This window comes from Streptomyces sp. NPDC006384 (assembly GCF_042870695.1).
Classification (GTDB): Bacteria; Actinomycetota; Actinomycetes; order Streptomycetales; family Streptomycetaceae; genus Streptomyces.
Genome location: NZ_JBIAHR010000013.1, coordinates 152,313 through 208,666 on the forward strand (window position 1 = coordinate 152,313; position 56,354 = coordinate 208,666).

A 56,354-nucleotide genomic window follows, 5' to 3' on the forward strand; every position below is an offset into this window, starting at 1 on the left:
GGCGCCCCGCCCCGGGCCGGGGCGGCCCGGCGCGCCCCCCCCCCGCGGCCCCCGCCCCCCCCCCCCCCCCCCCCCCCCCCCCCCCCCCCCCCCCCCCCGACCGTGCCGTGACCGACCGCTCCTGACAGGAGGGACCAGCATGAGCAGCCGTACCGTCATCCGCGGCGGCCTCGTCGTCACCGCCTCCGACGAGATGCACGCCGACGTCCTGATCGAGGACGGCCGCGTCGCCGCCCTCGCCGCGACCGGCACCCCGGCCGCCGACGCCTTCACGGCCGAGAAGGAGATCGACGCCACCGGCAAGTACGTGATCCCGGGCGGCGTCGACGCACACACCCACATGGAGATGCCCTTCGGCGGCACCTACGCCTCGGACACCTTCGAGACCGGCACCCGCGCCGCCGCCTGGGGCGGCACGACCACCATCGTCGACTTCGCCATCCAGAGCGTCGGACACTCCCTGCGCGAGGGCCTGGACGCCTGGCACGCCAAGGCCGAGGGCAACTGCGCCGTCGACTACGGCTTCCACATGATCGTCTCCGACGTGAACGAGAAGACGCTCAAGGAGATGGACCTGCTGGTGGAGGAGGGCGTCACCTCCTTCAAGCAGTTCATGGCCTACCCCGGCGTCCTCTACTCCGACGACGGCCAGATCCTGCGCGCCATGCAGCGCGCCGCCGGCAACGGCGGACTGATCATGATGCACGCCGAGAACGGCATCGCCATCGACGTCCTCGTCGAACAGGCCCTCGCCCGCGGCGAGACCGACCCCCGCTTCCACGGAGAGGTCCGCAAGGCGCTGCTGGAGGCCGAGGCCACCCACCGCGCCGTCCGGCTCGCCCAGGTCGCCGGGGCACCGCTGTACGTCGTGCACGTGTCGGCCCAGGAGGCCGTCGCCGAGCTGGCCCGGGCCCGCGACGACGGACTGAACGTCTTCGGCGAGACCTGCCCGCAGTACCTGTTCCTGTCCACCGACAACCTCGCCGAACCGGACTTCGAGGGCGCCAAGTACGTGTGCAGCACACCGCTGCGCCCGCGCGAGCACCAGGCGGCCCTGTGGAGGGGGCTGCGCACCAACGACCTCCAGGTGGTCTCCACCGACCACTGCCCCTTCTGCTTCACCGGCCAGAAGGAGCTGGGCCGCGGCGACTTCTCCAGGATCCCCAACGGCATGCCGGGCGTCGAGAACCGCATGGACCTGCTCCACCAGGCCGTCGTCGACGGGCACATCGGCCGCCGCCGCTGGATCGAGATCGCCTGCGCCACCCCGGCCCGCATGTTCGGCCTGTATCCGCAGAAGGGCACCATCGCGCCCGGCTCCGACGCCGACATCGTCGTCTACGACCCGCACGCCCAGCAGGTGATCTCCGCCGAGACCCACCACATGAACGTCGACTACTCGGCCTACGAGGGCAGGCGGATCACCGGCCGCGTCGAGACCGTCCTCTCGCGCGGCGTGCCGGTCGTCACCGAGCGGGAGTACACCGGCCGCAAGGGCCACGGCGTCTACACCCCGCGCTCCACCTGCCAGTACCTGAACTAGGAGCGGTGCCCATGGACTTCGGACTCGTCCTGCAGACCGACCCGCCGGCCTCCCGCGTCGTCGGCCTGATGCAGCGCGCCGAGCACAACGGGTTCACGCACGGCTGGACCTTCGACTCCGCCGTGCTGTGGCAGGAACCCTTCGTGATCCACAGCCGGATCCTGGCCGCCACCACGCACCTGAGGATCGGCCCGATGGTCACCAACCCCGGCACCCGCACCTGGGAGGTGACCGCCTCCACCTTCGCCACCCTCAACGACATGTACGGCAACCGCACCGTCTGCGGCATCGGACGCGGCGACTCCGCGATGCGGGTGGCCGGCCGCAGACCCGACACCCTGGCCCGCCTGGGCGAGGCGATCGACGTGATCCGCGACCTCGCCGAGGGACGCGAGGCCGAGGTCGGCGGACGGCCGCTGCGGATCCCGTGGGTGCGGGACGGGAAGCTGCCCGTCTGGATGGCGGCGTACGGCCCGAAGGCCCTCGCCCTCGCCGGACGGAAGGCCGACGGCTTCATCCTCCAGCTCGCCGACCCGTACCTGACCGAGTGGATGGTGAAGGCCGTACGCACCGCCGCCGAGGAGGCCGGGCGAGACCCCGCCTCCGTCACCGTCTGCGTCGCCGCCCCGGCGTACGTCGGCGACGACCTGGCGCACGCCCGAGAGCAGTGCCGCTGGTTCGGCGGCATGGTCGGCAACCACGTCGCCGACCTCGTCGCCCGCTACGGCGCACACTCGGACCTGGTCCCCGAGGCGCTGACGTCGTACATCAAGGAGCGGCACGGCTACGACTACAGCCACCACGGACGGGCCGGCAACCCGTCCGCGGACTTCGTCCCCGACGAGATCGTCGACCGGTTCTGCCTGCTCGGACCGGCCGAGGCGCACATCGAGAAGCTGCGCACGCTGCGCGATCTCGGCGTCGACCAGTTCGCCCTGTACGCCATGCACGACGCACAGGAAGCCGTGATCGACGCCTACGGCACGCAGGTCATCCCGGCCGTCGACGGCTGACCTCCCCTCCCGGACCGCCCCCCTGCCCGCGACCGGCGGGCAGGGGGACGGGGCACACCCGCGCACCCCCCTCGGCACCGCACGCACGGCCTCTCCCGTCCCACCGCATGATTGGCCTGCCCATGACCGACACCGCGCCCACGCCCCTCCCGCCGTCCACCCAGGTCACCCTCCCCGACGGGCGCGTGGAGCTCGCCCCGGGCTCCCCGCCGCCGAGCGGCCCCTACGCCAACGAGGACCTGCTGCCGGTACCCGTCGAGAAGCGCACCTGGACCACGTACAACTTCTCCGCGCTGTGGGTCGGCATGGCCCACAACACGGCCTCCTGGACCCTGGCCTCCGGTCTGATCGCCGTCGGCATGGACTGGAAGCAGGCGGTGCTCACCATCGCCCTGGCCAACCTGATCGTGCTGGTGCCGATGCTGCTCACCGGGCACGCGGGACCCAAGTACGGCATCCCCTTCCCCGTCTTCGCCCGCGCCTCCTTCGGCATCCGCGGCGCCAACCTGCCCGCCGTCGTACGGGCGTTGGTGGCGTGCGGCTGGTTCGGCATCCAGACCTGGATCGGCGGCGAGGCGATCTACTTCCTGGCCGGCAAGCTGATCGGCGACGGCTGGTCGGACGCCGCGGCCTTCGGCGGTCATCCCTGGACGATGTGGCTGTCGTTCGCGGTCTTCTGGGCGATCCAGGTCGTCATCATCTACCGGGGCATGGAGACCATCCGCCGCTTCGAGAACTGGGCGGCGCCCTTCGTGCTGGTCGGCGCGTTCGTGATGCTGTGGTGGATGACCGACAAGGCCGGCGGCTTCGGCCCGCTCCTCGACCAGCCGTCGAAGCTCGGCTGGGGCGCGGACTTCTGGGCGCTGTTCTGGCCCTCCCTCATGGGCATGATCGGCTTCTGGTCCACGCTGTCCCTCAACATCCCCGACTTCACCCGCTACGGGAGGAGCCAGAAGGCCCAGACCCGCGGCCAGGCCCTCGGCCTGCCGACCACGATGACCCTGTTCGCCTTCCTGTCCGTCATGGTCACCTCCGGCTCCCAGGCGGTCTACGGGGAGCCGGTCTGGGACCCGGTGAAGCTCGCCGCGAAGACGGACAACGCGGTCGGGCTGCTCTTCGCCCTCGTCACCGTGCTGGTGGCGACCCTGTCCGTGAACATCGCCGCCAACCTGGTCTCGCCGGCCTTCGACTTCTCCAACGTCGCGCCGCGCAAGGTCAGTTTCCGGGCCGGCGCGATCATCACCTGCGTCCTCGCCGTGCTGATCTTCCCGTGGAAGCTGTACTCCGACCCCGAGGGCTACATCTTCACCTGGCTCGGCCTGGTCGGCGGACTGCTCGGCACGGTCGCCGGCATCCTCGTCGCCGACTACTGGATCCTGCGCCGCACCCGCCTCGACCTCGTCGACCTGTACCGCACCGGCGGCCGCTACTGGTACGGCGGCGGCTGGAACTGGCGCGCCGTCCTCGCCTTCGCCACCGGTGGCGTCCTGGCCGTCGGCGGCGCCGACTTCCACCCGCTGGTCGACGGCCGTCCGGTGCCGTTCCTCGAACCGCTGGCCGACTACGGCTGGGCGGTGGGCCTCGGCACCTCCCTGGCGCTGTACCTGCTGCTGATGCTGCTGCCCGCCACCCGGCCGGCCCGGGGCGCTGGAACCTAGCCCTCTTCCAGGGCGGCCACCGCCTCCTTGGCCGCCCTGATGGCCCCCTTGTTGATCTCTTCGGTGCCGGGCGCCTTCTTCGACTCGAAGTCACTGCCGTTGTACGTGACCATCACCACGGCGTTGGCCGCGCGGACCAGCACGGTGCCCTCCCGGGTCTGCTGCTTGTCCTCGGTGGTGAGGTTGACGACGGAGTACGCCGTGTCGCCGAGTCCCGGCACGTCCCCTCCGCCGCTGCGGTCGGCGACCCGCTCGGTGTACGACTTCCGCGCGGCCTCGTCCGACTCCATCACCTCGTAGGAGACGTCGAGCCAGCGGTAGTCGTACCCCTTGAGCGCGTTCCACGAGCAGGTGCGGCGCACCTTCTTGTCCGTCGACGGGATCTCCTTGCCCTCCTCCGCCTTCACCCCCGGCACCAGCGAGGTGACCGTCTTCTCCGCCAGGGCCTCGCAGGGCGCCGGGGCGGCGGCGTACGTCCTGGACGGCGCCCGCGTCGCCGGGGCCGAGGCGGAGGCGGACGGACGTCCGCCGTCGGGCGGCGTACGGTCGTCGGCGTCCGTGGTCGTGTCCGGCCCGGACGACATCACCCAGCCCGCCGTGGCGAGCACGGCGACCGGGGCCAGGCGCGCGGTCAGGGCGAGCGGCAGGGGAAGGGAACGCACGGCGCACTTCTCGTGGGGGACGGTACGGAAGGGGCCCGCACTGCGGACGGGACGCCAGTGTCACACGAGTCCCGGTGGGGCGGAAAGGGCGAACTCGCTGCGTGGCCGCACGGTGACGCAGACGGACCGGTCAGGGCACGCGGGCCGTCCACCGGGGGGTGGAGAACTTGGTGCGCGCCAGCTCGTGCGCCCGGGCCAGCTCCTCGTCGGTCACCTTCCCGCGGGTCAGCCCGTAGCGGCCGTCGAAGGAGGTGATCATCCGCTCGATCACGGCCTCGCGGGGCAGACCGGTCTGCCGGCGCAGCGGATCCACCCGCTTCTTCGCGCTCTTGACGCCCTTGTCGCTGAGCTTCTCCCGCCCGATGCGCAGCACCTCGAGCATCTTGTCGGCGTCGATGTCGTACGACATGGTCACGTGGTGCAGCACGGCGCCGGGGCCGCCGGCGTGGCCCACGAGCCGCTTCTGCGCGGCACCCGCGATCTTGCCCTGGTCGGTGGCGATGTCGTTCAGCGGCTGGTACCAGGCGCGGACGCCCATGTCACCGAGGGCGCCGAGCACCCAGTCGTCGAGGTAGGCGTAGCTGTCCTGGAAGGAGAGGCCCTGCACCAGTGCCTCGGGCACGGACAGCGAGTAGGTGATCGTGTTGCCGGGTTCCACGAACATGGCGCCGCCGCCGGAGATCCGGCGCACCACCTCGACGCCGTGGCGGGCGGCGGCCTCGGTGTCGACCTCGTTGCGCAGCGACTGGAAGCTGCCGATGATCACCGCGGGGGCGCCCCACTCCCACACCCTGAGCGTCGGCGGACGCCGGCCCGCCGCGACCTCGGCGGTCAGCACCTCGTCCAGGGCCATGTGCAGGGCGGGGGACTGCGGCGCCTCGTGGACGAGCTGCCAGTCGTAGTCCGTCCAGTCCGTGGCGTGCGCGAGGGCCCGGCGCACGGCGACGCCGACACCCTCCGAGGTCAGCCCGTACATCACGGTGCCCTCGGGCAGCGCCGCGTCGATGCGCGCGGCCAGCCCGGCGGCGTCGGTGTCGGCCGGGGCGCCCTCCAGCGCGCGGTTCACGGCGTCGAGGGCCTCGTCCGGTTCGAGGAAGAAGTCGCCCGCCACACGCACGTGCCGCAGCGCGCCGTCCTCGGCCTCCACGTCGACGACGACCAGCTTGCCGCCGGGGATCTTGTACTCACCGTGCACCGTTCCGCCTCCGTCTCCGCACACGGGAGGCAACAGCGGGAGGGGCGGCGGTGTTCCCGGCGGTACCCCGGCAGTCGGCCGGGGCACCGCCCGGCCGATGCCCACCGCGGCACGCGTGCGAGCATGTGCCGTACGGCGGAGCCCTGTTGGGGAGACTCCGCCGTGAGAACCGCATCCGGACCAGGAGGAACCTGTGCCCAGCCTCGCCCTCATGCCCGGCGTCGACCCCGCCGCCCGGTGAGCGGCGCCCGCCGGCGCGTGGTCGCCGTATGGGCCGGGCTCTGCCTGACCGGTGCCGTCGCCACTCTGGCCCTCGAGGGCGGTCCGCACCCCGCGGCATCGGAAGCCCCCACCGGGGAGCCCACGCCGGCCGGCACCCGCGCCGTCGACTGCGAGGAGATCGCCGACCACATCGAACAGGACCGGGCGGAGGCCGAGCGGGCGCGTCGGGAGGCGCTGGATCCGTCGGCGTCCCCCGACGGCACGTTCACCATGACCCACAAGGTCTTCGCGGTACCGCGGGAGTGCGCGGAGACCCTCGGGGAACGCGGTCCGCGGGACTGAGCGGCCGGCCCGGACGGGCGTGGTCCGGCCCCGGCTAGCCTGGGCGCATGCGTGTCACCAGGGAGCTGCCGGCGCTCGCCGCGGGCGAGGTGGACGTGCCCTTCGTGATCCATGGGTACGAGGAGGTCGTCGCCAGCGACACGGCGTGGAACGAGCACTCGCACCCGTGGCACGAGCTGCTCTGGAACGCGCACGGCACCTCCACCGCCGTGGTCGGCTCCCAGGTGTGGTGCATCACCCCGACGCTGGGCCTGTGGATGCCCGCCGGCCGGCTGCACTCCGCCTCCGCGGTCGCCGGCACCGCCTACCGCGCCCACTTCTTCCGCCACGGCACGGTGTCGGCCCTGCCCGACGTGCCGGTGACCGTCGAGATCACCCCGCTGCTCCGGCTCCTCATGGAACGGCTCGGGGAGCCGGACCTGCCGGCGCGGTCCCGGGCCGTGACCGAGGCGATGGTCCTCGACGTCCTGCGGCCGTCGCCCCGGGCGCTGCTGGTGCAGCTGCCCACCTCCCCGCTGCTGAAGCCCCTCGTGGACGCGGTGCGCGCCGACCCCTCCGACCAGCGGACGCTGACCGGCTGGGCCGCCGCGCTCGGCTGCAGCACCCGCACGCTGACCCGCGCCTTCCGGGCGGAGACGGGCACCAGCTTCGCCCGCTGGGTCGCCTCGGTACGGGCCCAGCACGCCGTGCGGCTCCTCGCCCGGGGCTTCGAGGTCGACGTGGTGGCCGAGGCGGTCGGCTACCGCTCGGCGAGCGCCTTCGGCGCGGCCTTCCGCCGGACCACCGGCATGACCCCCGGCAGGTTCCGGGCCCGCTGACGGACACGGACGGCGGGCGGGGCCGCCGTGCCGGATGTCCCGATCGCTACAGGGGCTGTCGATAAATCTCGATTGATCCGTTCCCCCTCGCTCCCTACGCTGGGCGGGCCAGGCCAAGCCCTCCCCGGCCTGCCGCAGCAAGTGCGGTGCCCCGCTCCACGCCCCACCGTCCCCGTGATCCGGACGTGCGAGCCCGGCCCCCGAACGAAAGTGGTCCCCGGGTCGATGAGAACCCCACGTCTTCGCACGCCCGCTCCCGGCGCCGTCCCCGCCGCCCTGGCTTCTGGGCGTCCGCGCACCTCCGGTCCCGCCGGGAGCCGCTGAACCATGACCTCCAAGCTCGCCTCGGTGCTGCCCGACCTCGCACCCTGGCGTTCCTCCCGCGACTTCCGCCTGCTGTGGGTGCAGGGCCTGGTCACCTACCTCGGCAGCGTGATGGCGCTGATCGCGCTGCCGCTCCAGATCAAGGAACTCACCGGCTCGCCGCTGGCCGTGGGCGCCATGGGCGCCGTCGAACTCGTCCCGCTGGTGGTCTTCGGCCTCTACGGCGGCGCCCTCGCGGACGCGGTGGACCGGCGCAAGGTCATCGTGCTGACCGAGGCGGGACTCGGCCTGCTGGCCCTGATCCTGCTGCTGAACGCCCTGCTGCCCCGCCCCATGCTGTGGCCGCTGTACGTGGTGGCGGCCGGCGTCGCCGCCCTCGCCGGACTCCAACGGCCCGCCGTGGACTCGCTGCTGGCCCGCATCGTCCCGCACGACCAGCTCGCCGCGGCCGCGGCCCTCAACGCCCTGCGCTGGCAGGCCGGCGCCATCGCCGGTCCCGCGCTGGCCGGCCTGGTGGTCGCCTACACGGGCAACGGCCCCGCCTACGCCACCACCGTGGTCTGCTTCGCCGCGTCGGTCCTGATGTGCCGCCGGCTCTCTCCCGTACCGCCCCGCGAGAAGGCGGCCCGGCCGTCCCTGCGCGGCATCGTCGAAGGGGCCCGCTACGCCTGGTCCAGGCCGGTGCTGCTGGGCACGTACGCCATCGACCTCGCCGCGATGTTCTTCGCCTTCCCCAACACCGTCTTCCCGTTCCTCGCCGACGAGCTGGACGCCGACTGGTCGCTGGGCCTGATGTACGCGGCGGGCTCCGTCGGCTCCCTGCTGGTCAGCCTGACCAGCGGCTGGGTCTCCCGCACCCGGCGGCACGGCCTGCTCGTGGTGTTCGGCGCCACCGGCTGGGGCCTGGCCATGGCGGCGGCCGGCTGGACGTCGGACATCTGGCTGGTGCTGGCCTGTCTGGGCCTCGCGGGAGCGGGCGACATGCTGAGCGGACTGGGCCGCTCCACCATCTGGAACCAGACCATCCCCGACCGGCTGCGCGGCCGGCTCGCCGGCATCGAGGTCCTCTCCTACAGCGTCGGCCCCCAGCTCGGCCAGGTCCGCGCCGGCGCCATGGCCGGCTGGACCGGCGCCCGCCCGGCGATCTGGACCGGCGGCCTCGCCTGCGTCGCCGCGGTGGGCCTGCTCACCGCCGCACTGCCCAAGCTCGTCGCCTACGACGCCCGCACCGACGAGGACGCCCTCCGCCGCGCCGCCGAGGACGACCTGCCCGGCCCCGGGAGGACGACGGACACCGGCCCCGAGGACACCGCACCCGAGGACACCGGCCTCGAGAACGGTCCCGAGGAGGCCGTCAGGGGAGAGGAGCCGTCGAGGCCCTGACCCGGCGGAGCGCGCAGGCCGCCTCCGGCCCCGGCCGTCCGAACCGTCCGCCCGGCGCGGTACGGGCCGGACGCGCACACGCCCGGACGGGCGGTCCGGGCCATCCACCACGGCACCCCGACGGCGGTCGGTCCCGCCACCCGGCAGGCCCGGCGCGCTGCCGGACCGGCGCGCGGCCCGCGACAGCCCGGTCACGGCGTTCACCGCCGACGGCCGTCGGCGGCGGTCGGCGCGCGCGGTGTGCCGGAACCTCATCCCCGCCTTCACCTGCCGTTATGCCGATGACGCAGAGGAGCATGCCGAAGAGGAACTTCCGGAAACGGCGGGCATGGGGTGTGCTGGGAACCGGGAGCACCCCTCTCCGCGGATCCCCCTCTCCACGGATCCCCATGGATTCCTGCGGATCTCCACGGACGGGAACGCCGGGCGGCGTCACCGTGACGCACCTCGCTCCTCCCACGCGCACTCGGAAGGTTTCGCATGACCAGCACCACCCCCCGCCCCGGCACGGCGACGGCCGCCGTGCCGCCGCCCGTCGCCTTCGACCCGGAACTGGCCCCCGTCCTGGCCTCCCTGGGCGAGCAGGCCCCGCTGACACCGGAGTTCATCCCGCAGTTCCGTGCCGCAGTGGCGGCCGGCGCGCTCGGCGACGAGGCTCTCGCGTGCGGCGGCGAACTGGTCCGGGAGGAGCGCACGGTCGCCGGGCCGGCGGGGGCGCCGGACATCACCCTGCTGATCTGCCGCCCGGCCGGGACGCCGAAGGACGCACGGCTTCCGGTGCTGTACCACATGCACGGTGGCGGCATGGTCGCGGGCAGCCGCCGGCACCTCGTCTCCGACGTCCTGGACTGGACGCGGACGCTGCGGGCGGTGACGGTGTCGGTGGAGTACCGGCTCGCCCCCGAACACCCCCATCCCGCACCGCTGGAGGACTGCTACGCGGGTCTGCTGTGGACGGCGGAGCACGCCGCGGAAATCGGCGCGGACCCGGACCGGATCGTCGTGGTGGGAGCCAGCGCCGGCGGAGGTCTCGCCGCGGGCCTGACCCTGCTGGCCCGCGACCGAGGTGGTCCCGCCCCGGCGGCCCAGGTCCTGCTCTCCCCGATGCTCGACGACCGCAACGACACCTTCTCCGGCCGGCAGACGGAAGGACGGGGCCTGTGGGACCGGGCCTCCAACGCCACCGGCTGGAACGCCCTCCTGGACGGCGCCGCGGGCACCCCGGAGGTGTCCCCGTACGCGGCACCGGCGCGCGCCGAGGACCTCACCGGTCTGCCTCCGGCCTACCTCGACGTCGGCTCGGCGGAGACCTTCCGCGACGAGACCGCCGCCTACGCGGGCCGGCTGTGGCGGGCCGGCGTCCCGTGCGAGCTGCACGTGTGGCCGGGGGGATTCCACGGCTTCGACGAGGTCGCCCCCGAGGCCCGCCTCTCCCGCCGGGCCAAGCGGACGCGCCGGGAGTGGCTGGCCTCCCGGCTCGCCGAGCGGCAGGGTCCCCGGTGAAGTTGACGCACACTTATGAAAGTGGTTAATTACTTTCATGAGTACCGCGAGGACGAGACAGCGTTCCACGGCCGAGGAGCGCCGGGCCACCGTGATGAGCACGGCGATCAGGACGTTCGCCGTGCGGGGCTACTACGGCACCTCGACCATGGACGTCGCCAAGGCGGCGGGGATCTCGCAGGGCTACCTCTACCGGCTCTTCCCGGACAAGGAGAGCCTGTTCGCCGCCCTGATCGACCACTGCTCCCGGGTGCTGCGCGAGGCCGCCGCCGCCGCGGTGGCCGAGGTCGGCAGCTCCGACCCGGAGGCCGTCCTCGCCGCGCTGAGCTCCTCGTACGAAGGCGTCGTGGCCGACCGGGACGTGCTGATGATCCTGATGCACGGGAACTGCGCGGCCGGCGAGCCGGTCATCGGTGAGGCGGTGCGCGCCTGCTACGCCAAGCAGGTCGAGTACATCCGGTCCGCCTCGGGCGCCTCCGACGAGCAGTTGCGCCGCTACTTCGCCGACTCCCTGCTGGCCAACGTCGTGCTGGCCGTCGGCGCCGACACGGTGGACGCCCCCTGGGCGCGCACCCTGCGGGCCTGAACCCTCCTTCCGTGTCCCGGGCCGCTCCGGCGGCCCTCTTTTCGGGCCAGGAAGTAAGCGGTCAACCGCTTACTTTCTTCCTTCCTTCCTTCCGGCAGTTCCGCTGCCGCTTCCGTCACTCCTGATCGAGAGGAACCGTCATGTCCGAGCGTCGGGGAACCGGGCTGCTGCTCGCTCTCCTGGCCTTCGCGCAGTTCATCAGCGCGATCGACTACAACATCGTCTACGTGGCGCTGCCCGAGATCGGCCGCGAGGTCGGGTTCGACGCCCACAGTCTGCAGTGGGTGGTCAGCGCCTACGCCGTCGCCTTCGGCGGGTTCCTGCTGCTGGGCGGCCGGACGGCCGACCTGCTGGGCCGGCGCCGCATGTTCGTCACGGCACTGGTCCTGTACGGGCTGGCCTCTCTCGCGGGCGGCCTCGCCACCGGGCCGGGCGTGCTGGTCGCCGCCCGTGCCGTCCAGGGACTGGGAGGCGCTCTGCTGCTGCCCGCCACCCTCTCCCTGATCAACACCAGCTTCGAGGAGGGCGCCGAGCGCAACCGGGCCCTGGCCGTGTGGGGCGGCGCCGGCGCCGTCGGACTCGCCCTGGGCTCGCTCCTCGGCGGGGTCCTCACCGAATACCTCGGCTGGGAGTCCGTCTTCTACGTCAACGTGCCCCTGGCGCTGGGCGCCGCCGCGGTCGCGTGGAAGGCCGTCGCCCCGGACGCGCCCCGCGAGACCGGCCGGGGCTTCGACATGACCGGCGCGCTGTCCGCGACGGCCGGTTTCACCTCCCTGGTCTTCGGCGTCGTCCAGGGCCCGGAGGCGGGCTGGGCGTCCGCCCAGGTCCTGGCCGCCCTCCTCGCGGGGCTCGTCCTGATCGGTCTCTTCCTCGCGGTGGAGGCCCGCACCGCGCACCCGCTCATGCCGCTGCGGCTGCTGCGCAACCGCGACCTCGTGGCCGCGATGGGCGTCACCTTCGTCTTCATGGGCACCTTCGGCGCGCAGTACTACTTCTTCACCCTGTACCTCCAGAACGTGCACCACTACAGCGCCATGGCCACCGGCCTGGCCTTCGTCCCGTCCGCGCTGACCGGCATGATCGGCACCAAGGCCAGCGAGAAGCTCCTCGGGCGGGTCGGCACGCGCACCACCCTGATCACGGGGCTGCTGCTCGGCGCCGCCGGCATGGCCGTGCTCGCCCTGGCCCTGTCGCCCACCGGCGGCTATCCGGCGCTGCTGCCCGGCATCGTCCTGCTCAGCCTGGGCCAGGGGCTGGCCTGGACCGCCATGTTCGCCGCCGCGGGCACCGGGGTCGACCCCGCCCACCAGGGCATCGCCTCCGCCATGGCCTCCACCACCCAGCAGATCGGCAGTGCCGTCGGCCTGGCCGTCCTGATCGCCGTAGCCTCCCACGGCACCCACGCCACCGACGGTCCCGCCCTCGTGCCCGGTCTGCGCACGGCAGGGTTCCTCGCGGCGGCGCTCACCCTGATCGGCGTGGCCATCGCCCTCACTCTGCGGCGCGGCGACACCTCCCGGCCCGCCGCCGGCGGCGACGCCGACGCCCGGGACGCCTCCCCGGTCCTGTCCGCCTGAGCCCGGGACCGACGGCATCCCCTCCGGGTCCCGCCCCCGGACGTCGTGAGGCGGCCGCCGTGGCGGTCACCCCCGGTGGGTGGCCGGGAGCGCGGCGGCGAGATCCGCCACGAGCAGGGCGTCGTCGCTGTGGGTGCCGGCCCAGGCGATGTGTCCGTCGGGACGGACGAGGACGGCGCGTACGCCGTCCCAGCCGGCCTGCGGCAGGTGCGGCGGGGTCCCGGCGCGCACGCGCAGGCCGGGCCGGGCGAGGCGGTCGAAGGGGCGGGCCGTGCCGCCGGTGAGGTCGAGCAGCAGGAAGCTGTCGGCGCGCAGCAGGGCGAAGAGGCCGGTGTCGCCGAGGGGGAGGTCGGGGGCGCGGGTGCCGGTCAGGGGATGGGCGCCGGGACCGGCGGGCGGATAGGCGACGGAGAGGGAGCCGACCTGTGCGGCGAGGAGGTCGTTGAGGTCGGGCAGGGCGGTGATCAGCCGGCCGAACAGGCCGCGCAGGGCGATCCCTTCGGGGGAGAACGCGGTCATGAGGGCGACCTGGGCCCGGCTGTTCCCCGTGAGGTCGGCGCCGACCGGATGGCGTTCGGCGTGGTAGGTGTCCAGAAGGCTGTCGGGGGCCCAGCCGTTGAGGGTCGCGGCGAGCTTCCAGGCGAGGTTGGCGGCGTCCTGGACGCCGACGTTCAGGCCGACGCCGCCGGCGGGGAAGTGCTGGTGGGCGGCGTCGCCGGCGAGGAAGACCCGGCCCTTGCGGTACCGGCCGGCGAGACGGGTGGCGTTGCTGTAGCGGGAGAGCCAGACCGGGTCGCGCATGCCGAAGTCGGTGCCGGCCACGGCGACGACGTTCTCGCGCAGTTCGTCCAGGGTGAGATCGCCGGGCCAGGTGGTGGTCAGGTCGCGCGGGGTGATGCCGACCAGGCGGTGGACGCCGCCGGGCAGGGGGACGGCCATCAGGGTGCCGGCCGGGCCGAAGACGCTGTGGCCGGGGGCCGGCGGATCGTCGAGGACGACGTCGCCGAGCCAGCCCAGCACGGTGGAGGGGGTGCCCGGCCAGCCGATGCCGGCCTCGGTGCGCACGGTGCTGCGGGCGCCGTCGCAGCCGACCAGGTGCTCCGCTTCCAGAACGAGGGGGCCTTCGGGGGACCGGACGTGCACGCGGACGCCGCCGGGGCCGTCGGTCAGGCCGGTGACCTCGTGGCCGCGCAGCACGGTGGCGCCCAGTTCGCGTGCCTGCCGCTCCAGCAGCGCCTCGGTGCGTTCCTGCGGCAGGACGAGGGTGTGGGGGAAGGGAGTCGGCAGGCGGCCGAAGTCCAGCCGGGACTCCAGTGCGCCGAAGTGACCGCCGGGAATCGGTACGCCCTCCTCGACGAAGGCCCGGTGCACGCCCCGGGAGGCGAACGTCTCCAGGGTGCGGGGGTGCAGGGTGAGGGCGCGGGAGCGCGTGTCGCGCTCGGTGCGCGCTTCGACGACCGTGACGGTGACGCCCGCGCGGCGCAGTTCCGCGGCCAGCCACAGCCCGACGGGGCCACCACCGGCGACGACGACCTGGACATCCATGAGCTTGCTCCTTCGGATCACTTCTTGGTCGGCGACCAAGAAGTGATCGGCAGTAAACTAGGTCGGTGACCAAGAAGCAAGCGAAGGAAGACGCCGGCGGCCGGCTCACGCGCGCGGCGGTGATCGAGGCCGCGCTGGCGGTGCTGGAGGAGCGGGGACTGGAGGGTCTGTCGACCCGTGCCGTGGCCGACCTCCTGCAGGTGCGCATGAACACGGTTCTGTGGCACGTGAAGACCAAGGCGCGGATGCTGGAGCTGATGGCCGACGCGGTGCTGGGCGGCATCGACTACGCGGAGCTGCCCTCCCCGCCGCGGCAGCGGGCGCGGGAACTGGCCGTCCGCTACCGGCGGGCGCTGCTCTCGCACCGTGACGGCGCCGCCCTGGTGACCGGCACCTATCCGGCCGAACCGCACACCCTGCGCTTCGCCGACCGCCTCGTCGGGGCCCTGCTGGAGGCCGGTGCGGACGAGAAGCAGGCGGCCTGGACGGCGTGGACGGTCACCTACTTCGTCCTGGGCCTGGTCCAGGAGGAGCAGGCCGCCCCCGACCGGCGCGACGACCGCCTGGCGCGGGCCGTGGACGCCACGGCGTACCCGGCCCTGCACCGGGTCGTCGAGCACCTGGGTCCCGATGCCTTCGAGGACCGCTTCGCCTCCGGCCTGGAGGCGATCCTCTCCCGCCTGCCGGAGTGATCACGGAGCGGGCGCGGAGCGGGCGCGGAGCGGGCGCGCACGTCACCGGCCGCCTGGCTCCCGCCCCGGCGACGGGCCGTCCCGGTGACGGGCCGCCCTGGTGACGAGCCACCCCGGCGACGGGCCGCCCCGGGCGTGCGGCACAGGCGGCGTGCGGCACGGACCGGTCCGTGCCGCGGGAGCGCCGACGGCCGAGGGCACACGATCACGGGGACACGGCCAAGGGGACACGGCCACCTCGACAGGGCCGACCGCGCGGAGACGCTCAGGCGTCTCCGGCCGCCCCCAGGAACGCCGCCGCGTGGCCGAGGAAGTGACGGGTCTCCGGAGTGACGTTCCGGTGCGCCCAGACCAGGCTGAGCGGCTGGAGGGGGCCGTCGCTCAGCGGAATGCCGACCGTGCCCTCCGGACGGCCGACGCCGTCGTCGGGGGCGCCGGCGAAGGCGACGGCCTGGCCGAGACGGACGACGGCGAGCATCTGCAGACCGTCGCTCACCTCCGGGCCGGGCAGTCCGGGCGGCCCGTCGGGCCACAGGGCGGGGTCGTTCAGCGCGGCGGCGGGGCCCGTCCAGCGCACGACGGGTTCCTCGGCGAGGTCGGCGAGGCCGAGCGACCGACACCGGGCCAGCCGGTGTCCGGTGCCGACGAGCACGTGGCCGCGTTCCCGGCGCACGGTGCGGCTGACGAGCTCGGGGTCGGCGACCGTCCCGCGTACGAGGGCGACGTCGGCCTGCCCCGCGTGCAGCCGGGTCAGCTGGTCGTCGACGGTGCCTACGGACGCGCGGACCCGGTACGGGAAGCGGGGGCCGTCGCAGGAGCCGACGAGGCGGTCCAGAAGGGCGGCGTCGCACCCGGGACTGGTGACCGTCACGGTCGTGGGACCGGCGGCCCGGCGGCGAACCCGGGCGGTGGCGCGGGCGGCGTGGGCGAGCAGCGCCCTGCCCTCCTCCAGGAGGGTCCGGCCGGCGGGGGTGAGGGACAGGCCGTGCGGGGCGCGGACGAGCAACGTGGTGCCCAGGGTCCGCTCCAGCGCCTTCACGGCGCGGGACAGGGCTGGCTGAGTCATGCTCAGACGGGCGGCGGCCCGGGTGAAGTTGCGTTCCTCGGCCACGGCGACGAAGTAGTGCAGCTGCCGCAGCTCGATGGTCGGGTCGATCATGCGCACATGCTGTCACGTGCGCTTATGCCGGTTCGGCATCGGGCCGTGCGCGGACGGGACCTCCACGGTCGCTCCCGTCGGGGCGCGCCGGACGCCAGAAAGGGAACGGCCTTCCCCGGAACGCCTTCAAGAGCACGGCGTGGCGGCAGCGCACGACGGACGCGCGGCAGTGGTGACGGCGGGAGCCGGCGGGACCCGATCCGGCCGTTGCCCGAAGGGAGCCGCGCGGTGGAGCGCCGCCCCCGGAATGCCGGTGTTCACGCGGACTCCTCCGGGAGTACGCCACCCGGGTGGGGGATGTCAGCGGCGCGTGCTCTCATGGAGTCATGATCGAGAACAACGAAACCATCGACGAGTTTCTCGCCCGGCACGCCGACGAGGTGGAGGAGGCCGTCCGCAAGGCGGCCGCCCAGGAGATCATGCCGCGCTGGCGCCGGCTCGCCGCCGACGAGGTCGACCAGAAGTCCGGCCCGCACGATCTGGTGACGGACGCCGACCGCAGGGCCGAGCTGTTCCTCACCGAGGCCCTGTCCGCCCTGCTGCCCGGCTCGGTCGTGGTCGGCGAGGAGGCGGTGCACGCCAACCCCGCCTCGTACGAGGCGCTGCGCGGCGAGGCACCGGTGTGGATCGTCGACCCCGTCGACGGGACACGGCAGTTCGTCCACGGCGACGAGGGGTTCTGCACACTGGTCGCCCTCGCCCATCACGGAGTGGTGCGCGCCTCCTGGACGTACGCGCCCGTCCGCGACCGGCTCGCCACGGCCGTACGGGGCCGGGGCGCCTTCCTGGACGGTGAGCGGCTGTACGCCGGGCCGCCCGAGCCCGGGCGCGACCTGCGGGTCGCCACCTCCCACCCGGACTACACGACGGACGAGCAGAAGCACGCCCTGCTCGGCCTGCGCGTCCCGGGGGTGGCCCCCCGCCCCTGCGGTTCGGCGGGCCTGGAGTACCTCGCCGTGGCCCGCGGTGAGCTGGACGCCACCGCCTTCTCCTGGGAAGCGGCGTGGGACCACGCGGCCGGCCTGCTCCTGGTCGAGGAGGCGGGCGGCACCCATCTGACGCGCACGGGCGAGCCCTTCCGTATCACCGGTGACAACGAACTGCCGTTCACCGCGGCCCGCGACGCGGCCACGGCCCGCCGGGTGGCCGCCCTGCTCGCGGGGGAGACCGCCTGATCCGGGGGCCCGCGGTCCTGCCTCCCCGCGGGGAGGACGTGCCGGTGGCCCGGCATATCCTGATCCCCAGTGGCCGTCGGCTGACGAAGGAGTCCGAAGGTGCCGTCGATGCTCGATGCGGTCGTGGTGGGCGCGGGACCGAACGGACTGACCGCTGCCGTGGAGCTGGCGCGCCGCGGTTTCTCCGTCGCCGTCTTCGAGGCGCGGGACACCGTGGGCGGCGGCGCCCGCACCGAGGAGCTGACCCTCCCCGGCTTCCGGCACGACCCCTGCTCGGCCGCACACCCGCTCGGGATCAACTCACCGGCGTTCCGCGCCCTGCCCCTGGAGCGGTACGGGCTCGAGTGGCTGCATCCCGCGCTGCCCATGGCGCACCCGTTCCCCGACGGCTCGGCCGCCGTGCTGTCCCGGTCGGTCGGCGAGACCGCCGCCTCCTTCGGCCCGCGCGACGCGGGCACCTACCGCAGGCTGGTCGAGCGTTTCCTGCCCCGCTGGGACACGCTCGCCCGCGACTTCATGTCCCTGCCGCTCACCGCGCTGCCCCGCGACCCGGTCACCCTCGCCCGCTTCGGCCTGGTCGGACTGCCGCCCTCCACGTGGCTGATGCGCCGCTTCCGCGACGAGAAGGCCAGGACCCTCTTCGCCGGCCTCGTCGCGCACGTCATGGCCCCGCTCGGCGGCTTCGCCACCAGCGCCATAGGCCTGGTCTTCGCCCTCGCCGCCCACGCCCGCGGCTGGCCCGTGGCCCGCGGCGGCTCCCAGGCCATCTCGGATGCCCTCGCCGCCTGCCTGAAGGACCTCGGCGGCACCGTCCACACCGACTACGAGGTCAGGCGCCTCGACGACCTGCCGCCGGCGCGGGCGTACGTCTTCGACACCTCGCCCACGGCCCTGGCCCGCATCGCCGGCCTCGGCAACCACTACGAGCGCTTCCGGTACGGCCCCGGCGTCTTCAAGATCGACTATGCGCTGGACGGCCCCGTCCCGTGGACGGCCGAGGAGCCCCGCAGCGCGGGCACCGTGCAGATCGGCGCCGACAGCGCGGAGATCGGCGCCGCCCTGCACGCCGCCTCCGCCACGGACCGCGCGCCGGACCGGCCGTTCCTCATCACCACCCAGCCCGGCGTCGTCGACCCCACCCGCGCCCCCGAGGGCAAGCACGTCTTCTGGGCGTACGGACACGTCCCCAACGGCTGGACCGGCGACCTCACCGACGCCGTCGAACGCCAACTGGAGCGCTTCGCCCCCGGGTTCCGCGACCGCGTCCTCGCCCGTGCGACCGCCGGCCCGCCCGAACTCGCCGCCCGCAACGCCAACTACGTCGGCGGGGACATCGCCTCCGGCGCGGTCTCCGGGCTCCAGCTGCTGCTGCGCCCCAAGCTCTCCCTCTTCCCGTACTCGACCCCGCACCCGGCCGTCTACATCTGCTCGTCGGCCACCCCGCCGGGCCCCGGCGTGCACGGCATGTCGGGGCACAACGCGGCGAAGGCGGTGTGGCGCAGGCTGCGCCGGACGTGACCTTTCGGCCGAGCCGACCCGAGGACCGGACATGACCACCATCACCCTCGTCCAGGGCGACATCACCCGCGAGAGCGTCGACGCCATCGTCAACGCCGCCAACTCCTCGCTCCTCGGCGGAGGCGGCGTCGACGGCGCCGTCCACCGGCGCGGCGGTCCTGAGATCCTGGCGGAGTGCCGCAAGCTCCGCGCCTCGCACTACGGCAAGGGCCTGCCCACCGGCCGGGCTGTCGCCACCACCGCGGGCCGCCTGGACGCCCGCTGGGTGATCCACACGGTGGGACCGGTCTGGTCGGCCACCGAGGACCGTTCCCCCCTCCTCGCCTCCTGCTACCGCGAGTCCCTGCGCGTCGCCGACGAGCTCGGTGCCCGCACGGTCGCCTTCCCGGCAATCTCCACAGGCGTCTACCGCTGGCCGATGGACGACGCGGCCCGCATCGCCGTCGAGACGGTACGGAACACCACGACCTCGGTCACGGAGGTCCGCTTCGTCCTGTTCGACGACCGGGCGTATCAGGCATTCGCCGCACAGGCGCACTGAAGTCCCCTCCGGCCGGCCCGCCGGACCTCCGCACGCCTCCCCACCTGGCTTGACGCTGCTGTTGCAACTGATGTGCAATAACCCCGCACCAACAACAAGCGTGGGGGAGACATGACAACCCGTCGGATACGAAGTACCGCCGCCGCCGCGGCGTTCGCCGCGGGCGTCACCGCCTGCTCCGCGCCCGGAGGCGGCGGAACGGGCGGGGACGCCAAGGCGGCCGAGTCCGTGGTGATCGGGGTGGCCTCCGAGCCGGACACCCTCAGCCCGCTGCTCGGCTACGGCAAGGACGGAAACTCCAAGATCTTCGACGGGCTGCTCGCCCGCGACACCGACCTGAAGCTGAAGCCCGCGCTCGCCACCGCCCTGCCGAAGATCACCGACGGCGGCCGGACGTACACGTACACCCTGCGCGAGGGCGTGAAGTTCAGCGACGGCGAACCGCTGACGGCCCAGGACGTGGTCTACACGTACCGCACCGTCCTCGACGAGAAGACCAACAACACCGCCCGCAGCGAGCTGGACGCCGTCAAGAGCGTCAGCGCGAAGGGCGACGACACCGTCGTCTTCTCCCTCAAGTACCCGTACGCGGCCTTCGCCGCCCGCACGGTGCTGCCCATCGTCCCCGAACACGTCGCGGCCGGCCAGGACCCCAACACCGGCGCCTTCAACACCCGGCCGGTCGGCACCGGGCCCTACGTCCTCACCGACTGGCGCAAGGGCGAGAAGCTCACCTTCAAGGCCAACCCGCACTACTGGGGCGGCAGGCCCGCGGTGAAGTCCTTCACCATGGCGATCATCGCCGACGACAACGTCCGCGCCACCCGGCTGCGCTCCGGCGACCTCGACGGCGCCGTCCTGCCGCCCAACCTGGCCGCCACGTTCAAGAACGACGACGGGCGGCGCACGTACCGGGCCAAGTCGTACGACTTCCGGGCCGTCACCCTGCCCACCGCGAACAAGGTCACCGGCGACCGCGCGATCCGGCGCGCCCTGGACGCCGCCGTGGACCGCCAGGCCATGGTCGACAAGATCCTCGACGGCGCGGGCCGGCCGGCGTACGGGCCGCTGCCCGTCGACGACCCCTGGTACGAGCGCGGCATCGAGCGCCCGCACGACCTCGCCGAGGCCGAGCGCGTCCTGGACGAGGCCGGCTGGAAGCCCGGCTCCGACGGCATCCGCGCCAAGGACGGACAGCGCGCCTCCTTCACCCTCTACTACCCCTCGGGCGACAAGGTCCGTCAGGACCACGCCCTCGCCTACGCCTCCGACGCCAAGAAGGCCGGCGTCGAGGTGAAGGTGGAGGGCGCCACCTGGGAGGTCATCGAGCCGCGGATGAAGAACGACGCGGTCCTCGCGGGCTTCGGCAGCGTCGGCGACCCGGACTTCGGTCTCTACACCCTGCTGCACTCCTCCCTGGCCAACGACGGCTTCAACAACATGGCCGGATACGACAACGCGGCCGTGGACAGGGCACTCGACGCCGGCCGCCGCACCCAGGACCCGGAGCAGCGCGCGGCCGCCTACGACAGGATCCAGCAGGCCCTGGCCGAGGACCCCGGCTACACCTTCCTCACCCACATCGACCACCTCTACGTCCTCGCCGACCGCTGGGACGGGCTGACCACGCAGCTGGAGCCGCACGAGCACGGCTTCGCCAGCGGGCCCTGGTGGAACATCGAGAACTGGCAGCCCAAGAAGTGACCCGGTCCCTCCGGAGGCTGCCCTGGGGAGCGATGGCACGGCTGGCGGGGCGGCGGGCACTGTTCGCCGTCCCCGTCGTCCTCGTCGTCACCTTCGGCGCCTTCGCCATCGCCGCCGCCTCCCCCTTCGACCCCGTCAAGGCGTACGCCGGCACTGCCGCGCTCGGCGCCGACCAGGAGACCCTGGACCGGCTGCGCGACAACCTCGGCGTGGACCGGTCGTTCGTCGTCCGCTGGTGGGACTGGCTGACCGCCGCCCTCACCGGCGACCTCGGCCACTCCCCGGTGATGCGCCAGCCGGTGGCCGAGGTGATCGGCGAACGCCTCGTCTGGTCCGCGCTGTTGTGCGCCGTCGCCTTCACGGTCGCCGTCCTGCTGGGCACGCTCCTCGGCGTGCTGGCCGCCCGCCGCCCCGGCTCGATGCCGGACAGGGCGGTCACCTCGCTCGCGTACACCCTGGAGGCGGCGCCGGTCTTCTGGATCGCGCTGCTCGCGGTGTGGCTGTTCGCCCTCCAGTGGGACCTCCTGCCGGCCGGCGGACTGACGGACACCGCCAGCGAACAGGTCGGCCCCGGCCAGGTCGCGAGCCACATCGTCCTGCCCGCCGGTGTCCTCGCCGTCTCCCAACTGCCCTGGTTCACGCTGTACGTCCGCCAGGGCGTCGCCGACGCCCTCACGGAGGACCCGGTGCGCGGGGCGCGGGCCCGCGGGCTCGGCGAGGGCACCGTCCTGTTCGGACACGCCCTGCGCTCGGGACTGCTGCCGGTGCTCACCCTGATCGGCTCCCGCGTTCCCGAACTCATCACCGGCGCCCTGCTGGTGGAGACCGTCTTCAGCTGGCCGGGCATCGCCGCGGCCACCGTCGAGGCGGCCACCGCCGTCGACTTCCCGCTGCTGGCCGCCCTGACCACCCTCGCCACCGTCGCCGTCCTCGCCGGCAACCTGCTCGCCGATCTGCTCTACGGACTCTTCGACCCGAGGGTGGAACTCAGTGAAATGTGAGTCCCATGGCTGACATCGCCGCCAAGAAGCCAGAGCAGCCCGAGAAGCCAGAGCAGCCCGAGAAGTCCAGGCCGCCCGAGAAGCCGGGGCGGTCCGGGCCCGACGGCACCGTCTGGCGGGCCCACGGCACCGACCGCCGCTCCACCCGCACCCTGCGCCTGCGCGTGTCCGCCGCCCTGCTGACCGCGACGGTCCTCGCCGTGCTGCTCGTGCCGCCGCTGGTCCAGCTCGACCAGCAGGCCGTCGACCTGGCCGCCAAGCTGCGGCCGCCCAGCCTCTCCCACCCCTTCGGCACCGACGACGTCGGCCGCGACCTGCTGCTGCGGTGCGTGTACGGCCTGCGCGTCTCGCTGCTCGTCGGCGTGGCGGCGGCCCTGACGGCGACGGTCGTCGGCACCGCGGTGGGTGCCCTCGCCGGGGCGCTGGGCGGCTGGGCCGACCGCGCCGTCATGCGGGTCGTCGACGTCATCTCCTCCGTGCCCCATCTGCTGCTCGGCATCTTCATCGTCGCCATGTTCCGCCCGGGCGTCTGGCCGGTGGTGATCTCCGTCGCGCTCACCCACTGGCTGTCCACCGCGCGCATCGTCCGCGCCGAGGTGCTGTCCCTGCGCGCCCGCCCCCACATCGACGCGGCCGTCTCCGGCGGCGCCTCCCGGTGGCGGGTGGCCGTACGGCACCTGCTGCCGGGCGTGCTGCCGCAGGCCGCGCTGGCCGCCGTGCTGATGGTGCCGCACGCCATGTGGCACGAGTCGGCGCTGTCCTTCCTCGGGCTCGGCCTGCCCACCCACACCGCGAGCCTCGGCAACCTCGTCCAGGAGGCGCGCGGTTCGCTGCTCGCCGGGCAGTGGTGGCCGACCCTCTTCCCGGGTCTGTTCCTCATCGTCCCCACCCTCGCCGTCGCCGGACTCGCCGGTGCCTGGCGGGAGCGGATCAACCCCCGTCGCCGATCGGAGCTGATGCTGTGACCGAGCGAGCCCCCGTGCTGTCGGTACGCGGTCTGTCGGTGCGTTTCCTGATGCCGGGCGGGCGCCGTGTCGCCGCCGTCACCGACGCCCGCTTCGACGTGGCGCCCGGCGAGTGCCTCGCGCTGATCGGCGAGAGCGGCTGCGGCAAGTCCGTCCTCGCCTCCGCCCTGCTCGGCCTGCTGCCCGGCAACGCGCGGATCGCGGGCAGCGCGCTGCTCGGCGACCTCGACCTGCTCACCGCCGACGAGCGGACCTTCGCCCGCACCGTACGGGGCCGGCTCATCGGCCTCGTCCCGCAGAGCCCGGCCGCCCACCTCACCCCGGTGCGCACCATCCGCTCGCAACTGGAGGAGACGGTCGCCGCACTCACCGGGGTGCGCGGCCGCGCGGCCCTGCGCACGGCCGCGGAGGCCGCCGCCGAACGCGCCGCGTTCCCCGTGACCCACCTCGACCACCACCCGCACGAACTCTCCGGCGGACTCGCCCAGCGCGCCGCCACCGCCCTCGCCCTCGTCGGCGACGCCCCGCTGCTGCTCGCCGACGAGCCGACCACCGGACTCGACCGCGACCTGGTGGACCGCACCGTCGACGAGTTGCGGCGACATGTCGACAACCAAGCGGGCGACCGGAGCCGAGCCCTGCTGATGATCACCCACGACCTGGCCGCCGCCGAACGCATCGCCGACCGGATCGCCGTGATGTACGCCGGCCGCATCGTCGAACTCGCCGACGCCGCCGACTTCTTCGGGCGCCCCGGCCCCCGGCACCCCTACAGCCGGGGCCTGCTCGACGCCCTGCCCGACCGCGCCTTCACCCCCATCCCCGGCCTGCCGCCCGAACTCGGCGCCCTCCCCGACGGCTGCGCCTTCGCCGCCCGCTGCGACCGGGTCACCGACGCCTGCGCCGCCCTGCCGCCGCTGACCGCCGAGCCGCCCTCACCGGCCGGCGCACCGCCGCCACCGGCCGGCGCGGTCGCCTGCCACCACCCGCACGCCGCGCTCACGGAGGCCGCCGACCGTGCTTGAACTGCACGCCATCACCGCCGGATACACCCGGAACGCCCCCGTGATCCGGGACGTCTCCCTGTCCGTCGCCCCGGGCGAGGCCGTCGGACTGCTCGGCCCCAGCGGCTGCGGCAAGTCCACCCTGGCCCGGGTCGCCGCCCTGCTGCACCGCCCCGACGCCGGCTCCCTGGTCGTCGACGGCACCCCCGTACGCCGCTGGCGCCACCGCGCCCCGCGCGAACAGCGCACCGCCTTCGGCGTCGTCTTCCAGCAGGCCCGGCTCTCCGCTGACCCCCGCCTCACCCTCCGGGACCTGATCGCCGAACCGCTGCGCGCCACCGGCCGGCGGGAGGGGATCGCCGCCCGGATCGCCGAACTCGCCGCCACCGTGGGCCTGACCGCCGACCTGCTGAGCAGACGCCCGCACGAGGTCAGCGACGGCCAGCTGCAGCGCGCCTGCCTCGCCCGCGCCCTCGTGCTGCGCCCGCGCTGGCTGGTGTGCGACGAGATGACCGCGATGCTGGACGCGTCCACCACCGCCGCCCTGGTCGCCGTGGTCGAGCAGTACCGCGCCGCCACCGGCGCCGGACTGCTGGCCGTCGGCCACGACCGGACCCTCCTCGACCGCTGGTGCGACCGCACCGTCGAGTGGGGCACCCTGCACCCGGCCCGCCCCGGCGGGTGACGGCCCACGGCGACCCACGGGTCACGGTGGTTCACGGGCACGGCGGCCGGGGCACCCGCCCCGGCGCCCCGGCTCACGTGGGCAGCAACTGCCGCACCAGCGCGTCGGCGGCCCAGTGTTCCCAGCGGGCCGGTGTCCAGCCCCGCCCGGTGACCAGCAGACCGTAGGTCTCCGGGCCGAGGACGGCCAGGGCGATGTCGGCCGCGGAGACGGCGTCGTGGCCGTCCCGCAGGGCGCCCCCGGCCTTGGTCACCAGAGCTTCGGCGAAAGCGAGTTGCACGGTGTGCCGCTGCCGCCGGTTGAGCTGCCACAGTTCGGCGATCTCCCGGTCGGCGGCAGCAGCGGCGTGCACCACCTCGAGTACGGACGCGGCACGTTCCAGGACGGCCCGGGCGCCCGTCGCCTGCAGGGACAGCTGGGCGACGGGGTCCGGGGCGTCGAGCACGGACCGGGCCCAGGGCCGGTCCAGCGTGGCCACCGGGTCGAGGTCTCCGGCGATCACCGTGTCCAGCAGTTCTTTGAGCAGCGCACGCTTGGTTCCGAAGGTGAAGTAGACGGTCTGGATTCCGACTCCGGCGGTGCGGGCGATGTCCTCGACGGTCGTCCCCGCCCAGCCGTGTTCGGTGAACAGCCGCCCGGCGGCGTCCAGCATCCGCTGCCGGGTGCGGCGCGTCTTCTCGGCGCGGGTGACGGGTGGCGTCATGCCGTGTCCTGCCTTTCCTCTGCTCCTCCGTGCGGAGCCGCTCGGTGCGGTCGGGGCGCGGCCGGGGAGCCGCCGGGCTTTGACTGTAGTGCCACTCCAGTGTAATCACTGGAGTATGACTACAGTGAAACGGGACGGTGCTGACGGGCGCATCCTGATCGCCGGCGGGTACGGCGCCGTCGGTACCGGCGTGACCTCCGTCCTCGGCGAGTGGTTTCCGGGCCGGGTGGTGCCCGGGGGGCGGGACGGGGCCAGGGCGCGGCGGCTCGCAGGAGTGCGCGTGGACGTCACCGACGCGGTGGGCTTCCGGCGTGTACTGGACGACCTGGGCGACGTCGCGGCCGTCGTGCTGTGTGTCGAACCCCCCGACGCGTCCGTCGCCCGGCTCTGTCTGGAACGCGGCGTGCATCTGGTCGACGTGGGAGCCACCGCCCGCCGCCTCGACGCCGTGGCGGCCCTGTCCGGAACGGCCACGGCCGCCGGGGCCACCGCCCTGCTCAGCGTGGGCGTCGCCCCGGGGCTGACCAATCTGCTGGCCCGCCGGGCCCACGAGGCCGTCGGCGGCGCCGGACGCATCGACATCACACTGCTGCTGGGCACAGGTGAACGGCATGGCGCCGACGCCCTGCGCTGGACCCTCGCCGGCCTGGGCGAGCCCGCGTCGGCCGCGCCGCGCGCAACGGTCCTGCCGGAACACGGCATGCGGACCGCGTACCCCTTCCCGTTCTCCGACCAGCACACCCTGCCGCACACCCTGGGGGGAGCGGACGTCACGACCCGGCTGTGTCTGGATTCCCGTCCGCTGACCGCGGCGCTGTTCGGGCTGCGTCGCACGGGACTGCTGCGGGCCGTGGGCCGGCCACGGGTACTGCGGTCGCTGACCGGCGCACTCCACCGAGTCCGCCTGGGCCGGGACGACTTCGCGGTGCGGGTGGACGCGTGGCGCGGGGACCGGCACGCGGCGTACGCGCTCACCGGCCGCGAACAGAGCCGGGTCACCGCGCTCGTGGCCGCGTACGCCACCCGTGAACTGCTCACCGGGACGGTACCGTCCGGCGTCCACCACATCGAACAGCTTCCGGCCCTGGCCGCGCTGCCCGAGACGCTGGCCGCCCACGGTGTGACGCTCCACCGCCTCGCCGGCCGGGGGCAGCGGTGACCGGCGACTGGTGCGGCGGTGACTATGCCGCCGCCGGGGACGCGTGGGCCCACGCCGCGGACGACGTCGTGCACGAGGCGATCACCCGGTACACCCGGTACGCCCGGCGGGACGGTCCGGGCCCCGCCGCGCCCCGGGTGCTGGACGTGGGCACCGGTACCGGCCCCGCCGCGCTCGCCGCCGCCCGGGCGGGAGTCCGGGTGGTGGGACTGGACCGGGAGACGGGGCTGCTGCGAGCCGCCGCGGCCCGGGCGGACGGAACGAGGGCGGGCCGCACGGTACGTCTCGTGGCCGCCGACGCGCTCGCTCTGCCGTTCGCGTCCGGCGTCTTCGACCTCGTCCTGTCCACCTTCGGCGTGATGTTCGCTCCCGACCCCGCCCGTGCCGCCGCCGAACTGGTCCGCGTCTGCCGTCCCGGAGGTCTCGTCGCAGTGGCCTCCTGGACGCCGGACGGGGTCCTGGGCCGGATCGCCCCCACGGTCACCCGGCACCTCGGCTCGCCACCGGCCGGCGCACCGCCGACCCGCTGGGGCGAATCCGCCTACGTCCGCGGCTGGTTCCGTTCCCTGCCGGTGACCGTGACGACCCGGGAGGAGCGGGTCGAGGTCCGCTACCCGTCCGTCGCGCACGCGGTCGCGGTCTTCGAGAACAAACCGGGGCCACTGCGCGCCCACCGCCGGGCCCTCGAAGCCGCCGGACGCTGGGACCGGGCACGCACCGCTCTCGCCGTGCTGTTCGAGGAGCACAATCGGGCCACCGACGGCGGCGTCCGGCTGGACGTCCCTTACCTCGTGGTGCACGCGGAGGTCCGTACGGAGCCGGAAGGCTCACCGCCCCTCAGGAACCCACAAAGTCCGACGGGGTAATTGATTCGGTTGTGTTCGGGTCCTAGGGTGACCCCTGATTCAGTAGCCGCTCCATCACCGCCAGTTGGCATCCGTACCACTGCCGACTCCCGGTACAGCACCGTGCGTTGAGCCGCCCCCGAAGCCACACGGAAGGCCACGGTCATGCCGCACTCGCCCGTGACACCCGCCGGTACCCCGGCCGCCCCCCGCCCCCGCCCGCTCGTCAGCCGCCGCCGTCTCCTGGAGGGCGGTGCCGCCGCGTTCGGCGCGCTCGCCCTGGCCGCGTCGCCCGTCACCGCGCACGCGGCCGGGCGACGGGCGGCGGCCGACGAGACCCCGGAGTGGAACGACTTCGGCGTCTTCCGGCTCGGCACCGAGCCGCCGCACACCACGCTGATGCCGTACGCGGACGTGAGACAGGCCCTCGCCGCCGACCGCACCGACTCGCCGTACCGGCTGAGCCTCGACGGCACCTGGAAGTTCGCCTACGCCGACCGCCCCGAGGACCGGGACGCCGACTTCCACCGCACCGACCTGGACGACGGCGGCTGGGGGACCATCCCGGTCCCGTCCGTGTGGCAGCTGCACGGCCACGACTTCCCGATCTACCTCAACATCACCTACCCGTACTGGGGCCCCAACGGCCGCGGCGAGGACCCGCGGCCGCCCGCCGCGCCGACCCGCTACAACCCGGTCGGCCAGTACCGCCGCACCTTCACCGTCCCCCGCGGCTGGAAGGGCCGCCGCACCTTCCTCCACTTCGAGGGCGTCAAGTCCGCCCACTACGTGTGGATCAACGGCGAACCGGTCGGCTACGACGAGGACTCCTACACTCCGTCCGAGTACGACATCACCGACCACCTGAGGCCCGGCACCAACCAGATCGCCGTGGAGGTCTACCGCTACTCCGACGGCGACTGGCTGGAGGACCAGGACATGATCCGGCTGAGCGGCATCTTCCGCTCGGTCTACCTCTACTCCACCCCGGCCGTGCACCTGCGCGACTTCAAGCTGGACACCCCGCTGAACGACACGTACACGGCCGCCGAACTGGCGGTCACCGCAAGCGTGCGGGCGTACGGCGACGGGGCGAAGGACGCCGGCCGGTACACCGTCGAGACCCAGCTCTACGACGCCCGGGGCCACGCCGTCTGGTCCCGCCCCCTGGAGCAGACCGCCGACCTCGGGACGGTCCGCGCCGGCCGGGACGTCACCGTGCGGGCGGCGAAGGCCGTGCCGAAGCCCCGGCTGTGGTCCGCGGAGCACCCCTACCTCTACACGGCCGTCCTGCGGCTGCGCGACCCGGCCGGCAAGGTCGTCGAGACGCTGTCCCACCGGGTCGGCATCCGCGAGTTCGCCCTCGAGGACGGGCTGATGCGGATCAACGGCAAGCCCGTCTCCTTCCGCGGCACCAACCGCCACGAGATGCACCCCGACCGGGGCACCGCACTCACCCGCGAGGACATGGTCGAGGACATCAAGATCATCAAGCGGATGAACATGAACAGCGTCCGCACCTCGCACTACCCGGACAACCCGCTGTGGTACGAACTCGCCGACGAGTACGGCCTCTACCTCGTCGACGAGACCAACCTGGAGACCCACGGCGTCCGCGAGGAGTACCCCGGCGACCACCCCGACTGGACGAGGGCCTGCGTGGCCCGCGCCCAGAACATGGTCCACCGCGACAAGAACCACGCCTCGGTCGTCATCTGGTCGCTCGGCAACGAGGCGGGCGGCGGCTCCACCTTCACCGCCATGCACGACTGGATCCGCTCCTACGACCCCACCCGCGTCATCCAGTACGAGGGCGACGACCGCCCGGGCATCAGCGACATCCGCTCCGAGATGTACGACACCCCGCAGCGCGTCGAGCAGCGTGCCAGGGACACCTCGGACACCCGGCCGTACGTGATGATCGAGTACGCGCACTCGATGGGGAACTCGACCGGCAACCTCAAGAAGTACTGGGACATCGTCCGCGCCCACGACGTGCTCCAGGGCGGCTGGATCTGGGACTTCGCCGACCAGTCGCTGACCTGGCCGGTGCCGCGCCGCATCCTGCTGACCGAGGAGGGCCCCGCAGCCCTGCGCGGGGAGATCCTCGCCGCCTCCGGCACCTTCGAACGCGGCAAGGGCCTGTCGGGCGGCACGGTCTTCGCCCGCGACGAGGGCCTGGACCTCACCGGCTCGCTCACCCTGGAGGCCTGGGTCACCCCGCGCTTCACCGGCTACCACCAGCCGATCATCGCCAAGGGCGACACCCAGTACGCGCTGAAGCTGAACAACCGGACGCTGGAGTTCTTCATCCACTCCGGCGGCCGGTGGATCACCGCCACCTGGACCGTGCCCGAGGACTGGACCGGCCGCGAGCACCACGTCGCGGGCGTCTTCGACGCGGACGCCGGCACCCTCACCCTGTACGTCGACGGCGAGCGCCGGGCGACCCGCACCACCGACCGGCGGCCCGGCAGCAACACCGCGTCCCTGGCCCTGGCCACCGACATGGACAACCAGACCCGCGAGTTCAGCGGCACGATCCGCCGCGCCCGCGTCTACGCCCGCGCCCTCACCGCCGCCGAACTGGCCCGGGACGGCCGCGGCCCCGGCGACGACGGCGTGCGGTTCTGGTTCGACGCGGCGACCGTGAGGACGGAGCAGAGGCGGCCGAAGGAGAAGACCTTCCTCGCCTACGGCGGCGACTGGGGCGACAACCCCAACGACGGAGCCTTCGTCGCGGACGGCATCGTCACCGCCGACCGGCGCCACACCGGCAAGGCCGCCGAGGTCAAGCGGGTCTACCAGGCGGTCGGCGTCGAGCGGCGCTCCGGCGGCCCGGGCGCGGTCACCCTCGTCAACGAGTACCTGTTCACCGACCTCCGCGAGTTCGACGGCCACTGGGCACTGGTCGCCGACGGCGAGACCGTACGTCGCGGACGGCTCACCCGGGACCAGCTGGCCGTGGCACCGCTGTCCAGGAAGGACATCACCGTCCCCGTGCGGCTGCCGGACGACCCGGCGCCCGGCACCGAGTACTTCCTCGAGCTGTCCTTCACCACCAAGGAGGCCACCCCCTGGGCGAAGGCCGGCTTCGAGGTCGCCCGGCACCAGCTCGCCCTCGAGACGGACGTCCCCGCCGTGACGCCCGTGCCCCTGGACCGGGTGCCGACCCTGCGCCACCGGGACGGCGAGGACGAGGTCGGGGTCGACGGCCGGGGCTTCTCGCTCACCGTCGACAAGCGCACCGGCACCATCACCTCGTACGAGGCGAAGGGCACCCGCCTGATCACCTCGGGGCCGGTGCCCAACTTCTGGCGGGCGCCCACCGACAACGACAAGGGCAACGGCCAGCACACCCGCAACCAGACCTGGCGCGACGCGGGCGCCCGGCGCAAGGTCACCGGCGTCGCCGTGCGGACCCTGGGCGGCCGGGCCGTCGAGATCAAGGTCTCCGGCACCCTGCCGACCACCGTGGAGTCGGCGTACACCACCACGTACACCGTCTTCGGCAACGGCGAGATCAAGGTCGACCACACGCTGCGCCCGGGCGCACCAAACCTGCCGTACATCCCCGAGGTCGGCACGCTGCTGTTCCTGCCGCGCTCCCTGGACCGGATCCACTGGTACGGCCGCGGCCCCGAGGAGAACCACTGGGACCGCAACACCGGCACCGACGTCGGCCTGTACTCCGGGACCGTCGCCGGGCAGTGGACGCCCTACATCCGCCCGCAGGAGAACGGCAACAGGACCGACGTCCGCTGGGTCGCCCTCACCGACTCCCGCGGCGTCGGCCTGCTCGCCTCCGGTGAGCCCCTGCTGGAGGTCAACGCCTCCCACTTCACCCCGGAGGACCTGTCCGGCGGGGTGCGGCACGACTACCAGCTCACCCCGAGGGACGCGGTCGTCCTGCGCCTGAACCACCGGCAGATGGGCGTCGGCGGCGACAACAGCTGGGGCGCGCACACGCACGACGAGTTCAAGCTCTTCGCCGACCGGGACTACGCCTACACCTACCGGCTGCGCCCGCTGACCGACGTGAAGGAGGCGACGGCCGCCGCGCGGCGCCCCACGGCCACCGGATGACGGAGGATGAACCGGGAGTCCGGGGCAACCCGGACTCCCATGGGTGACGTACTGGTGGGAGCGTGTTCCTGGACCGACCGGCAGCTGGTCGCGAGCGGCTGGTACCCGCGCGGACGGCGGGACGCCGAGGGGCGGCTGCGGCACTACGCCTCACGGCTGCCCGTCGTCGAGGTGGACGCCGGGTACTACGCGCTGCCGAGCCGCCGCAACAGCGAGCTGTGGGTGGAGCGCACGCCGGAGGGCTTCCGCTTCGACGTCAAGGCGTTCTCCCTGCTGACCGGCCACCCCACCCGCCCGGAGGCCCTGCCCGCCGACCTGCGCGGGGCCGACCCCGGCCGGCTGAGGCGCGGGCAGGCGGAGGCGGGGCTGCTGGACGAGGTGTGGGGGCGCTTCGCCGACGCCGTCGCGCCGCTGCGGAAGGCCGGGCGGCTGGGCACCGTGCTGTTCCAGTTCCCGCCGTGGTTCGTACCCGGCGCCCCGGCCGAGGCGGCGCTCGAGGACTGCGCCCGGCGCACGGAGGGCTGGCCGCTCGCCGTGGAGTTCCGGCACCCGGACTGGTGGGCGCCGCACCGGGCGGACACCACCCACGCCCTGCTGGCCGCGCTGGGCGCCTCGGCCGTCGGCACCGACATGGCCCAGGGGCTGCCCGCCTCCCTGCCGCCCATCGCGCCGGTCACCCGGACGGCCCTCGCCGTCGTCCGCTTCCACGGGCGCAGCCCGGTGTGGGGGAGGGGCAGCAAGGAGGACCGCTTCCGGTACGACTACCCCGCCGCCGAACTGGCCGCCTGGGTGCCCCGGCTCCGGCGCGCCGCCGCACAGGCGGACGAGCTGCACGTGCTCTTCAACAACTGCTGCGCGGACGCCGCGGTACGCGCCGCCGAGACCATGCGGGAGCTGCTCACCGAGCCGCGTCGCTGATCCCCAGCCGCAGGTGCTCCACGTGGTAGACGGCCTGGTCCAGCAGCTCGGCGACATGGTGGTCGTGCAGCGCGTACACCACGGAACGGCCGCGCCGCTCGCCGACGACGAGTCCCAGGTTCCGCAGCAGGCGCAGCTGGTGGGAGCAGGCCGACTGCTCCATGCCGACCTCCGCCGCCAACTCGGTGGCGGGCAGCGGTCCTTCGCGCAGCCGCGCGAGGATCAGCAGCCGGGAGGGCGTGGACAGGGCCTGGAGCGTGGTGGCGACCTTGGCGACGTTGTCCGCGTCCAGGCGCACGCGCTCGGCCGCGTCCTGCGCGGTGGTGACGGCTCCGTGACCCATGCCGGTCATCTTACGCATCCGGCCCGTACGCATGACCGGCGACCGGATGAAAGAATGAACGAGTCTTCATGTGTTCCTGTATGGTGTCCGCGTGTCCACGACCCTCGCCCCCAGCCCCGCCCCCGCGCCCGCCCGGCAGACCCCCGTCCGCCGCACCCGTGTCCTGGCCCTGCCCGAGGCGCGCTGGGCGCTCGCCTCGCTGCTCGCCTTCCTCGCCGCGCTCGCCCTGGACCTCGGCGGTGCCCCCGCCTGGACGTACGGCCCGCTGTACGCGCTCGCCTACGCCGCGGGCGGCTGGGAGCCCGCGCTGGAGGGCCTGCGGGCGCTGCGCGAGAAGACCCTCGACGTCGACCTGCTGATGATCGTCGCGGCGCTCGGCGCGGCGGCCATCGGGCAGGTCCTCGACGGCGCCCTGCTGATCGTCATCTTCGCCACCTCCGGCGCCCTGGAGGCCCTGGCCACCGCCCGCACCGCCGACTCCGTGCGCGGCCTGCTCGACCTCGCGCCCACCACCGCGACCCGGGTGACCGGGGACCGCGAGGAGACCGTCGCCACCGCCGACCTCGCCGTCGGCGACGTCCTCCTGGTCCGGCCCGGCGAGCGGATCGGCGCCGACGGCACGGTCCTCGGCGGCGAGGGCGAGGTCGACCAGGCCACCATCACCGGAGAGTCCGTCCCCGTCCTCAAACGCCCCGGCGACGACGTCTTCGCCGGCACCCTCAACGGCACCGGCGCCCTGCGCGTCCGCGTGGAGCGCGACCCCGCCGACTCGGTCATCGCCCGCATTGTCACCCTCGTCGAGGAGGCGTCCCGCACCAAGGCGCCGACGCAGCTGTTCATCGAGAAGATCGAGCAGCGCTACGCGGTCGGCGTGGTGGTGGCCACCCTCGCGGTCTTCGGCGTCCCGCTCGCCTTCGGCGCCGAGCTCACCGACGCCCTGCTGCGCGCCATGACCTTCATGATCGTCGCCTCGCCCTGCGCGGTCGTCCTCGCCACCATGCCGCCCCTGCTCTCCGCCATCGCCAACGCCGGCCGCCACGGCGTCCTGGTGAAGTCGGCCGTCGCCATGGAACGCCTCGGCGAGATCGACACCGCCGCCCTCGACAAGACCGGCACCCTCACCGAGGGCACCCCCGAGGTGACCGCCGTACGCCCCCTGCCCGGCTCCGGTCTCGACGAGGACGCCCTCCTTGCCCTCGCGGCCGCCGCCGAGCACCCCAGCGAGCACCCGCTGGCCCGCGCGATCGTCGCCGCCGCCCGCGCGCGCGGCCTGCGCATCGCCTCCGCCCAGGACTTCACGGCGGCCCCGGGCCGCGGCGTGACGGCCGTGGTCGACGGCCGCGAGATCCACGTCGGCCGCGCCGAGGCACCCGAGGGCGCCGAGACCACCGTCCAGGTCACCCGCGACGGCACCCCGCTCGGCACCCTCGCCCTCACCGACCGCCTGCGCGCCGACGCCGCCGGGGCCACCGCCGAGCTGACCGCCCTCACCGGCACCGCCCCCGTCCTGCTCACCGGCGACCACGCGCCCGCCGCCGCCCGCGTGGCCGAGGCGACCGGCATCACCGACGTCCGCGCCGGCCTGCTGCCCGAGGACAAGGTCGCGGCCGTACGGGAGAGGGAGGGCGCCGGCCGCAAGGTCCTCTTCGTCGGCGACGGCGTCAACGACGCCCCCGCCCTCGCCGCCGCCCACGCCGGCATCGCCATGGGCCGCGCCGGCTCCGACCTGGCCCTGGAGACCGCAGACGCCGTCGTGGTCCGCGACGAGCTGACCGCCGTGCCCGCCGTCGTACGCCTCTCCCGCCGCGCCCGCCGGCTGGTGCTGCAGAATCTGGTCATCGCCGGCACCTTCATCACGGCGCTCGTCCTGTGGGACCTGATCGGCCACCTCCCGCTGCCGCTCGGCGTCGCCGGGCACGAGGGCTCGACCGTGCTGGTCGGCCTCAACGGGCTGCGGCTGCTGCGCGAGTCCGCGTGGCGATCCGGCGAGGCGCAGGAAGCGTGAGGCCCATGTCGGATTCCCGCCAGCCCCGGCCCGCCCGGTGGACCATCCTGGACGCATGCAGACGGGAATGCACACCGACACCGAGCGCTGCGTGCGCGCCGTCCGGTCGAAGGACGCGCGCTTCGACGGCTGGTTCTTCACCGCGGTCCTGACGACCCGCATCTACTGCCGTCCCAGCTGTCCGGTGGTGCCGCCCAAACCGGCGAACATGGTCTTCTACCCGAGCGCGGCGGCCTGCCAGCAGGCCGGGTTCCGGGCGTGCAAACGCTGCCGCCCGGACACCAGCCCCGGCTCCCCCGAGTGGAACCGGCGCGCCGACCTCACCGCCCGCGCCATGCGCCTGATCGCCGACGGCGTCGTGGACCGCGAGGGCGTCCCCGGCCTCGCCGCCCGGCTCGGCTACAGCACCCGGCAGATCGAACGCCAGCTGCTGGCCGAGCTGGGCGCGGGACCCCTCGCCCTCGCCCGCGCGCAGCGCGCCCAGACCGCCCGTCTGCTGATCGAGACGACTCCGCTGCCGATGGCGGACATCGCCTTCGCCGCCGGTTTCTCCTCCATCCGCACCTTCAACGACACGGTCCGCGAGGTCTTCGCGCTCTCCCCGACCGAGCTGCGCGCCCGCCGCTCGCCCAAGGACCGGCCGGCCGCTGCCCCCGGCGGCGCGCTGACCCTCCGCCTCCCCTTCCGCACCCCCCTCAACCCCGACAACCTCTTCGGCCACCTCGCCGCCACCGCCGTACCCGGCGTCGAGGAGTGGATCCCCCACAGCCCCGAAGGCGTGGGAGGTGCCTCCACCGGCTCCTACCGCCGCACCCTGCGCCTCCCGCACGGCCACGGCGTCGTCGCCCTCACCCCGAACCCCGGCCACATCGGCTGCCGGCTCACCCTCACCGACCTGCGCGACCTGACCGTCGCCATCAGCCGCTGCCGCCGCCTGCTCGACCTGGACGCCGACCCGACGGCCGTCGACGACCAGCTGCGCGCCGACCCGCTGCTCGCGCCGCTCGTCGACAAGGCACCGGGCCGCCGCGTCCCGCGCACCGTCGACGAGGCCGAGTTCGCCGTACGGGCCGTCCTCGGCCAGCAGGTCTCCACCGCCGCCGCCCGCACCCACGCGGCCCGCCTGGTCACCGCCCACGGCGACCCGGTCGACGACCCCGAGGGCGGCCTCACCCACCTCTTCCCGTCCGCGACGGCACTGGCCGGGGTGGACCCGGACACCCTGGCGATGCCCCGCACCCGCCGCACCACCCTCACCACCCTCGTCCGCCACCTCGCCGACGGTTCCCTCAACCTGGGCGTCGAGAGCGACTGGGCGCAGACCCGCGCCCGCCTCCTCGCCCTCCCCGGCTTCGGCCCCTGGACCGCCGACGTCATCGCCATGCGCGCCCTCGGCGACCCGGACGCCTTCCTCCCCACCGACCTCGGCATCCGCCGCGCCGCCCGCGAACTGGGCCTGCCCTCCACCCCGGCGGCGCTCACCGCCCGCGCGGCCGCCTGGCGGCCCTGGCGGGCGTACGCCGTCCAGTACCTGTGGGCGACCGACGACCACCCGATCAACTTCCTGCCCGTCTGACCCCGTACGAGGAACCGACATGAAACAGCACACCGTGATCGACAGCCCCTACGGCCCCCTCACCCTGGTCGCCGAGGACGGCACCCTGTGCGGCCTCTACATGACCGACCAGCGCCACCGCCCGCCGGAGGAGACCTTCGGCACCCGTGACGAACGCCCCTTCGCCGAGGCCGAGGAACAGCTGGAGGCCTACTTCGCCGGTGACCTGACCGACTTCACCCTCCCCCTGCGTCTCGACGGCACCCCCTTCCAGCGCACGGTCTGGGACCAGCTCCGGAAGATCCCCTACGGCGAGACCCGCACCTACGGCGAACTCGCCGCCGCCCTCGGCAACCCCACCGCCTCCCGCGCCGTCGGCCTCGCCAACGGCCGCAACCCGATCGGCATCATCGTCCCCTGCCACCGCGTCATCGGCGCGAGCGGCAGCCTCACCGGCTACGGCGGCGGCCTGGCCCGCAAGCAGCGCCTGCTGGACTTCGAGCGGGGGAGGGCGGGGGCGGCCCTGTTCTAGACCACCCGCCCCCGCCCGGGCCCGCGCACGCCCGGCGGGGCGTTCCACGGAGCGGGCAGGGGCATGACGGCGGGGGTGTGCTGCGGTTAAGGTCGCAGCGGCGCGACTGCCTTGACGTGCGCAAGGCTCGAAGAGCAAGGGGAGACAAGGTGGCTGACGCTGCAGTGGACGGGGCCCGCCGGGTGCTCGTCGCCGCGGACAAGTTCAAGGGCTCGCTGACGGCCGTCGAGGTCGCCGAGCGGGTCGCGGCCGGGCTGCGCCGCATCGTGCCGGACCTGGAGGTCGAGGCGCTGCCCGTCGCCGACGGCGGCGACGGCACCGTGGCCGCGGCGGTCGCGGCCGGTTTCGAACGCCGGGAGGTACGGGTCGCCGGGCCCCTCGGGGACGAGGTGACGGCGGCGTTCGCGCTGCGCGGTGACACCGCGGTCGTGGAGATGGCCGAGGCCAGCGGGCTGCAGCGGCTGCCCGCCGGTGTCCTGGCCCCGCTGACCGCCTCCACCCGCGGCTCGGGCGAGCTGCTGCGGGCCGCGCTGGACGCGGGCGCGCGGACGATCGTGTTCGGGGTCGGCGGCAGCGCGACCACGGACGGCGGCGCGGGCATGCTGTCCGCGCTGGGCGCGCGGTTCCTGCGCGAGGACGGGGAGCCGGTGGCACCGGGCGGCGGCGGTCTCGCCGACCTGGCCTCGGCTGATCTGTCCGGCCTGGACCCGCGGCTGGCGGACGTCGAGCTGGTGCTCGCGAGCGACGTCGACAACCCGCTGACCGGCCCCAAGGGCGCCCCGGCGGTCTACGGCCCGCAGAAGGGCGCCACGCCGGAGGATGTGGAGACGCTGGACGCGGCTCTCGCGCACTTCGCGAAGGTCCTGGAGGGGACGGTGGGCGCGCGGGCCGCCGAGTACGCCGCCTCGCCGGGCGCGGGAGCCGCGGGCGGCATCGGGTTCGGCGCGATGCTGATGGGCGCGCGGTTCCGGGCCGGCATCGAGGTGATGCTGGACGTGCTGGGCTTCGCGCCGGCGCTGGAGCGGGCCGAGCTCGTGATCACGGGGGAGGGCTCGCTGGACGAGCAGACCCTGCACGGGAAGGCGCCGGCCGGTGTCGCGGCGGCGGCGCGGGCCGCGGGCAAGGAGGTCGTCGCGGTGTGCGGGCGGCTGGCGCTGGCGCCGGAGGTGCTGGGGCGGGCCGGGATCCGGCGGGCGTATCCGCTGACGGACGAGGAGCCGGACGTGGCGAAGTGCATCGCCGATGCCGGGCCCATCCTGGAGCGGGTCGCGGAGCGCATCGCGCGGGACTTCCTGGCGTAGGGGAGCGCAGGGGGGTCTCGCCCCCGCCGCCCTTCCCCCTTCCCGCCCCCGGGGGCGGAGTCCCCGGGGACGTCCACACCGGCACCGGACACGCACAAACAGAAGGGCCCCGGACCCGACCCGGGTCCGGGGCCCCACTCAGCGGTAGCGCTACGGCAGCTGCGCCGCCCGCGCCTCCCGCCGGCTGCCGCGGAAGTTGTTCACCCGCCGCGCCGTGGCGAACAGCGGGATCACCGCGCCCATCACCAGCTGCAGCGCACATCCGGTCTGCAGCAGCAGCTGTCCGCTCGGCGCGTCGAAGGCCCAGCCGGCCAGCAGGCCCATCGACAGGACGATCCACGACAGCATCGCCACCGCGAGGCGCCCGCGCGGCTTCGGGTACTCGACCCGGCTCACCATCAGCCAGGCCGTCCCGATGATGGCGAGGAGCGTCGCCACGAAGGGCAGCTCCAGCAGCACGATCGAGACCACCGTCAGCGCGCCGAACGGGGACGGCATGCCCTGGAAGGTGCCGTCCTTCACGGTGACGCAGGAGAATCTCGCGAGCCTGAGCACCACCGCCAGCAGCACCACGATCGCGCCCACCGCCGCGACCCGCTGGTACGCGTCGTGCGCGACCATCCCGTAGACCAGGACGAAGTACGCCGGCGCCAGCCCGAAGCTGATCAGGTCGGACAGGTTGTCCAGCTCGGCGCCCATCGGCGAGCTGCGCAGCTTGCGCGCCACGAGCCCGTCGAACAGGTCGAAGATCGCCGCGCACAGCATCAGGATGACCGCCGTGGCCGCGCTGTGCCGGGCCATGCCCGACTCCTCGCTGCCCGTCAGGTGCGGGATCAGGATGCCGGTGGTGGTGAAGTACACCGCCATGAAGCCGCACGTGGCGTTGCCCAGGGTGAGGGTGTCCGCTATCGACAGGCGGAGCGAGAGAGGCATCTCCTCCTCGTCGTCCGCCTCGTCGGCCTCGGGCACCCAGCCGGCCTGGGTCTGTGGATCAACCACGGTCAATTCGAGTCACCCCAGCCACCGTTTTCTGCCCCACCTCGACCGCGACCTCCACGCCTTCCGGCAGGTACAGGTCGACGCGCGAGCCGAAGCGGATCAGGCCGATCCGCTCGCCCTGCTCCACCTTCGTGCCCTGCGGCACGTAGGGGACGATGCGGCGGGCCACCGCACCGGCGATCTGGATCATCTCGATGTCACCGAGCTCGGTGTCGAAGTGCCACACCACCCGCTCGTTGTTCTCGCTCTCCTTGTTGAAGGCGGGAACGAAGCCACCGGGAACGTGCTCGACGGAGGTCACCGTGCCCGCCAGGGGGGCGCGGTTGACGTGGACGTTGAGCGGGCTCATGAAGATCGCGACGCGGGTCCTGCCGTCCTTCCACGGCATGATGCTCTGCACCACACCGTCGGCGGGCGAGATGACCCTGCCCTGGGCGATCTCGCGCTCGGGGTCGCGGAAGAACCACAGCATCCCCGCCGCGAGCGCGGTGGCGGGGACGGCGACGGCCTTGGCCACGCCCGAGCGGCGGGCACGGACCAGACTGACGGCTGCGGTGGCGACGGTCGGCAGAAGCCACGGCGATGCTCCGCGCGCGAGGCGTACGCCGGCCAGGCTGTCGCGAGATGCAGAGATTTGGCTGTGGGGCATGGATGACCTTCGTAGCGGATGATGCCGCGCTCTGACGGGGGACGGCGGCTTTCCGGCGATCGTAGCGGCAATCAGCCGCAACTGGGTAAGCCAGGAAGCCGAGTCGGCGGCCGAACAGTGCCTACGGGGTGTGACCTTCTTCTCCAAGAAAACACCCCGTATCCGGACATCTAACCCTGGAATCGATACTCTTCGAGCAGTCGGCGGCCGATGATCATTTTCTGGATCTCGGCGGTCCCTTCACCGATCAGAAGCATCGGGGCCTCGCGGTAGAGCCGCTCGATCTCGTACTCCTTGGAGAAGCCGTACCCGCCGTGGATCCGGAAGGCGTCCTCCACGACCTCCTTGCAGTACTCGGAGGCGAGGTACTTGGCCATCCCCGCTTCCAGGTCGTTTCGTTCGCCCGAGTCCTTTTTGCGTGCAGCGTTCACCATCATCGCATGCGCGGCCTCGACCTTGGTGGCCATCTCCGCGAGCTTGAACTGAATGGCCTGGTGCTGGGCGATCTGCTTGCCGAAAGTGTGGCGCTGCTGGGCGTACCGGACACCGAGCTCGAAGGCACGCTGAGCGACGCCGCAGCCACGCGCCGCCACATTGACGCGGCCGACCTCGACGCCGTCCATCATTTGGTAAAAACCCCGGCCGGTGACGCCGCCGAGCACCCGGTCGGCGGGAACCCGCAGGCCGTCCATGATGAGCTCGGTCGTGTCGACGCCCTTGTAGCCCATCTTGTCGATCTTGCCGGGGACGGTCAGGCCGGGGCGGACCTCGCCGAAGCCGGGCTCCTTCTCCACCAGGAAGGTCGTCATCGACTTGTGCGGGGCCGTGCCCTCGGGGTGTCCTTCGTCACTCTTCACCAGAACGGCCACCAGGGACGACGTACCGCCGTTCGTCAGCCACATCTTCTGGCCGGTGAGGACGTACTCGTCGCCGTCCTTCACCGCCTTCGAGGTGATGGCCGACACGTCCGAGCCGAGCGCCGGCTCGGACATGGAGAACGCGCCCCGGACGTCGCCGGCGGCCATGCGGGGCAGGAAGTGGTCCTTCTGCTCCTGCGTGCCGTGCTGCTTGAGCATGTACGCCACGATGAAGTGCGTGTTGATGATGCCGGACACCGACATCCAGCCGCGGGCGATCTCCTCCACGCACAGGGCGTAGGTGAGGAGCGACTCGCCCAGGCCTCCGTACTCCTCCGGGATCATCAGACCGAACAGGCCCAGTTCCTTCAGCCCGTCCACGATGTCCTGCGGGTACTCGTCCCGGTGCTCCAGCTCGGTCGCGACCGGGATGATCTCCTTGTCCACGAAGTCCCGGACGGTGGAGAGGATCTCCCGCTGGACGTCCGTGAGGCCGTGGGTCTGGGCGAGGCGGCTCATCTTCTACTTCCCCTGTTCCTTCGGCTCGGGGCGGCCCGGCTGCTCGCCGCCGCGCTCCTTGATGTACGTCTCGGTGGGCACCATCACCTTGCGGCGGAAGACGCAGACCAGCGTGCCGTCCTGCTTGTAGCCCCTGGTCTCGACGTGCACGATGCCGCGGTCGCTCCTGGACTTCGACGGCCACTTGTCGAGCACGGTGGTCTCGCCGTAGACCGTGTCGCCGTGGAAGGTGGGCGCCACGTGCCTGAGCGACTCGATCTCCAGGTTGGCGATGGCCTTGCCGGAGACGTCGGGGACCGACATGCCGAGCAGGAGCGAGTAGACGTAGTTGCCGACCACCACGTTCCTGCCGAAATCCGTCGTCCTCTCGGCGTAGTTCGCATCCATGTGGAGCGGGTGGTGGTTCATGGTGAGGAGGCAGAAGAGGTGGTCGTCGTACTCGGTGACCGTCTTCCCGGGCCAGTGCTTGTAGGTCGCGCCGGCCTCGAACTCCTCGTAGGTGCGTCCGAACTGCATCGCCCTCAGCCCTCCGGGATCTCGAACTTCGACGTGCGCCGCATGCCGGCCGCACGGCCCTTGCCCGCGACGACCAGGGCCATCTTGCGGCTGGCCTCGTCGATCATCTCGTCGCCGAGCATCGCGGAGCCCTTCTTGCCGCCCGCCTCGGACGTGTAGTAGTCGTACGCGTCCAGGATCAGCTCGGCGTGGTCGTAGTCCTCCTGGGACGGCGAGAAGATCTCGTTGGACGCCTCGACCTGGCCCGGGTGCAGCACCCACTTGCCGTCGAAGCCGAGGGCGGCGGCGCGCCGGGCGACCTCGCGGTAGCCGTCGACGTTGCGGATCTGGAGGTAGGGGCCGTCGATCGCCTGGAGGTTGTTGGCGCGGGCGGCCATCAGGATCTTCATCAGGATGTAGTGGTAGGCGTCCGCCGGGTAGCCGGGCGGCTGCTCGCCGACGACCAGGGACTTCATGTTGATGGACGCCATGAAGTCGGCCGGGCCGAAGATGATGGTCTCGAGGCGGGGACTGGCCTGCGCGATCTCGTTGACGTTGTTCAGACCCTGCGCGTTCTCGATCTGCGCCTCGATGCCGATCCGCCCGACCTCGAAGCCCATCGTCTTCTCGATCTGGGTGAGCAGGAGGTCCAGGGCGACGATCTGCCGGGCGTCCTGGACCTTCGGCAGCATGATGCAGTCGAGGTTCTGGCCGGCGCCCTCGACGACGGTCACGACGTCGCGGTACGTCCACTCGGTCGTCCAGTCGTTGACGCGCACGACGCGGGTCTTGCCGGTCCAGTCGCCCTCGTTGAGGAACTTCACGATGGTGTGCCGGGCCTCGGGCTTGGCGAGCGGCGCGCAGGCGTCCTCCAGGTCCAGGAAGACCTGGTCCGCGGGGAGGCCCTGGGCCTTCTCCAGGAAACGCGGGTTGCTTCCCGGGACCGCCAGGCAGGAGCGGCGGGGGCGAAGGCGGTCGACTGTCGTCATGCGGGGACCTCCAGGGGGTCGAGCTTGTTCGCGTTCCGGATCTCGTCGACGATCCGGCCGATGATGCCGGTGATGTCGAAGTCCTTCGGGGTGAAGACCGCGGCCACTCCCGCGGCCCGCAGCAGTTCGGCGTCACCGCTTGGGATGATGCCACCGGCGATCACCGGTATATCTGTGGCACCGGCCACACGGAGCCGCTCCAGCACGTCGGGGACGAGCTGGGCGTGCGAGCCCGAGAGGACGGACAGGCCCACCGCGTGCACGTCCTCGGCGAGGGCGGCGTCCACGATCTGCTCCGGGGTCAGCCGGATGCCCTGGTAGACCACCTCGAACCCGGCGTCGCGGGCCCGCACGGCGATCTGCTCGGCGCCGTTGGAGTGGCCGTCCAGGCCGGGCTTGCCGACCAGGAAGCGCAGCTTGCCGACACCGAGGTCCCGCGCCGTCAGCTCCACCTTGCGGCGCACCCCGGACAGGGCCGAGCCCTCCTCGGCGGCGACCGCCACCGGCGCCGAGGACACCCCGGTCGGCGCGCGGTACTCGCCGAACACCTCGCGCAGCGCCCCGGCCCACTCGCCGGTGGTGACGCCGGCGCGGGCGCACTCCAGGGTGGCCTCCATGAGGTTCTCGGTGCCGCGCGCGGCCTCCTTCAGCTTCTCCAGCGCCTTGCAGGGGCGCGGGTGGTTGAAGGGCGGCTGGTAGCGGGTGTCCCGCCAGTGCTGGAGCGAGGCGATGACGCGGGCCTCCACCGCCGGGTCGACCGTCTGGATCGCGGTGTCCAGGTCGGCGGTCAGCGGGTTGGGCTCGGTGCCCTGGAAGGCGTTGACACCGACGATCTTCTCCTCGCCCGACTCGATCCGGGCCCGGCGCTCGGCGTGCGAGGCGACCAGCTGCGACTTGAGGTAGCCGGACTCGACGGCCGCCATCGCGCCGCCCATCTCCTGGATGCGCCCGATCTCGGCCAGCGACTCCCGGACCAGCTCGTCGACCTTCGCCTCGACCACCTTCGAGCCCTCGAAGAGGTCGTCGTACTCCAGCAGATCGCTCTCGTACGCCAGCACCTGCTGGATGCGCAGCGACCACTGCTGGTCCCAGGGGCGGGGCAGGCCGAGCGCCTCGTTCCAGGCCGGCAGCTGCACGGCGCGGGCGCGGGCGTCCTTGGAGAGGGTGACGGCCAGCATCTCCAGGACGATCCGCTGGACGTTGTTCTCCGGCTGGGCCTCGGTCAGGCCGAGCGAGTTGACCTGGACGCCGTAGCGGAAGCGGCGGTGCTTGGGGTTCTCGATGCCGTACCGCTCGCGGGTGATGCGGTCCCAGATCCGCCCGAAGGCCCGCATCTTGCACATCTCCTCGACGAAGCGGACGCCCGCGTTGACGAAGAAGGAGATGCGGCCGACGACGTCGCCCATGCGCTCCTGGGGCACCTGGCCGCTGTCGCGCACCGCGTCGAGCACGGCGATCGCGGTGGACATCGCGTACGCGATCTCCTGCACCGGCGTGGCGCCCGCCTCCTGCAGGTGGTAGCTGCAGATGTTGATCGGGTTCCACTTCGGCATGTGGGAGACCGTGTACGCGATCATGTCCGTCGTCAGGCGGAGCGACGGCCCCGGCGGGAAGACGTGCGTCCCGCGGGACAGGTACTCCTTGACGATGTCGTTCTGGGTCGTCCCCTGGAGCTCGGTGATGTCCGCGCCCTGCTCCTCGGCGACGACCTGGTAGAGCGCCAGCAGCCACATGGCCGTGGCGTTGATGGTCATCGAGGTGTTCATCTGCTCCAGGGGGATGTCCTGGAACAGCCGGCGCATGTCACCGAGGTGCGCGACCGGCACCCCGACCCGGCCCACCTCGCCGCGGGCGAGGACGTGGTCGGAGTCGTAGCCGGTCTGGGTCGGCAGGTCGAAGGCGACCGACAGACCCGTCTGCCCCTTGGCGAGGTTGCGCCGGTACAGCTCGTTGGACGCCTCGGCCGTGGAGTGGCCGGCGTACGTGCGCATGAGCCACGGCCGGTCCTTCTGACGCTCGGTCATCTGTGCCCCCGGCCTTCTCAGATGTCGCGGAAGCGGTTGATGGCGTCGAGGTGCTTGGCGCGCATCTCGTGGTCGCGCACGCCCAGGCCCTCCTCGGGCGCCAGGCACAGCACGCCGACCTTGCCCTGGTGGGCGTTGCGGTGCACGTCGTGCGCGGCCTGGCCGGTCTCCTCCAGCGGGTACACCTTGGAGAGCGTCGGGTGGATCTTGCCCTTGGCGATCAGGCGGTTGGCCTCCCAGGCCTCGCGGTAGTTGGCGAAGTGGGAGCCGATGATGCGCTTCAGGGACATCCACAGATAGCGGTTGTCGTACTCGTGCAGGTAGCCCGAGGTCGAGGCGCAGGTGGTGATGGTGCCGCCCTTGCGGGTGACGAAGACGGACGCGCCGAAGGTCTCGCGGCCGGGGTGCTCGAAGACGATGTCGATGTCCTCGCCGCCGGTGAGTTCGCGGATGCGCTTGCCGAAGCGCTTCCACTCCTTGGGGTCCTGGGTGTTCTCGTCCTTCCAGAACCGGTAGCCCTCGGCGTTGCGGTCGATGATCGCCTCGGCGCCCATGGAGCGGCAGATCTCCGCCTTCTGCGGGGAGGAGACGACACAGACCGGGTTGGCGCCGCCGGCCAGCGCGAACTGGGTGGCGTAGGAACCGAGGCCGCCGCTCGCGCCCCAGATCAGGACGTTGTCGCCCTGCTTCATGCCGGCGCCGTTGCGGGAGACCAGCTGCCGGTAGGCGGTGGAGTTGACCAGGCCCGGGGCGGCGGCCTCCTCCCAGCTGAGGTGCTTGGGCTTGGGCATCAGCTGGTTGGACTTGACCAGCGCGATCTCGGCGAGGCCGCCGAAGTTGGTCTCGAAGCCCCAGATGCGCTGCTCGGGGTCGAGCATCGTGTCGTTGTGGCCGTCGGACGACTCCAGTTCGACGGAGAGGCAGTGCGCGACGACCTCGTCGCCGGGCTTCCAGGAGTTGACGCCGGGTCCGGTGCGCAGGACGACGCCCGCGAGGTCGGAGCCGATGATGTGGTACGGCAGGTCGTGGCGCCTGGCCAGCTCGCTGGTGCGGCCGTAGCGCTCCAGGAAGCCGAAGGTCGACAGCGGCTCGAAGATCGAGGTCCACACCGAGTTGTAGTTGACCGAGGAGGCCATGACGGCCACCAGGGCCTCGCCGGGGCCCAGCTCGGGCACCGGCACCTCGTCGAGGTGGATCGACTTGCGCGGGTCCTTGTCGCGGGTCTCGAGGCCCGCGAACATCTCGGTCTCGTCCTTGTGCACGGTGATCGCGCGGTACGACTCGGGGAGCGGCAGTGCGGCGAAGTCGGCCGGCGTGGATTCGGGCGACTGGATCGCGTCCAGGATGTCCTTCACGGTCACGGTGTTGCCTCCGGCGGTGAGCGCCCTGAGGGAGGGGCGCCGATGGGTACGTCGGTGGTGCAGAGGAGTTGGTGAAAGTGCCTGTGACGCAGGCGCCGGGCGCGCAGGGGATGGGTGCGGGGACAGCCCGGACACCCTCAACGTATGACACCGCGTGTCACCCTGCAAGGCACTGAGTGCCAGAACTTCTTCTCAGATGAAATCTTTACCCGACAGATGAGCGATGATCGATCGAACGGGGGTCGGGAAGAGGCGGGAAAGGGGCGTTGACGTGCAAAAACGGCCACCCGGAGGGTGGCCGTCGTCACAGGTCGTCACAAGGGGAAGGGGTGGGTCAGCGCTCCTTGAGGGCCTGCTCGATGGTGCGCATGACCTCGTGCAGGGGCGCGTCGGTCCGCGCGACCGTCACCAGCACCTCGCCCTCCACGGAGGCCGCGGAGGAGGCGGGGACGGCCGGCCGCGAGGACGCCGTGCCGCGCCCGGCGCCGATGCCCGTGCCGAACGTCCGGCGCACGATCGAGAAGGCGTGGTCGAGCTGGGCCTCCACGTCGCCCTGCCCGCCCGCCCTGAGCCAGCGCCGCAGGACGTGGTTGTGGGCGGTGACCACGGCCGAGGCGGCGACCTCCGCCAGCAGCGGGTCGTCGTTGGCGTCGTCGTCGTGGGCGTGCTCGTCGAAGTGGCCGAGGAGGTAGCGGGTGAAGAGGCGCTCGTAGCGGGCCACCGACGCGATCTCCGCCTCGCGCAGGGTGGGCACCTCGCGCGTCAGCTTGTAGCGGGCGACCGAGATCTCCGGCCGGGCCGCGTACATCTTCATGACCTCCTTGATGCCACGGCACACCGTGTCGAGCGGATGCTCGTGCGCGGGCGCCGCGTTCAGCACCGCCTCGGCGCGCACCAGGGTGTCGTCGTGGTCCGGGAAGATCGCCTCTTCCTTGGAGCGGAAGTGGCGGAAGAAGGTGCGCCGGGCGACGCCGGCCGCGGCCGCGATCTCGTCGACGGTGGTCGCCTCGTACCCCTTGGTCGCGAACAGCTCCATCGCCGCGGCCGCCAGCTCCCGGCGCATTTTGAGCCGCTGGGCGGCGGCCCGGCTGCCGGCCGCGCTCTCCGGCGCGTCGGGCGTAGCTGGTGTACGTGAGGACTTGGCGGGCTGGGACATGCACCGAACGTACTGCATGTGCGCGCCGTCATGCGCGTGACCGGGGAGTTCGGAGGGTCCGGGGGGTCCGGGGGCTCCCCCGCCCGAGCGGGACGGGGGAGCGGCGGCCGGGGAGGACGGGGAGGGGGCGGCCGGGGAGGACGGGGGAGAAGCGGCCCGGGAAGGCGGGGGAGAGGTGGCCGGATCGAGCAGTCCGCCCCAGTCCTCCCCGGACCGGAACCGGTCGCCCGGCCGCTCAGCGGCGGGCATGCTCGCGGAAGCCGCGGCCCGTCTTGCGGCCGAGGCAGCCCGCGGCCACCAGGTGCTCCAGCAGCGGCGCCGGAGCGAGACCCGGATCGCGGAACTCGCGGTGCAGGACCTTCTCGATGGCCAGCGACACGTCCAGCCCGACCACGTCCAGCAGCTCGAAGGGGCCCATCGGGTAGCCGCCGCCCAGCTTCATCGCCGCGTCGATGTCGTCGAGCGTCGCGTAGTGCTCCTGGACCATCTTGACCGCGTTGTTGAGGTACGGGAACAGCAGCGCGTTCACGATGAACCCGGCCCGGTCGCCGCAGTCCACGGCGTGCTTGCGGATCTCGGCGCAGACCTCGCGGACGGTGGCGTGCACGTCGTCCGCGGTCAGCACCGTGCGGACCACCTCGACCAGCTTCATCGCAGGCGCCGGGTTGAAGAAGTGCATGCCGATCACGTCCTGCGGGCGCGAGGTGGCGCGGGCGCAGGCGACGACGGGCAGGGACGAGGTGGTGGTCGCCAGCACCGCACCCGGCCTGCAGACCTTGTCCAGCGCGGCGAACAGCTGCCGCTTGACCTCCAGGTCCTCCGCGACCGCCTCCACCGCCAGGTCCACGTCCGCGAAGTCGTCGTACGTCCCCGTCGGCGTGATCCGCTCCAGCGCCTCGGCGGCGGCCTCCGCGGTCAGCCTGCCCCTGTCCACGCCGCGCGCCAGCGACTTCCCGATACGGGCCTTGGCGGTCCGCGCCTTCTCCGCGCTGCGGGCGGCGAGGACGACCTCGTACCCGGCCTTGGCGAACACCTCCGCGATGCCGGACGCCATGGTGCCCGAGCCCGCGACACCCACCGAGCGCACGGGACGGCCGGCGACCGGGGCCTTGCCCGCACGCGGGGTCAGGGCGTCCGGCACCACGACCGCGCTGCCGGGCGCCTCGTACGTGTAGAAGCCGCGCCCCGCCTTGCGGCCGGTCAGGCCGGCCTCGCTGAGCTGCCTCAGGATCGGCGCGGGGGCGTGCAGCCGGTCGTGGGAGGCGGAGTACATGGCCTCCAGGACCGTCCGCGCGGTGTCCACGCCGATCAGGTCCAGCAGCGCCAGCGGGCCCATCGGCAGCCCGCAGCCGAGCCGCATCGCGGCGTCGATGTCCTCGCGGGAGGCGTAGTGCGCCTCGTACATCGCCGCGGCCTGGTTGAGGTACCCGAACAGCAGCCCGTCGGCGACGAAACCGGGCCGGTCGCCGACCGCGACGGGCTCCTTGCCCAGTTCCAGGGCGAGATCGGTGACGGCCGTGACGGCCTCCGGCGCGGTCAGCACCGAGGAGACCACCTCGACCAGCCTCATCGCCGGTGCCGGGTTGAAGAAGTGCATGCCCAGCACCCGTTCCGGACGGGCCGAATCGGCCGCCAGCCGCGTCACCGACAGCGCGTTGGTGCCGGTCGCCAGGATCGTCCCGGGGCGCACGATCCCGTCCAGTTCCCGGAAGATCTGCTGCTTGACCTCGTACGACTCCGGCGCCACCTCGATCACGAGGTCGGCGTCGGCCGCGGCCGCGAGGCCGGTGGCGGTGCGGATCCGGGCGAGGGCGTCGGCGCGCTCCTGTCCGGTCAGGCGCCCGCGCTCCACGGCACGGGCGGTGGACGCCTCCAGCGCGGCGACGGCCTTCACGGCCTGAGCCTCGCTGATGTCGATGCCGATCACGTCACGGCCGGCCCGGGCCAGCACCTCGGCGATGCCGGTGCCCATCGTGCCGAGGCCGACGACGGCGACGGTCCGCAGCGGGGAGGGAGGAGTGTGGGACAGGGGAGTGGCCATCGCGGGACTCCAGGAATGAGGGGTGACGACGGGAGAACGCCCCGGTGCGCCGCGCGGCGCACCGGGTGCGTACGGAGTGAGACGTGCGGAGTGCGGGTGTTGCCGGGCCACTGGCGCACATGCCCGGTGCCGTCCGCGGGGCGGGCACACGCCCGGGCGGCGGCGGGTCCGACCGGCCCTGTCCCGAGGCCGGGTCGCACAGCGGTGCCCGAGGCACCGGCCGACTGAACTGCCCCTCACGAAGGCCGCGTCACCAGACCGCCATGAGGAGTACCGCGGGTGGGTGACCCGCTCGTCTGAGATTAACTCGCGGGTAACGAGCGCGCCAGCCCCCGGTGTTCGTGACGTGGCTCCCACACCGTCCGTGAGGTGGCTCTCACGCGGTGCGTGACGCGGCTCCCGCATCGCGGGCGACCCGCCTAACCTCGGTGTCATGGACGAAGAGTTGCGATCACTCACGGAGCGCTTACGGGCCGAGGCGGCCGCCTCGGGAGCGCCGGACGCCCCGGCGGTCTGCGACCGGCTCGCGGCGACCGAGGACCAGGACGAGCTGGCCGCGGTGCTCACCGAGCCCGGACAGCCGCTGTGGGCAAGGGAACTGGCCGCGTTCCGGCTCGGACTGGCGGGGGACCGGCGCGCCTTCGAGTCCCTCGTGCTGCTGCTCAACCACCGCGACCCGCCGCGCTGCGCCGCCGCCGCCCACGCCCTCGCCCGCCTCGGCGACCCGCGCACCGCCCGCGCCGCCGCCGCCCTCGCCACCAACGAACTGCGCGTCGCCTACGCCCTCCACCCCGTGCGCCTGCTGGTCGAGCTGCGCGCCCCCGAGGCCGTGCCCGCGCTGATCACCACCCTGCGGCGCCGGCTGACCCCGCACGACCCGTACCGGCGCGTGGCCCTGGCCTGCGTCGAGGGGCTCGGCACACTCGGCGACGACCGTGCCGCCCCCGTACTGAACGACGCCCTCGCCCACCCCGCGCTGGCCGAGGCGGCGGTACGGGCACTGGCCCGCATCCCCGGGCAGCGGTGAGCCGCCGTCCGGCGCGGGCCGTCAGCCGGTGAGCGGCCTGGCGTACCGCACCTCGGGCACCGCGACCCCGTCCACGTCGGAGGAGTCCGTGGCGCCGTCGGCGCGGAAACCGGCCCGTTCGTAGAAACGCCGGGCGCGGGCGTTGCCCTCCAGCACCCACAGCAGCATGCGCGGGTGCCCGGCGGCGGCGCACCGGCCCGCCGACTCGCGGAGCAGGGCCTGCCCGATCCCGGTGCCGAAACGCGTGGTGTCGACGTAGACCGCGTACAACTCGGCCTCCCCCGTGCGCCGTTCACCGTCCCGGTACGGACCGTGAGCGGCCCAGCCGACGACCTCGCCCGCGTCGTCCTCCGCGACCAGGTTCACCACACCGGCCGGGGCCCGGGTGAAGAGGGCACGGCGCCGCTCGGCTTCCTCGGCGGCATCGAGCCCGTCGAGGTACGACTGCGGCATGAGCCCCCGGTACGCGGACTGCCAGCCCCGGACGCGTATCCCGGACACGCGGTCGCAGTCGGCGAACGTCATCTCCCGCACCCGCGGCCCGCTCACCGCGGAGGCGCTCCTGGTCGGCCCACTCATGCCCCCATGGTGGACCAGGCACCGGCAACGCCCCCGGCGGGCCGTCGGGCCGCCGGGGGCGTTGCCGGTGTGCTGGGTGTGCCGGGCGGCCGGGAGGCGCTCAGCTCCGGAAGCCGAGCAGGCCGTGCAGGGTGGAGCCGCGCGAGGACGTCGACGCCGCCCTGGACTCCAGAGGCTTCGGGGCGGGCGACGCCGCGCACACGGCGTCGGCCTCGCCGTCGCCGCGCGGTACGGTGCCGTCGGCCAGGTAGGCGGTCAGGTGCCGGTCCAGGCAGGCGTTGCCGCTCAGCGTGATGCCGTGGTTGCCGCCGCCCTCCTCGACCACCAGGCGGGAACCGCGCAGCAGCCGGCGCATCGTGACGCCGCCCTCGTACGGGGTGGCCGCGTCATCGGTCGCCTGGAACAGCAGCGCCGGCGGCAGTTCGCGGTTGGCGACGTCCACCGGGCGACGCGACTTCGCCGGCCAGAAGGCGCACGGCGCGTTGTACCAGGCGTTGTTCCACGCCATGAACGGCGCCTTCTCGTACGCCTTCCAGTGGTCCTCGCGCCACCGCGCCCAGTCGCGCGGCCAGCCGGCGTCACGGCACTGCACCGAGGTGTAGACGCTGTAGCTGTTGTCGCCGGTGGCGTCCGAGGCGCCGAAGTTCTCGTACGACTCGACGAGCGGGCCGGTGTCCCCGTCGTTCACGTACGCCGCGAACGCCTCCGCCAGGTAAGGCCAGTAGCCGTTGTAGTAGCCGCCCGGCAGGAAGGTGTCCTCCAGTTCGGCGCCGCCCACCTTCCCGCCGGCCGGCTTCTTCACCAGGGCCGCCCGCATCGCGTACCAGGCGGTCTCGATCCGTTCCGGGTCGGTGCCGAGCCGGTACGTCGCGTCGTGCTTCGCCACCCAGGCCATGAAGGCGCGGTGACGGTCGTTGAAGGCGCGGTCCTGGTCGAGGTTGGCCTCGTACCAGACGTCGGTCGGGTCGGCGACCGAGTCCAGCACGAGGCGCCGCACCCGCTGCGGGTGGAGCTTGGCGTAGACGGCGCCCAGGTAGGTGCCGTACGAGTAGCCGAAGTAGCTGATCCTCTCCGAGCCGAGCGCCGCGCGGATCGCGTCCATGTCACGCGCCGCGGCGACCGTGTCGATGTGGGGCAGCACGTCGGCGTACTTCTCGCCGCAGGCCCCTGCGAAGGACTTCGCGCGGGTCAGATTGGCCTGCTCGACGGCCGGCGAGACCGGCAGCGTGTCGGGGCGCACCGCGTCGAAGTGCCCCGGCCGGCAGTTCAGGGCGGGCTCGCTCCGGCCGACACCCCGCGGGTCGAAACCGACGACGTCGTACTGGGCGGCCACCTCCTCGGGCAGCGAGGACGCCACGAACCCGGCGAGGCTCAGCCCGCTGCCGCCCGGCCCGCCGGGGTTGACCAGCAGCGGTCCCTGATACGTCTTCGCGGTGTGCGGGACACGGGACAACGCGAGGGTGATCCGCTTCCCGTCCGGGCGGTCGTGGTCGAGCGGCACCGAGAGCGAGGCGCACTGCAGCGTCGGATAGTCGGCCGTACCGCACTTCTTCCAGGCGAGCCCCGCGGGGCGCGGGGTCTCGGCGGGGCGCGGGGCGCCGGCCTCGGCGGGGACGGCCGTGAAGGAGCCGGCCGCGATGACGGCGGCGCCGCACAGCACGGCTGCGCGTTGTCTCATGCGTCCTCCCGGGACGGAGGGGGGTGCGGTCCGCGCGGGTCGCGGCCCAAGCCGCATCGTGCCGAGGGACACCCCCGGCGGAACGCGTTGCGCCGGTACATGACCCGATCGGTCCGCCAGAAGCCCTCGAATGCCCGCACCCGGGAACGACAGGAGCCCGAGACGCCCGGGGGTGTCGCAGGCCGGCCGGTGGCGTCGGCCATCCCCTCCGTCCGGACGTCCACACCGACCCGGCCCCTGACTCTCAGGGACCTGGGCCGGGGCCGGGCACGAACAGACTCAACCGGTACGTGGTCGCCCGCTCAAGACGTCCGCAGAGGACGTCGATCCGAGTCGCCGACCAGTCGATCCGCTCCGCCCCGGTGCGCAGTTGACGCAGGCGGGCATGCCACTCCGCCTCGTCCTGCGTCTCGAGGACCACCTGCCAGTGCCCCGGACCGGAGTCCACGGGCCCGCCAGCCTGCTGCCGACGCCTCCTCTTCCGCTGCCCCGGCACCCCCGCAGCACCCCCATCCTCACTCAGCCGGTACTCCCGGCTTGCCCGACGTCGTCGCCGTGCCTCCCCCGAGCACACATCGCGGACCCGGCAGCCCGCACCCGGTTTCCGGCAGCCGGGGCCCGGAGCGAATACTCTGGGCGGCCGCGTGTCCGTACTACGGGGGAGAGACATGACAAGTCGGTTCACGGAGCTGGCCGTTGACTGCCGCGATCCGGAGGGACTCGCGGCCTTCTGGTGCGCGGTGCTGGGCTTCGAGGTGATCGACCGGAGCGAGGGCACGGTCGAGATCGGCTCCTGGAAACCGACCGCCGAAGAGGTCCGGGCCCGTCAGATGCCGCCCACCCTGCTGTTCGTCCGGGTGCCCGAGGACAAGGCCGTGAAGAACCGGCTCCACCTGGACGTCAGCCCGATCGACGGCAGCACCGACGAAGAGGTGACCCGGCTGCTCGGCCTCGGCGCCACCAGGGCGGACGTGGGCCAGGGACTGGACCGGAGCTGGGTGGTCATGGCCGACCCCGAGGGCAACGAATTCTGCGTCCTGCGCACCTTGGCGCCCGGGAGCTAGACCGGCGCGGGGACGCCGGACCGGCGGCCGGTGCCGCGTACGGCAGCGCAGGACGGAGACCGCGACCGGCTCGGACGGTCTCTACGACCGTGCCGGCCAGACCACGGCCTGGGCGACGATGACCCTCTCACCGTTGAAGGTGACGGCGGGGCCGCCGTGCAGTTCGTAGCCGAGACCGATCGCTTCGCTCACACGCCGGCAGAACGCGGCGTCGTCCGGTCCGGTCAGGACCCGGTACACGGGCAGTCCATCCGGTGGGGTGCTCATGAGGGAGATGATCCCAGACGCCCCGGCCTGCCGAGCCCGGGGGGCGTGTGCCGGGTCCGGTGGGCCCCGCCTCGTGCGCGCAGCCGAACCGTACGGATCGATCAGCCGACGACGATCTGGGTGTTCTGACAGGCGGTCAGCAGCCAACGGCCGTCGCCCTGCCTGGCCGCCACGTATGGCACTCAGGGATGTGCGCCGGGCAGGCGTGGCCTGTCCGCGAGGGCCGGGAACGGCACGTCGTGGCCGGTTCCGTCCGTATGCCGGACGGATGAGGCCGGGCCGGTGACCTCCACGTGTGCCGGGCGCAGCAGATGGTCACCGAGACGGTAGCCGGGCCGGTGGACCGCCGAGCACACGAGGCGGTCCGCGTCGGGGGCGATGCGGTGTGCCAGGGCGTCGTGGCAGGCGGGGTCGAAGGGATCACCCGCCTCGCCGAACGACGTGACGCCCAGGGCGCCGAGCTGCTCGCGCAGGCTGCCGGCGATGTCCTCCAGACCGGGCGTGAGCGGCTCGTGCGCGCACGCCCGGTCGACGGCGTCCAGCACCGGCAACAGCGTCCGGAGCACGTTGACCGTCGCGATCTCCCGGACGGCCAGGCGGTCGCGCCTCACCCGCTTGCGGTAGTTGTCGTACTCGGCCTTCACCCGCTGCAGATCCGCGGTCCGCTCCTCCACGAGGCGGCGCAGTTCTGCCACTTCGGCGCTGTGCGGCCCGCTCGCGGTCATCGTCGGTCTGCCTCCGGCTTGTCGTCGTCGACGATCTCGGCGTCCACCACGTCGTCCTCGGACGAGTCGCCGGCCGTACCGCCCCGGCCCGCGCCGGTCCCGCTCGGGGGCTGCTCGGTCCGTGACGTGTCGTACAGGGCCGCGCCGATCTTCTGGGCGGCCTGCGCGGTGCGGTCGATCGCCTGCCGGACCGCCGCCGTGTCCGCGGAGGTCTCCTTCAGCTTCTCCTTCAGGCCGGCGAGCGCCGACTCCGTCTCGTTCCTCGCCTCGGCCGGGATCCTGTCGGCGTTGTCCTTCAGGAGCTTCTCGGTGGAGTACACGAGTTGCTCGCCCTGGTTGCGGGTCTCGGCGGCCTCGCGGCGCCGACGGTCTTCCTCGGCGTGCTGCTCGGCCTCGTGGACCATGCGGTCGATGTCGTCCCTGGGCAGCGCGGAGCCGCCGGTGACGGTCATCCTCTGTTCCCTGCCGGTGCCCAGGTCCTTCGCGGAGACGTGCATGATGCCGTTGGCGTCGATGTCGAAGGTGACCTCGATCTGCGGGACGCCGCGCGGGGCCGGGGGCAGACCGGTCAGCTCGAACATGCCCAGCTTCTTGTTGTACGCCGCGATCTCGCGCTCGCCCTGGTAGACCTGGATCTGCACGGACGGCTGGTTGTCCTCGGCGGTGGTGAAGATCTCCGAGCGCTTGGTCGGGATCGTCGTGTTCCGCTCGATCAGCTTGGTCATGATGCCGCCCTTGGTCTCGATGCCGAGGGACAGCGGGGTGACGTCGAGGAGCAGGACGTCCTTGACCTCGCCCTTGAGGACACCGGCCTGGAGCGCGGCACCGATCGAGACGACCTCGTCCGGGTTGACGCCCTTGTGCGGGTCCTTGCCGGTCATCTCCCTGACCAGCTCGGTGACGGCGGGCATGCGGGTGGAGCCGCCGACGAGGACGACGTGGTCGATCTCGTTGACGGAGATGCCGGCGTCCTTGATCGCGTTGTGGAACGGCGTCCTGCAGCGCTCCAGCAGGTCGGCGGTGAGCTGCTGGAACTGGGCGCGGGTGAGCTTCTCGTCCAGGTGCAGCGGGCCCTCGGCGGAGGCGGTGACGTAGGGCAGGTTGATCGTCGTCTCGGTGGACGAGGACAGCTCGATCTTGGCCTTCTCCGCCGCCTCGCGCAGACGCTGCACGGCCATCTTGTCCTTGGCCAGGTCCACGCCGTAGTGGTTCTTGAACTGCTTGATCAGATGGTCGACGATCCGCTGGTCCCAGTCGTCGCCGCCCAGGTGGGTGTCGCCGTTGGTGGCCTTGACCTCGATGACGCCCTCGCCCATCTCCAGCAGGGAGACGTCAAAGGTGCCGCCGCCCAGGTCGAAGACGAGGACCGTCTGGTCGTTCTCCTTGTCCAGCCCGTACGCCAGTGCCGCCGCCGTCGGCTCGTTGACGATGCGCAGCACGTTCAGGCCGGCGATCTCACCGGCCTCCTTGGTGGCCTGGCGCTGGGTGTCGTCGAAGTACGCGGGCACGGTGATCACGGCGTCGGTGACGTCCTCGCCGAGGTACGCCTCCGCGTCCCGCTTCAGCTTCTGCAGCACCCGCGCGGAGATCTCCTGCGCGGTGTACCGCTTGCCGTCGACGTCGCCGTGCCCGGGGAAGCGCCAGGCGTGGTCGCCCATGTGC

49 protein-coding genes (1 of these 49 only partly in view) are annotated in these 56,354 nt (G+C 73.0%); 28 read left to right on the forward strand and 21 right to left on the reverse strand.

All coding sequences use genetic code 11. The features are described from left to right. Positions 1 to 139: 139 nt before the first annotated feature. The 3 genes from hydA (at position 140) to ACFYOJ_RS19800 (ending at position 4,214) form a co-directional block, all read left to right on the forward strand. Positions 140 to 1,543, forward strand: a complete 1,404-nt coding sequence (gene hydA, locus ACFYOJ_RS19790) for a dihydropyrimidinase (RefSeq protein WP_356552958.1) — start codon at positions 140 to 142, stop codon at positions 1,541 to 1,543. Between the two features lie 11 nt (positions 1,544 to 1,554). Then, positions 1,555 to 2,556, forward strand: a complete 1,002-nt coding sequence (locus ACFYOJ_RS19795) for a TIGR03842 family LLM class F420-dependent oxidoreductase (protein ID WP_356552957.1) — start codon at positions 1,555 to 1,557, stop codon at positions 2,554 to 2,556. Positions 2,557 to 2,678: 122 nt separating this feature from the next. Continuing rightward, a complete protein-coding gene (locus tag ACFYOJ_RS19800; RefSeq protein WP_356552955.1) occupies positions 2,679 to 4,214 on the forward strand; it encodes an NCS1 family nucleobase:cation symporter-1 in 1,536 nt (511 codons plus the stop codon). Here the strand turns inward: ACFYOJ_RS19800 and ACFYOJ_RS19805 are convergent. Together ACFYOJ_RS19805 and ACFYOJ_RS19810 are read right to left on the reverse strand one after the other, a co-directional pair. Then, positions 4,211 to 4,876: a hypothetical protein gene (locus tag ACFYOJ_RS19805; protein WP_356552953.1), complete on the reverse strand. Its 666-nt coding sequence runs from the start codon at positions 4,874 to 4,876 to the stop codon at positions 4,211 to 4,213. The two genes, ACFYOJ_RS19800 and ACFYOJ_RS19805, sit on opposite strands and share 4 nt — an antisense overlap. Before the next feature lie 130 nt (positions 4,877 to 5,006). Next, positions 5,007 to 6,071 (reverse strand): biotin/lipoate A/B protein ligase family protein, encoded by a 1,065-nt coding sequence (locus tag ACFYOJ_RS19810; RefSeq protein WP_356552951.1) that lies wholly within the window; start codon positions 6,069 to 6,071, stop codon positions 5,007 to 5,009. Positions 6,072 to 6,308: 237 nt separating this feature from the next. Between ACFYOJ_RS19810 and ACFYOJ_RS19815 the strand changes: the two genes are divergently transcribed. From ACFYOJ_RS19815 to ACFYOJ_RS19840, 6 genes are all read left to right on the forward strand, one after another. Then, positions 6,309 to 6,635, forward strand: coding sequence for a hypothetical protein (locus ACFYOJ_RS19815; RefSeq protein WP_356552949.1), 327 nt, complete (start codon positions 6,309 to 6,311; stop codon positions 6,633 to 6,635). Positions 6,636 to 6,682: 47 nt separating this feature from the next. Beyond that, the gene (locus tag ACFYOJ_RS19820; protein ID WP_356552947.1) at positions 6,683 to 7,453 is read left to right on the forward strand and encodes a helix-turn-helix transcriptional regulator; all 771 of its coding nucleotides are present in this window, start codon (positions 6,683 to 6,685) and stop codon (positions 7,451 to 7,453) included. 327 nt (positions 7,454 to 7,780) lie between these two features. Next, positions 7,781 to 9,160, forward strand: coding sequence for an MFS transporter (locus ACFYOJ_RS19825; RefSeq protein WP_356552945.1), 1,380 nt, complete (start codon positions 7,781 to 7,783; stop codon positions 9,158 to 9,160). A gap of 480 nt (positions 9,161 to 9,640) precedes the next feature. Next, entirely contained in the window at positions 9,641 to 10,663 is a 1,023-nt protein-coding gene (locus ACFYOJ_RS19830) for an alpha/beta hydrolase (protein WP_356552943.1), read from the forward strand. Between the two features lie 37 nt (positions 10,664 to 10,700). Further along, a complete protein-coding gene (locus ACFYOJ_RS19835) occupies positions 10,701 to 11,249 on the forward strand; it encodes a TetR/AcrR family transcriptional regulator (protein WP_356552941.1) in 549 nt (182 codons plus the stop codon). Positions 11,250 to 11,389: 140 nt separating this feature from the next. Beyond that, entirely contained in the window at positions 11,390 to 12,826 is a 1,437-nt protein-coding gene (locus tag ACFYOJ_RS19840; protein WP_356552939.1) for an MFS transporter, read from the forward strand. A 66-nt stretch (positions 12,827 to 12,892) separates the two neighbouring features. On the opposite strand, the gene ACFYOJ_RS19845 is transcribed toward ACFYOJ_RS19840, so the two are convergent. Continuing rightward, positions 12,893 to 14,392, reverse strand: coding sequence for an FAD-dependent monooxygenase (locus tag ACFYOJ_RS19845; protein ID WP_356553015.1), 1,500 nt, complete (start codon positions 14,390 to 14,392; stop codon positions 12,893 to 12,895). Between the two features lie 44 nt (positions 14,393 to 14,436). Here ACFYOJ_RS19845 and ACFYOJ_RS19850 point away from each other — a divergent pair, with 44 nt between their 5' ends. Beyond that, positions 14,437 to 15,063, forward strand: a complete 627-nt coding sequence (locus ACFYOJ_RS19850) for a TetR/AcrR family transcriptional regulator C-terminal domain-containing protein (protein WP_356552938.1) — start codon at positions 14,437 to 14,439, stop codon at positions 15,061 to 15,063. Between the two features lie 265 nt (positions 15,064 to 15,328). On the opposite strand, the gene ACFYOJ_RS19855 is transcribed toward ACFYOJ_RS19850, so the two are convergent. After that, positions 15,329 to 16,222 carry a LysR family transcriptional regulator gene (locus ACFYOJ_RS19855; protein ID WP_356552936.1) on the reverse strand — a complete coding sequence of 298 codons (894 nt, stop codon included), beginning with the start codon at positions 16,220 to 16,222 and terminating at the stop codon, positions 15,329 to 15,331. 326 nt (positions 16,223 to 16,548) lie between these two features. Here ACFYOJ_RS19855 and ACFYOJ_RS19860 point away from each other — a divergent pair, with 326 nt between their 5' ends. The 8 genes from ACFYOJ_RS19860 to ACFYOJ_RS19895 all read left to right on the forward strand — a co-directional run bounded on the left by ACFYOJ_RS19860 (position 16,549) and on the right by ACFYOJ_RS19895 (position 24,815). Beyond that, positions 16,549 to 17,397, forward strand: coding sequence for an inositol monophosphatase family protein (locus tag ACFYOJ_RS19860; protein ID WP_356552934.1), 849 nt, complete (start codon positions 16,549 to 16,551; stop codon positions 17,395 to 17,397). 108 nt (positions 17,398 to 17,505) lie between these two features. After that, entirely contained in the window at positions 17,506 to 18,915 is a 1,410-nt protein-coding gene (locus ACFYOJ_RS19865) for an NAD(P)/FAD-dependent oxidoreductase (RefSeq protein WP_356552932.1), read from the forward strand. Between the two features lie 31 nt (positions 18,916 to 18,946). Next, positions 18,947 to 19,456: an O-acetyl-ADP-ribose deacetylase gene (locus ACFYOJ_RS19870; protein WP_356552931.1), complete on the forward strand. Its 510-nt coding sequence runs from the start codon at positions 18,947 to 18,949 to the stop codon at positions 19,454 to 19,456. 111 nt (positions 19,457 to 19,567) lie between these two features. Then, the gene (locus ACFYOJ_RS19875; protein ID WP_356552929.1) at positions 19,568 to 21,160 is read left to right on the forward strand and encodes an ABC transporter substrate-binding protein; all 1,593 of its coding nucleotides are present in this window, start codon (positions 19,568 to 19,570) and stop codon (positions 21,158 to 21,160) included. Between the two features lie 32 nt (positions 21,161 to 21,192). After that, the gene (locus ACFYOJ_RS19880; RefSeq protein ID WP_356552927.1) at positions 21,193 to 22,161 is read left to right on the forward strand and encodes an ABC transporter permease; all 969 of its coding nucleotides are present in this window, start codon (positions 21,193 to 21,195) and stop codon (positions 22,159 to 22,161) included. 5 nt (positions 22,162 to 22,166) lie between these two features. Then, positions 22,167 to 23,126 (forward strand): ABC transporter permease, encoded by a 960-nt coding sequence (locus ACFYOJ_RS19885; RefSeq protein ID WP_356552926.1) that lies wholly within the window; start codon positions 22,167 to 22,169, stop codon positions 23,124 to 23,126. Continuing rightward, positions 23,123 to 24,151 (forward strand): ABC transporter ATP-binding protein, encoded by a 1,029-nt coding sequence (locus tag ACFYOJ_RS19890; protein WP_356552924.1) that lies wholly within the window; start codon positions 23,123 to 23,125, stop codon positions 24,149 to 24,151. The genes ACFYOJ_RS19885 and ACFYOJ_RS19890 overlap by 4 nt, the downstream gene beginning before the upstream one ends. Further along, positions 24,144 to 24,815 carry an ATP-binding cassette domain-containing protein gene (locus tag ACFYOJ_RS19895; RefSeq protein WP_356552922.1) on the forward strand — a complete coding sequence of 224 codons (672 nt, stop codon included), beginning with the start codon at positions 24,144 to 24,146 and terminating at the stop codon, positions 24,813 to 24,815. The genes ACFYOJ_RS19890 and ACFYOJ_RS19895 overlap by 8 nt, the downstream gene beginning before the upstream one ends. Before the next feature lie 73 nt (positions 24,816 to 24,888). On the opposite strand, the gene ACFYOJ_RS19900 is transcribed toward ACFYOJ_RS19895, so the two are convergent. Then, the gene (locus ACFYOJ_RS19900) at positions 24,889 to 25,518 is read right to left on the reverse strand and encodes a helix-turn-helix domain-containing protein (RefSeq protein WP_356552920.1); all 630 of its coding nucleotides are present in this window, start codon (positions 25,516 to 25,518) and stop codon (positions 24,889 to 24,891) included. Between the two features lie 115 nt (positions 25,519 to 25,633). On the opposite strand from ACFYOJ_RS19900, the gene ACFYOJ_RS19905 reads away from it, so the two are divergent. The 4 genes from ACFYOJ_RS19905 (at position 25,634) to ACFYOJ_RS19920 (ending at position 32,526) form a co-directional block, all read left to right on the forward strand. After that, complete coding sequence (locus tag ACFYOJ_RS19905; protein WP_356552918.1) at positions 25,634 to 26,677, forward strand: saccharopine dehydrogenase; 1,044 nt, start codon at positions 25,634 to 25,636, stop codon at positions 26,675 to 26,677. Continuing rightward, on the forward strand, positions 26,674 to 27,543 hold the full coding sequence (locus ACFYOJ_RS19910; RefSeq protein ID WP_356552916.1) for a class I SAM-dependent methyltransferase: 870 nt from the start codon (positions 26,674 to 26,676) through the stop codon (positions 27,541 to 27,543). The genes ACFYOJ_RS19905 and ACFYOJ_RS19910 overlap by 4 nt, the downstream gene beginning before the upstream one ends. Before the next feature lie 144 nt (positions 27,544 to 27,687). Next, positions 27,688 to 31,608 carry a glycoside hydrolase family 2 TIM barrel-domain containing protein gene (locus ACFYOJ_RS19915; RefSeq protein ID WP_356552914.1) on the forward strand — a complete coding sequence of 1,307 codons (3,921 nt, stop codon included), beginning with the start codon at positions 27,688 to 27,690 and terminating at the stop codon, positions 31,606 to 31,608. Between the two features lie 39 nt (positions 31,609 to 31,647). Further along, on the forward strand, positions 31,648 to 32,526 hold the full coding sequence (locus ACFYOJ_RS19920; RefSeq protein WP_356552912.1) for a DUF72 domain-containing protein: 879 nt from the start codon (positions 31,648 to 31,650) through the stop codon (positions 32,524 to 32,526). On the opposite strand, the gene ACFYOJ_RS19925 is transcribed toward ACFYOJ_RS19920, so the two are convergent. Further along, a complete protein-coding gene (locus ACFYOJ_RS19925; protein WP_356552910.1) occupies positions 32,507 to 32,869 on the reverse strand; it encodes a metalloregulator ArsR/SmtB family transcription factor in 363 nt (120 codons plus the stop codon). The two genes, ACFYOJ_RS19920 and ACFYOJ_RS19925, sit on opposite strands and share 20 nt — an antisense overlap. A gap of 91 nt (positions 32,870 to 32,960) precedes the next feature. Between ACFYOJ_RS19925 and ACFYOJ_RS19930 the strand changes: the two genes are divergently transcribed. The 4 genes from ACFYOJ_RS19930 (at position 32,961) to ACFYOJ_RS19945 (ending at position 38,262) form a co-directional block, all read left to right on the forward strand. After that, positions 32,961 to 34,874: a heavy metal translocating P-type ATPase gene (locus tag ACFYOJ_RS19930; RefSeq protein WP_356552908.1), complete on the forward strand. Its 1,914-nt coding sequence runs from the start codon at positions 32,961 to 32,963 to the stop codon at positions 34,872 to 34,874. A 55-nt stretch (positions 34,875 to 34,929) separates the two neighbouring features. Continuing rightward, the gene (locus tag ACFYOJ_RS19935; protein ID WP_356552906.1) at positions 34,930 to 36,450 is read left to right on the forward strand and encodes an AlkA N-terminal domain-containing protein; all 1,521 of its coding nucleotides are present in this window, start codon (positions 34,930 to 34,932) and stop codon (positions 36,448 to 36,450) included. 19 nt (positions 36,451 to 36,469) lie between these two features. Continuing rightward, entirely contained in the window at positions 36,470 to 36,961 is a 492-nt protein-coding gene (locus ACFYOJ_RS19940) for a methylated-DNA--[protein]-cysteine S-methyltransferase (protein ID WP_356552904.1), read from the forward strand. Between the two features lie 164 nt (positions 36,962 to 37,125). Beyond that, the gene (locus tag ACFYOJ_RS19945; RefSeq protein ID WP_356553013.1) at positions 37,126 to 38,262 is read left to right on the forward strand and encodes a glycerate kinase; all 1,137 of its coding nucleotides are present in this window, start codon (positions 37,126 to 37,128) and stop codon (positions 38,260 to 38,262) included. A gap of 150 nt (positions 38,263 to 38,412) precedes the next feature. On the opposite strand, the gene pssA is transcribed toward ACFYOJ_RS19945, so the two are convergent. The 9 genes from pssA to ACFYOJ_RS19990 form a co-directional block, all read right to left on the reverse strand. Continuing rightward, complete coding sequence (gene pssA, locus ACFYOJ_RS19950) at positions 38,413 to 39,231, reverse strand: CDP-diacylglycerol--serine O-phosphatidyltransferase (RefSeq protein WP_356553011.1); 819 nt, start codon at positions 39,229 to 39,231, stop codon at positions 38,413 to 38,415. A 22-nt stretch (positions 39,232 to 39,253) separates the two neighbouring features. Continuing rightward, complete coding sequence (locus ACFYOJ_RS19955; RefSeq protein WP_356552902.1) at positions 39,254 to 39,910, reverse strand: phosphatidylserine decarboxylase; 657 nt, start codon at positions 39,908 to 39,910, stop codon at positions 39,254 to 39,256. A gap of 170 nt (positions 39,911 to 40,080) precedes the next feature. Further along, a complete protein-coding gene (locus ACFYOJ_RS19960; RefSeq protein WP_356552900.1) occupies positions 40,081 to 41,286 on the reverse strand; it encodes an acyl-CoA dehydrogenase family protein in 1,206 nt (401 codons plus the stop codon). A 3-nt stretch (positions 41,287 to 41,289) separates the two neighbouring features. After that, entirely contained in the window at positions 41,290 to 41,802 is a 513-nt protein-coding gene (locus ACFYOJ_RS19965; protein WP_356552898.1) for a MaoC family dehydratase, read from the reverse strand. Positions 41,803 to 41,807: 5 nt separating this feature from the next. Beyond that, entirely contained in the window at positions 41,808 to 42,770 is a 963-nt protein-coding gene (locus ACFYOJ_RS19970; RefSeq protein WP_356552896.1) for a CoA ester lyase, read from the reverse strand. Continuing rightward, complete coding sequence (locus ACFYOJ_RS19975; RefSeq protein WP_356552894.1) at positions 42,767 to 44,794, reverse strand: protein meaA; 2,028 nt, start codon at positions 44,792 to 44,794, stop codon at positions 42,767 to 42,769. Before ACFYOJ_RS19975 ends, ACFYOJ_RS19970 begins: the two co-directional genes overlap by 4 nt. Positions 44,795 to 44,811: 17 nt before the next feature. Beyond that, positions 44,812 to 46,149, reverse strand: a complete 1,338-nt coding sequence (gene ccrA / locus ACFYOJ_RS19980; RefSeq protein WP_356553009.1) for a crotonyl-CoA carboxylase/reductase — start codon at positions 46,147 to 46,149, stop codon at positions 44,812 to 44,814. A 340-nt stretch (positions 46,150 to 46,489) separates the two neighbouring features. After that, positions 46,490 to 47,311 (reverse strand): TetR family transcriptional regulator, encoded by an 822-nt coding sequence (locus tag ACFYOJ_RS19985; RefSeq protein WP_356552892.1) that lies wholly within the window; start codon positions 47,309 to 47,311, stop codon positions 46,490 to 46,492. 235 nt (positions 47,312 to 47,546) lie between these two features. Beyond that, positions 47,547 to 49,352, reverse strand: a complete 1,806-nt coding sequence (locus ACFYOJ_RS19990; RefSeq protein WP_356552891.1) for a 3-hydroxybutyryl-CoA dehydrogenase — start codon at positions 49,350 to 49,352, stop codon at positions 47,547 to 47,549. 433 nt (positions 49,353 to 49,785) lie between these two features. Here ACFYOJ_RS19990 and ACFYOJ_RS19995 point away from each other — a divergent pair, with 433 nt between their 5' ends. Next, positions 49,786 to 50,379 (forward strand): adenylosuccinate lyase, encoded by a 594-nt coding sequence (locus ACFYOJ_RS19995; protein WP_356552890.1) that lies wholly within the window; start codon positions 49,786 to 49,788, stop codon positions 50,377 to 50,379. A gap of 21 nt (positions 50,380 to 50,400) precedes the next feature. Here the strand turns inward: ACFYOJ_RS19995 and ACFYOJ_RS20000 are convergent, their stop codons facing one another. The 3 genes from ACFYOJ_RS20000 to ACFYOJ_RS20010 form a co-directional block, all read right to left on the reverse strand. After that, entirely contained in the window at positions 50,401 to 50,958 is a 558-nt protein-coding gene (locus tag ACFYOJ_RS20000; RefSeq protein ID WP_356552889.1) for a GNAT family N-acetyltransferase, read from the reverse strand. Positions 50,959 to 51,058: 100 nt separating this feature from the next. After that, positions 51,059 to 52,636, reverse strand: coding sequence for an alpha/beta hydrolase (locus ACFYOJ_RS20005; RefSeq protein ID WP_356552887.1), 1,578 nt, complete (start codon positions 52,634 to 52,636; stop codon positions 51,059 to 51,061). Positions 52,637 to 52,880: 244 nt separating this feature from the next. Continuing rightward, complete coding sequence (locus tag ACFYOJ_RS20010) at positions 52,881 to 53,084, reverse strand: hypothetical protein (RefSeq protein WP_356552885.1); 204 nt, start codon at positions 53,082 to 53,084, stop codon at positions 52,881 to 52,883. 220 nt (positions 53,085 to 53,304) lie between these two features. Between ACFYOJ_RS20010 and ACFYOJ_RS20015 the strand changes: the two genes are divergently transcribed. Next, positions 53,305 to 53,700, forward strand: coding sequence for a VOC family protein (locus tag ACFYOJ_RS20015; RefSeq protein WP_356552883.1), 396 nt, complete (start codon positions 53,305 to 53,307; stop codon positions 53,698 to 53,700). Between the two features lie 81 nt (positions 53,701 to 53,781). On the opposite strand, the gene ACFYOJ_RS20020 is transcribed toward ACFYOJ_RS20015, so the two are convergent. The 3 genes from ACFYOJ_RS20020 to dnaK form a co-directional block, all read right to left on the reverse strand. Continuing rightward, positions 53,782 to 53,967 carry a DUF1737 domain-containing protein gene (locus ACFYOJ_RS20020; RefSeq protein ID WP_356552882.1) on the reverse strand — a complete coding sequence of 62 codons (186 nt, stop codon included), beginning with the start codon at positions 53,965 to 53,967 and terminating at the stop codon, positions 53,782 to 53,784. 182 nt (positions 53,968 to 54,149) lie between these two features. Further along, positions 54,150 to 54,692, reverse strand: a complete 543-nt coding sequence (gene grpE / locus ACFYOJ_RS20025) for a nucleotide exchange factor GrpE (protein ID WP_356552881.1) — start codon at positions 54,690 to 54,692, stop codon at positions 54,150 to 54,152. Further along, positions 54,689 to 56,354: the 3' portion of a molecular chaperone DnaK gene (gene dnaK, locus ACFYOJ_RS20030; protein ID WP_388597405.1), read on the reverse strand. The gene runs 212 nt beyond the window's last position; only the last 1,666 of its 1,878 coding nucleotides appear in the window; the start codon falls outside the window, past its right edge; its stop codon occupies positions 54,689 to 54,691. The genes grpE and dnaK overlap by 4 nt, the downstream gene beginning before the upstream one ends.

Excerpts from the sequence above, each read along its gene's own strand:
- ACFYOJ_RS19955 (WP_356552902.1), bottom strand. The coding sequence starts at position 39,910 with ATGCCCCACAGCCAAATCTCTGCATCTCGCGACAGCCTGGCCGGCGTA.
- ACFYOJ_RS19885 (WP_356552926.1), top strand. The coding sequence starts at position 22,167 with ATGGCTGACATCGCCGCCAAGAAGCCAGAGCAGCCCGAGAAGCCAGAG.
- ACFYOJ_RS19920 (WP_356552912.1), top strand. The coding sequence starts at position 31,648 with ATGGGTGACGTACTGGTGGGAGCGTGTTCCTGGACCGACCGGCAGCTG.
- ACFYOJ_RS19915 (WP_356552914.1), top strand. The coding sequence starts at position 27,688 with ATGCCGCACTCGCCCGTGACACCCGCCGGTACCCCGGCCGCCCCCCGC.
- ACFYOJ_RS19925 (WP_356552910.1), bottom strand. The coding sequence starts at position 32,869 with ATGGGTCACGGAGCCGTCACCACCGCGCAGGACGCGGCCGAGCGCGTG.
- ACFYOJ_RS19865 (WP_356552932.1), top strand. The coding sequence starts at position 17,506 with ATGCTCGATGCGGTCGTGGTGGGCGCGGGACCGAACGGACTGACCGCT.
- ACFYOJ_RS19880 (WP_356552927.1), top strand. The coding sequence starts at position 21,193 with ATGGCACGGCTGGCGGGGCGGCGGGCACTGTTCGCCGTCCCCGTCGTC.
- hydA (WP_356552958.1), top strand. The coding sequence starts at position 140 with ATGAGCAGCCGTACCGTCATCCGCGGCGGCCTCGTCGTCACCGCCTCC.
- ACFYOJ_RS19840 (WP_356552939.1), top strand. The coding sequence starts at position 11,390 with ATGTCCGAGCGTCGGGGAACCGGGCTGCTGCTCGCTCTCCTGGCCTTC.
- ACFYOJ_RS19820 (WP_356552947.1), top strand. The coding sequence starts at position 6,683 with ATGCGTGTCACCAGGGAGCTGCCGGCGCTCGCCGCGGGCGAGGTGGAC.
- ACFYOJ_RS19975 (WP_356552894.1), bottom strand. The coding sequence starts at position 44,794 with ATGACCGAGCGTCAGAAGGACCGGCCGTGGCTCATGCGCACGTACGCC.
- ACFYOJ_RS20000 (WP_356552889.1), bottom strand. The coding sequence starts at position 50,958 with ATGAGTGGGCCGACCAGGAGCGCCTCCGCGGTGAGCGGGCCGCGGGTG.
- ACFYOJ_RS19940 (WP_356552904.1), top strand. The coding sequence starts at position 36,470 with ATGAAACAGCACACCGTGATCGACAGCCCCTACGGCCCCCTCACCCTG.
- ACFYOJ_RS19870 (WP_356552931.1), top strand. The coding sequence starts at position 18,947 with ATGACCACCATCACCCTCGTCCAGGGCGACATCACCCGCGAGAGCGTC.
- ACFYOJ_RS19795 (WP_356552957.1), top strand. The coding sequence starts at position 1,555 with ATGGACTTCGGACTCGTCCTGCAGACCGACCCGCCGGCCTCCCGCGTC.
- ACFYOJ_RS19985 (WP_356552892.1), bottom strand. The coding sequence starts at position 47,311 with ATGTCCCAGCCCGCCAAGTCCTCACGTACACCAGCTACGCCCGACGCG.
- ACFYOJ_RS19935 (WP_356552906.1), top strand. The coding sequence starts at position 34,930 with ATGCAGACGGGAATGCACACCGACACCGAGCGCTGCGTGCGCGCCGTC.
- ACFYOJ_RS20015 (WP_356552883.1), top strand. The coding sequence starts at position 53,305 with ATGACAAGTCGGTTCACGGAGCTGGCCGTTGACTGCCGCGATCCGGAG.
- ACFYOJ_RS19860 (WP_356552934.1), top strand. The coding sequence starts at position 16,549 with ATGATCGAGAACAACGAAACCATCGACGAGTTTCTCGCCCGGCACGCC.
- ACFYOJ_RS19905 (WP_356552918.1), top strand. The coding sequence starts at position 25,634 with ATGACTACAGTGAAACGGGACGGTGCTGACGGGCGCATCCTGATCGCC.
- ACFYOJ_RS20020 (WP_356552882.1), bottom strand. The coding sequence starts at position 53,967 with ATGAGCACCCCACCGGATGGACTGCCCGTGTACCGGGTCCTGACCGGA.
- ACFYOJ_RS19970 (WP_356552896.1), bottom strand. The coding sequence starts at position 42,770 with ATGACGACAGTCGACCGCCTTCGCCCCCGCCGCTCCTGCCTGGCGGTC.
- grpE (WP_356552881.1), bottom strand. The coding sequence starts at position 54,692 with ATGACCGCGAGCGGGCCGCACAGCGCCGAAGTGGCAGAACTGCGCCGC.
- ACFYOJ_RS19825 (WP_356552945.1), top strand. The coding sequence starts at position 7,781 with ATGACCTCCAAGCTCGCCTCGGTGCTGCCCGACCTCGCACCCTGGCGT.
- ACFYOJ_RS19965 (WP_356552898.1), bottom strand. The coding sequence starts at position 41,802 with ATGCAGTTCGGACGCACCTACGAGGAGTTCGAGGCCGGCGCGACCTAC.
- ACFYOJ_RS19800 (WP_356552955.1), top strand. The coding sequence starts at position 2,679 with ATGACCGACACCGCGCCCACGCCCCTCCCGCCGTCCACCCAGGTCACC.
- ACFYOJ_RS19855 (WP_356552936.1), bottom strand. The coding sequence starts at position 16,222 with ATGATCGACCCGACCATCGAGCTGCGGCAGCTGCACTACTTCGTCGCC.
- ACFYOJ_RS19830 (WP_356552943.1), top strand. The coding sequence starts at position 9,641 with ATGACCAGCACCACCCCCCGCCCCGGCACGGCGACGGCCGCCGTGCCG.
- ACFYOJ_RS19875 (WP_356552929.1), top strand. The coding sequence starts at position 19,568 with ATGACAACCCGTCGGATACGAAGTACCGCCGCCGCCGCGGCGTTCGCC.
- ACFYOJ_RS20005 (WP_356552887.1), bottom strand. The coding sequence starts at position 52,636 with ATGAGACAACGCGCAGCCGTGCTGTGCGGCGCCGCCGTCATCGCGGCC.
- ACFYOJ_RS19990 (WP_356552891.1), bottom strand. The coding sequence starts at position 49,352 with ATGGCCACTCCCCTGTCCCACACTCCTCCCTCCCCGCTGCGGACCGTC.
- ACFYOJ_RS19960 (WP_356552900.1), bottom strand. The coding sequence starts at position 41,286 with ATGAGCCGCCTCGCCCAGACCCACGGCCTCACGGACGTCCAGCGGGAG.
- ACFYOJ_RS19900 (WP_356552920.1), bottom strand. The coding sequence starts at position 25,518 with ATGACGCCACCCGTCACCCGCGCCGAGAAGACGCGCCGCACCCGGCAG.
- ACFYOJ_RS19995 (WP_356552890.1), top strand. The coding sequence starts at position 49,786 with ATGGACGAAGAGTTGCGATCACTCACGGAGCGCTTACGGGCCGAGGCG.
- ACFYOJ_RS19835 (WP_356552941.1), top strand. The coding sequence starts at position 10,701 with ATGAGTACCGCGAGGACGAGACAGCGTTCCACGGCCGAGGAGCGCCGG.